Raw genomic sequence first — 46,880 nt, forward strand, 5'->3', positions numbered from 1 at the left:
TCAGCTCTGAGTGTGACCAGAAGACCATCCCCATCTGCCCGCTGTGGTCGATGCCGGCCGAACCCGCCGACACGGCACACCGGCTGGTAGACCTCCGCTGACCGCGTTCACGAAAGGCACTCGACTCCCATGACTTCGCCCACTCTGCGGGGGGGGGGTGGTGGAACAGCCTCGGCCCCCTCATCGGGGGCCCTCCGCCGTCGGGGACAGCATGTGCGTCACATGCGGACAGCCGTGTGTGCCGACCCTCCAGGATGTCGAGCTTGGCATCAGGTGCACGCACCGTCGGCGCAAGCGCGACAACACGCCCCGGTAGTGTCCGGCAGCCGGAGCTTCAGATGTTGTGCCCCGAGGCGGGCCCGGTCGACATCGGGCCCGCCTCGGTCGTCACTCTGCGCCGAGATTGCCAGCCGCAGCATCAATGCGCTTCAACGTCCGCTCCCGGCCCAACACCTCCACCGACTCGAACAAGGGCAGGCCGACTGTTCGGCCAGTGACGGCAACCCGGACAGGCGCCTGCGCCTTGCCCAGCTTCAACCCGTGCTCCGCCGCGGCAGCCTCCAGCCCGGCCTTCAGCGCCTCGGCTGTCCACTCGCCCGAGGCCCACCGCGTCCGGGTGGATGCCAGAATGCCGGCCGCACCCGCCTTCATCGCCTTCGCCCAGGACGCCTCGTCGTAAAGAGCCTCATCGAGGAACAGCCAGTCCACGTACTTCGTGATCTCGCCGAGAACGGTGATCCGAGTCTGCGCCAACTCGGCAACAGCACGGAACGACGCCTCGTCGTACTGCTCCGGCGTCCACGGCGCGTACGGCTCCGCCAGCCAGCGGCCGCACACCTGGATGAAGTCCTCCAGCGGCAGGGCACGGATGTACTCCCCGTTGAAGGCTGCCAGCTTTTTCACGTCGAAGAAGGCCGATGACTTGTTCACGTCCTCCAGCCGGAACATCTTCTCCAGCTCGTCGTACGGCCGGAGCTCCACGTTGTCACCGGGCCCCCAGCCGAGCAGCATGAGGTAGTTCACCAGCGCGTCCGGCAGATAGCCCTCAGCGAGGTAGTCCTCCAGCGCCACCTTGTCGCGCCGCTTCGACAACTTCTGACGCTTCTCATTGACGATCACTGGCAGGTGCGCCCAGACCGGAGGCTCCGCACCGAATGCCTCCCACAGCAACTGCTGCTTCGGCGTGTTCGACAAGTGCTCTTCGCCGCGGATGACGTGCGTGATTCCCTCGCGGATATCGTCCACGGCGTTGGCCAGGACGAACACCGGGTTCCCGTTGCCGCGTGCTACGACGAAGTCCTCGATGGCGTTGTTCGGGAACTCTGTGGAGCCTCGCACCACATCTGCGATGACCGTCACGCCGTCATCCGGGGTGCGAAACCGGAGCGCCCGGCCCTCCTCGTGCTCCAGCCCGCGGTCCCGGCAGTAGCCGTCGTACCCCAGGTGTTGAGAGCCGGTACGCGCGACCAGTTCCTCGCGGGTGCAGTCGCAGTAGTACGCCTTGCCCTCGCGGTACAGGCGGATCGTCGCCTCCCTCTGGGCCTCCACGTTGTGGGACTGAAAGTACGGGCCCTCGAAGGCAGGGTCGGAGGCATTGATGTGGATGGCGGACAGGGCGCTCAGAATGCCGTCGACCCACTCGGTTCGGTTCCTGGCCTCGTCGGTGTCCTCGATGCGCAGCACGAATTTGCCATCCGCTTGCTGTCGGGCGACGGCCCAGTTGAAGAGGGCGGACCGTGCTCCCCCGACATGGAACATGCCTGTCGGAGACGGGGCGAAGCGAACTCGGATCGTGTTTGCTGGCATAGCCCCAGGGTAGTCGGCACGCGCCGCATGAGGTCGCAACGCTATGCGGGCGCCAGCCCGTCCATACCCTGTCAGAGCGTCGGGGGTTGACAGTCCACCTCAGCTTGAGCAGGTTCTGATTCGAACCTGTTCCTGTACGAGGGCCGACAGTTCGGCCGCCTGAACCCCGGCGTCGGCCTCCTCCCCGCGACGCCACCCCCATCTGCCGGTCGGTCTATACCTCCGGGGCGTCCCATCCGGCAGTCAGCCGCGTCAGTCCCGGCGGTCCGCCGGGGCCAGCAGATCCTCCAGGAACGGCGCCATCACCGTGTGCACGATCTTGCAGTCCAACAGCAGCGTGCCGGGGCAGCCGTCTTCGCGCCAGGCCGTGACCTCGGCCAGATCCTCCGGTGCGCGTACGGTGACGGCCCGAGCGCCCAGCGCGCGGGCCGTCCCGGCGAAATCGGTGTCGCCGAAGTTGACGGTCGCCGGGTCCGCGCCGCGCGGTGTGTACATGTGGTCCTCGAATCCGTACGACGCGTCGTCGTAGACCACCACCAGGCAGGACCGTCCGGTGCGCACCAGGGTCTCCAGCTCGGGGAGCCCCATCAACGCGCCGCCGTCACCGAGCGCCGCCACCGTCGTGCGGTCGGGACGGCCGACCGCGGCGCCGACCGCCCCCGCCAGGCCGAGGCCGATGCTCTGGAAGGCGGCCCCGGTGAAGACCATCGCCGCGGGATCGGGCACCGGCCAGTACATGGCGGGCCAGGCGATGAAGTGGCCGCCGTCCAGCACGAGGGTGCGGTCGGCGGGCAGCAGCCCGGCGATCTGCCGTGTGAGGGTGCGCGGATCGATCCGCCCCTCGCCCGAGTCCTCCGTGAAGGGCACCGTGTCCCAGCGGCGGGCGGCGGTGGCGCGGACCTCCGCCGAGCGCCAGGTGCCGGACCCGTCCGGCGTCCCGGCCGTGCCGAGGGCGTCCAGCAGACGGGCGGCGACGACCGAGGCGTCCCCGGTCACCGAGAGATCCCCGCGCCCGGCCGATCCGGGACCGGGCTCCAGATCGATCCGTACGACGGTGGCGCCGGGATCCAGCAGCCGCCCGCCGTGCAGGGTGAACGTGTCCAGGCTCGTGCCGAAGGCCAGCACCAGGTCGGCTCCGGAGAGGAGCCCGGCGGGCTCCGGGGCGGCGAACCCGCCGCAGATCCCGAGGGACCAGGGACTCTCGTCGAACAGCCCGTTGGCCATCACCGTCGTGGTGAACAGCGCGCCCAGCCGGTCACCGAGGTCGCGCAGCACCTTGCCGGCCCCCGCGCGCCAGGCTCCCGCTCCGGCCAGCAGCAGGGGCCGGCGTGCCCGGCCCAGGGCGCGGAGCACCGGCGCCAGTTCGTCGGGGCGGACCGTCGCCGCGGCGGCCGGTACCGCGGTCGTGTTGGCGCCGGGCGCCGAGGGCGTGGACACCTCGGCGCCCAGCAGATCACCGGGCAGCATGACGACGACGGGGCACTGCCGGAGACGGGCGAGTTCCAGCGCGGCGGAGGTCCGCGCGACCGCGGTGGCCGGATCGGTGAGGCGCACGACGGGTACACCGAGCGAGGTCACCAGGGCGCTCTGGTCGATGTCGTGCGCCCTGGGCCCGCCGGTCGGCGCGTCACCGCACAACAGGACGGCGGCGGAACGGTTCTTGGCCGCCTCGGCCAGGGCCGTGGCCGCGTTGGTGAGCCCCGGCCCGTGGGTCGTCGTACAGACCGCCACCTCCCCCGTCACCCGGAAGTAGGCGTCGGCCATGGCCATGGCACCGCCCTCGTGGCGGGCCGCCGTGTAGTGGACGCCCGCCCCGGTCAGGGCGGCGGTGGCGAGGATGTTGCCACCGCCCACCAGGCCGAACGCGTGCCGGACGCCATCGGCTGCGAGGGTACGGGCGACGGCGACGGCAAGCGTGGTCATGCTGACTCCTACCCGCCCCGGGCCGACAGGAGGCGCCGGCTTCCGGGGGCGGTGACGGCGGCAGCCGGGCGTGAGGTACCGGGGAGCGGAGCATCAGGCCAGCTCGAAGATGACCTCTCCGACGGTCAGCTCGATGCGGTTGGTGCGTACGAGTTCCCAGCCGCCCTCGGCGAACACCGACTGCCAGTCGTCGACGGTCGGCAGGAAGGTGCCCATCAGGTCGTGCCCGAGCTCGAAGCCGAGGGTGAAGACCGGCAGTTCGGTGTCCGGAAGCGCGGTACGGGTGGCGTCGCCGATCAGCAGCCGGCGCGCGGACGGGAAGACCTCGCGCAGTCGGCGCAGGGTCGCCACGCAGTTCTCGCGCGGCCAGAAGTCGTGGCCCATCATGAAGCAGGTGACCAGTTCGATGTCGGCGAACTCCGGGCGCGGCTCCAGCCGGAGCACGTCCCCCTGCACGAACTCGGAGCGGTCGGAGAGACCGGCGTCGGCGGCTTCCTTGCGCGCCACCTCCAGGGACGGGGCGGCGATGTCGACGCCGGTGCCCGTGCTGTCGGGGAAGCGGCGCAGCAGGTCCATCAGCCGGCCGCCGCTGCCGCAGCCGAGGTCCGCGACGCGGGTCACGGGGAAGTCGAGGCGGTCGATGGCTCCCCGGTAGGCCGGGGCGTAGGTGATGTCGTCGATCTCGCGGCAGGCGAACGCGATGGCCGCCGGGTCCCGGCGGTAGTAGGCGCCGGTGCGCTGTTCGTTGCGCAGCACCCGCGGTATCTGCTGGAACAGTTCGGCGCTGCCCCGGCCGAGCCAGTGGAAGAAGGACTTGTTGTGGTACACCGCGTCGAACCCCGGCAGCGGGGTCACGGTGGCGCCCTCGCGGTGGACCAGTCCGACCGAGGCCATGGCCCGGAAGAGACCGTTCGTGGAGAGAGCGTCGAGGCTGTTGCGGTCGGCGAATTCGGCTGTGTCCAGGGTGCGTTCGCGGTAGAGCTCTTCCAGTGCGCCCACCTCCCACGCGGCGGCGATGGCGAAGGCCGCGACGGCCGAGTTGTAGATCGTGGCAACGCTGCGCGCGCTGGTCGGCGCGATGTCAACGGTCACTGCTGAGCACCTCATCCCGGTGGTCCTGCGACGGGTCGTCCCCGCCCTGGCCCACCGGCAGAACCGGTGGGCGATTCGCGGTCCATGTTCCGAGCGCCCGTCTGGGCGGGCATCTCCGGCGTTGCTCAGCTCTCCGCGCAGCCCGGTGACGTCCGCCGCGGGCTGTTCAGGTGGACCGGCGCCGTGACGGTGCCGGTGTGCGGGGGACGGGGCCCGATCAGGAGCCGGCCGTAGGTGCTGAGTGCGGCGTACACGCCGCGCGGCCCCCGGCGCAGTCGGGGACGCGCCGGTACGGAGCGGTGGAACATGGTGGCCTCCGGGGCGGGGACGGCCGGATGAGGGAGGTCCGTCTCAGCCCCGGTAGCCCTGCGAGACGATGCGCTCGGCCGACAGCGCGTAGTAGGCGGGGTCGGAGGGAACCGCGGTGGCGAGGCCGTTGACGTAGCGGTTGTACATGCAGAAGGCCGCGGCTATCAGCACGGTGTCGTGCACGTCGGTGTCGTCGGCACCCTCGGCGCGGGCGGCCGCGATCGCCTTCTCGGAGACCGGTCGGGCGGCTTCCCGGACCTCGGCCGCGATCCGCAACAGGGCACGCAGCTTGGCGCTGACGGGTGCGGTGTCGGGGTCGGCGAGCACGGCGGCGACCAGGTCCCGGCCGCCGGGGAGCTGGGCGGCGGCGAAGGCGCTGTGCGAGGCGGAGCAGAACTCGGTGCCGTTGAGCTCGGAGACGTACGCCGCGATCAGCTCGCGCTCACCGGCGCTCAGCGAGGACGGCGCGCGCAGCAGCGCGTTGGCGAGGTCCCCCAGCGGGCCTGCGGTGTCGGGCCGTTGGGCCATCAGGCCGCTGATCCCGGGGAGGTCGTTGTCGAGTGCGATGTGCGTCATGGAAAGCCCCTTGTCGACGAGCGGGAAGGCAGGCGTCAGGGACATCAATACCTTCTGGACCAGGTGTGGAGCGGCCTGTTCGGCAAAAGAGACGGGCGGGGATCAGGGCCACTCGACGCCTTCGCCGGAGTCGGCACGGACGTCGGTCACGGTGAGAGCGATACGCATGTCGGCTCCTCGGGGAAGGCGGGATGCAGGTGCGGAGACCCGGCCACGAACTGTGGGAAGTCTCCCGATCCCAGGAAGGTAGTGAGCCCCGCCGGGAATGGCAACGTTTTGCCAGACTTTGGCAACTTGCCTGTATGGAGGGGTGTTGCCTCGTGACCACCTCGGCCACGCCGGTCCGGGCGGAGCGACGCCAGGGAGCCAGGTGGGAGGGCCGGAGGGCCTGCGGGAGGGCGGCTGGCCGGCGGCTGGCCGGCAGGAGGGCGGGCAGGGTGGCGTACCCGGAGAAGGAGACCGGGGAAGGCCGGGGAAGGCCGCCGAGGGCCTGCGGGCCCGCAGGCCCTGGGGAGCCTGGCCGGGCCCGCGTATGGGCCTCAAGAGGCCCCACAGGCCCCCTGCCGCTCCACGGAGCGCCTCCCGGACTCGCGGCACGCGGAAAGCCCTCGCCCCGGCCGGATGAACCGGGCCGGGGCGAGGACGGGGAGCACGCGGGGAGGCGTGCGGGGAGGATCAGGAGAGGTACAGAGGGATCAGGAGGGGCTTCAGGCGGCCCGGCGCCGGAGCAGGGGTGCGGGGCGCAGGGCCTCGGTGAGCAGGCCGCTCACCAGCCGGGTCTGATCGGCCAGCGTCGTGGCGGACAGGATGTCGCGCACCGAGACCTCGACGCCGAACTCCTTGCCGACGCGCCGCACGAGCCGGGTGACCAGAAGCGAGTCGCCGCCCAGGGCGAAGAAGTCCGAACCGTCGGACGGGAGCGGACAGTCGAGGACATCCCGCCACTGCTCGGCCAGGAAGGTCCGGATGCCACCCGTCGTGACGGCGGGCCGGGCGCGCCCGGAGATGCCGCGGCTGCGCAGCGTGTGGACGAGGTCGATCTGGTCGCCCAGATTCCGCCGCGACATGTCGTGCAGCGGGATCACGACGCCGAACTCCTTGCCGACGCGCCGTACCAGTCGGGTGAACAGCAGCGAGTCGCCGCCGCGGGTGAAGAAGTCCGCGTGTTCGGTGAGGTTGTGGCAGCCGAGCAGATCGCTCCAGGCGCCGAACATGAACTCCCGCACATCCTGGGCGGGATCGATGGGCGCGGCAGGTGCGTCGGGTGCGTCGGGTGCCGCGGATTCGACGGGTGCTGTGGAGGCGCCGGCCCGGTCGGTACCGGTGAGGGCGATGACGGCAGAGCGGTCACGGGTCATTTTCGCCACTCCTGTGGACATCGACGGGCTGGCATCATCTTGCCCGTCATCGTACGACAACCCCCACCTGGCTGGCAACAACTTTCCAAGGTTTCTGGCAACACACGTTGCCCGAACCCTCCCTCCAGACCCCGCTATCCAGCCACCTTGCGAGGTCAGGCGTTTGCCAACCCGTACACTTCCCGGATATCCTTTGGCATAATTGGAACGAACAGTGTGACGCGAAGACGGCAACACGGTCGGCCCGGAATCTCTGTCATCCATCCATCCGTTGGGGTGTACACGTGCTGGAGCAGCCATCCTTCGGCCGCCGGCTGAAGCAGCTGAGGACTGAACGCGGCCTGTCGCAGGCGGTGGTCGCCGGGGACGGAATGTCCACCGGCTATCTCTCGCGCCTGGAATCGGGCGCACGCCAGCCCACCGACCGCGCCGTGGCACATCTGGCGGGGCAGCTGGGCATCAGTCCCTCGGAGTTCGAGGAATCCCGGGCCACCTCACTCGCGCAGATACTGTCGCTCGCCACCTCACTCGAATCCGACGAGACCAGCGAGCTGCTGGCCGGGGCGCTGGAGTCGGCGCACGGGCAGGAGCCGATGCTGCGCTGGCAGGCCCTGTGGCTGCTCGGCCAGTGGAAGCGCCGCCACGGCGACCAGGCCGCCGAGCGCGCCTACCTCGACGAACTCGCCGCGCTCAGCGAGGAGATCGGTCTGGCCGAGCTGCGGGCGCGGGCACTCACCCAGCTGGCCAGGTCCCTGCGCGTCACGGGCGAGATCGTCCCCGCGGTCGAGGCAGCCGGGACGGCCTACCGGCTGGCCCGGGAGAACGACCTCTCCACCCAGGACGTGGCCGCCGCGCTGCTGGTCCTGGTGTCCGTGGAGGCGGAGGCGGGCCGGATGCCGGACGCCCGCCGGCACGCGTCCGAGCTGACCTCCCTGGTGGAAGGCCGCTCCGACACCCTGTGGGCCGAATCGCTGTGGACCGCGGGCGCCCTCAAGGTCCGCGAGGGCGAGTTCGGCGTGGCGCAGGACCTCTTCCAGCAGGCCCTGGACGGCTTCGACAGCCGGGAGAACCTCACCATCTGGCTGCGGCTGCGGGTGGCCATGGCCGAACTGCATCTGCAGAAGTTCCCGCCCGAGCCCGATGCCGCCCAGCGGTGCATCGAGGCAGCCGAGGCGGCACTCCCCTTCGCCCGCACACCCGCGCTCGAACAGTCGCTGACCGCTCTGCGGGCCCGCCTCGCCTTCCACGAAGGCAAGTTCGCCGACGCCCGCGCGCTGCTGGACCGGCTCGGCCGGGCCGAGCTGCGCCTGCCGTACCAGACCCGGGTGCGCCTGGAGGTCCTCGGCAACCAGCTGCGCATCCTGAACGGCGAGGAGGACGAGGGCCTGGCCGGGCTGCAGACCCTCGCCCTACAGGCCCAGGAGAACTCCAACATAGATCTCGCCGCGGAGATCTGGCGGCTGGCCGCCGAGTGCCTGATGAAGGCCCGCGACAAGGCGCAGAGCGCCCCGGCCGCCTGACGTACCACCCCGTCGCCCGGGGCACCGATGACCAGGAAGTCATCGGTGCCCCGGGCGGCGGCCTTTCACGGCCCCTCCCCGCAGACCCCATCCCCGCAGGCCCCCTTCCCGTAGCTCCCTCCCCGCAGGCTCCGCGCGACTGCCCCCTCGTCGATATTGCCAACCCGCCCAGAACTGTGGCAATATTTTGCCTGAGAAATGGCAAGGCTGGCACATTATGCGTATCGAGCCTTCGACCGGGGAGTGGCTGATCATGCGGATCATGAGGCCGAGCAGGTGTTTTCCCGGCGCTTCCGCATTCCTGCCCGCCCATCCGGTTGGCAACTTATTGCCAGGAGCCTTCACTGCCCATCCGTGCGCGCGGGGCCGGGCGCTCCCGTGTACCGACAGGAATGCCGAGGCGCTGCCATGACCGACGAGCTCTCCCAGCGTGCGCTGCTGGAATCCGCGGCCGAGGGGCTGCGCAAGCTGGCCACCGACACCCGGTGCCGGGTCGCGTTCGCCGCCCCCGGCTCGGTGCTGCAGGACATCCTCTCCCCCGCCGCGCGGCGCTACGTACTGGCTCCCGACCGGGACGGGTTCCTCGAACAGGTCGGAAAGCTGCGGGCGAGGGGCTACCTGGTGGCCGCCGAGTGCGCCGCGCCCCATCAGAACGCCGACGATCCCGCGCAGATCGAGCAGGTCGTCGCGGAGTATCTGAGCCTGCTCGAAGCGGAACCGGCCCCCGACCGGCTCGGTTTCGAGCTGTCCCAGGTGGGCCTCGCCCGCTCGTCCCGCCTCGCCGTGGAGAACACCGGGCGGATCGCGGCCGCCGCGGCCCGGCACGGCAGCGAGGTCGTCCTCAGCATGGAGCGCGCGCCGGGCGTCGACGCCGTACTCGCCGTGTACCGCCCGCTCTCGGACCGGTACGCGAACGTCGGGATCACGCTCCAGGCGCATCTGCACCGCACCGAGCACGACGCGGCGACGCTGGCCCGGCCCGGCCGTACGATCCGGCTGGTCAAGGGCGCCTTCCCCGAACCGCCCCACATCGCCCTGCCGCGCGGGCCCGCCCTCGACGACCGCTTTCTGGACCTCGCGCAGAGCCTCGTGGACGGCGGGGTCCGGCTGAGCCTCGCCACCCAGGACCCCGTGGTGCTCGCCGCGGCGCGGGAACGCGGGCTGCTGGAGCGCGTCACGGAGATCGAGATGCTGCACGGGGTGCGGCCGGAACTGCTGCGGCACTACCGCGAGTCCGGGCTGGTGTGCCGGATCCACGCCACGTACGGGACGAACTGGTGGCTGTATCTGCTCCAGCGCCTGGCCGAGCACCCGCCGATGGTCCTCAGGGCGCTGGCCGACATCGGCTCCGGCCGCACCGACACCGTCGGCATCGGCTACTGACCCGGACCCGACCGGCCGCCGCCCCGGACCCGGGGGGCGGCCGATCGGTCCTCAGGCCGGCCGCCCCTCCTCCCGGACCGCGACGGCGGCCGCGTATCCGCGCGGGACCGCGACGTCCTCCACCCGCCAGCCGGGCGGCCCGGCCACCGCCGCCGTACCGGTGCCGAGGTAGTCCAGCGCCGGGCTGCGGGCGAGACCGGTGCCGAGTCCCTTGAGGTAGGCCTCCTTGCGCACCCAGGCCCGCGCGAACGCGTCGGGGCGGTCGGCCTCGGAGCAGGCGGCCAGTTCCGCCTCCTCCCGGGGATGCAGCACCCCCTTGATCTCGTCGGCGGCCTCGGCCGAGCCCTTGGTCTGTACGTCCGCCCCGACGGGCGTCGCGGCGAAGGCGAGCAGCGCGAGATCGCCGCTGTGCGAGAGCGAGAAGTGAAGGGGCACGTCCGGGTCCTCGGGCGCGGGTCTGCCGTGCGGTTCGCCGCAGCAGGGGCAGGGCTCGCGCCGGAAGCGGACCCGGTCGGCCGCGATCCCGAGCTGGGCCCCGAGCAGCAGCCGCAGGGCCACATGAGCGGTGACGTAGCACCGGCGGTCGGCGCTGCGGCGCAGTGCGGCGGCCCGGTCCCGTTCCGTGTCGTCGAGCACGAGACGGGCGAGCTCCGCCACCTTCTCCGGGCGCGTGTTCGCGTCCGCCAGCCACAGGTGCGCGGCACCGTCGGGCAGCCGCAGCGGACCGGGGGGAGCCCCGGGGATCAGGACTCCGGGTATCCGCGGCGCGGGTGACGCGGGCGCCTCGCACCGCGGACTCCGGACAGCGAGGTCAGTACGCATGGCCGGTGGCCGTCGCGGCGACGAACCGGTACACGTCGTCCAGGAGGCCGTCGGTGTGCCGGACACCGTCCGCCCCGTACGCGTGCCCCGTCAGGACCGGCAGCACGTCCGCCAGGAGCCCGGCCAGTTCGCCGCCGTTCTCCTGGACCAGGGCGACGGCCCCTTCCCACAGCGCGGTACGCACCCGCTCCGCGGTGAGCAGGCCGTCGCCCGCTGCCGCGACGGTGAGCAGGCCGGCGATGCGCCGTTCCAGCGGCGTGGGTGTCCAGGCGCCGCACCGCGCGCGCTCGGCGAGTGCGTCCAGGCCCTCGCACAGACGCGTTTCCGCCGGCCGTGGCGTACTCGGGAGCTGTGCTGTGGTGTTCGGCATGGTGACTCCTCACGGAGGGACGGGTGTCGGACGGGATGCCGCGCACTGCCCCCGGCGGCGGCCTTTCAGGAGGAGGTGGCCGGTGCGCCGACGGCGCGGCGCAGGGCCTCGACGCGGTCGGTGCGCTCCCAGGTGAAGTCGGGGATTTCGCGGCCGAAGTGGCCGTACGCGGCGGTCTGGGCGTAGATCGGCCGGAGCAGGTCGAGGTCGCGGATGATGGCGGCCGGGCGGAGGTCGAAGACGTCGCCGATGGCCTGCTGGATGCGGTGCGGCGGCACGGTGTGGGTGCCGAAGGTCTCGACGAACAGGCCCACCGGTTCGGCCTTGCCGATCGCGTACGCGACCTGCACCTCGCAGCGGGAGGCGAGGCCCGCCGCCACCACGTTCTTCGCGACCCAGCGCATCGCGTACGCCGCCGAACGGTCCACCTTCGAGGGGTCCTTGCCCGAGAACGCTCCGCCACCGTGCCGGGCCATACCGCCGTACGTATCGATGATGATCTTGCGGCCGGTCAGCCCGGCGTCGCCCATCGGGCCGCCGATCTCGAAACGGCCGGTCGGGTTCACCAGCAGCCGGTAGCCCTCCGTCGCCAGCTTGATGCCGTCCTCGACGAGCTGCGCCAGGACGTGCTCGACGACGAACTCACGGATGTCCGGGGTGAGCAGCGAGTCCAGGTCGATGTCCGAGGCGTGCTGCGAGGAGACGACCACCGTGTCGAGCCGGACCGCCGTGTCACCGTCGTACTCGATGGTGACCTGGGTCTTGCCGTCGGGGCGCAGATAGGGGACGGTCCCGTCCTTGCGGACCTCCGTCAGCCGGCGCGCGAGCCGGTGCGCCAGATGGATCGGGAGCGGCATCAGCTCGGGCGTCTCGTCGCAGGCGTAACCGAACATCAGGCCCTGGTCGCCCGCGCCGCCGGTGTCCACTCCCTGCGCGATGTCGGGCGACTGCGCGCCGATCGACACCGAGACACCGCAGGAGGCACCGTCGAAGCCCTTGGCCGAGGAGTCGTAGCCGATCTCCAGGACCTTCTCGCGCACCAGCCGGGCGATGGGCACGTAGGCCGCGGTGCTCACCTCGCCCGCGACGTGCACCAGGCCGGTGGTGACCATGGTCTCCACCGCGACCCGTGCGGTCGGGTCCGCGCGCAGCAGCGCGTCGAGCACGGTGTCGCTGATCTGATCGGCGATCTTGTCCGGATGTCCTTCGGTCACGGACTCCGAGGTGAACAGTCTCCCGGCCATGCCAGTGATTCCTCTCGGAGAATAGGAATGCGGTGCCGTCGCGGCGTTTCCGGCACACCACGGCGCGCGCATGGAGCCACTGTCCATCCAAAGGTCAAACGCGCCCCGTGGACACGGCGACTTGGACAAGTGTCGGGAGGGGCCGCCCGCGAAGCGCACTCAGGCAGGTCGCGGGGGTCGCGGAGCCGCGCGGGCCGACGGGCGGCGGCTCCCGCGGCTCTGCGCACAGGAGAAGACGACCCCGGCGGCGGCAGGTCCGAGAATGGTCCTTTTCCAGCTGATCACCACCGTGCTGTCCCGGGGCGACGTGCTCCCGGGAGGTCTGCCGGAACGGAACCGTCGCCCCTCGCCGCCACGGTTCTCCCGGACACCATGCCGTGGCCGCGAGGCCGGTCCCGGCTCCCACCCGGCAAGGGAGGCAGAGCATGAGCGACATCCGCCCGGCGGCCCACGGGGCCGAGAGCGAACCGACGGCAGCGGCGGTGCTCACCGCGGCCGCCGCCGCTTCCACCGCCTACACCGCGGCGGCCGCGAAGGGCGCGGCCACGGCGCTGGTACGCATGTTCGTGGACCAGGGGGTGTTCGGCGTCGCCCTCCATGACCCGGCGCCGGACGCGGAGGCGGGCCCGGCGTCCGCGCCCGCCTCCGTGCCCGAGGCCGCCGAGGTCACCGAACCCACCGACTGGGACCGGATGTGCGCGGCCGTCGCGCAGGCCGAGGCACGCCGTGCCACCGACGACGGCGCGGCCCTCCCCCCGCTGCGTCTGTTGGGCGAGGCGGTGGCCCGGACCGCGGCCCGCAAGCCCGCGCTGCGCGCCGTGCCGCCCGCCGCTTAGCAGTTCTGAGGATGCGTCACGCCGGGCCGCGGGGTCAGGATCGGGCGCACGTCGCGCCGGCCGTCGGCGGGGGTGCGGAATCGGGACCCAGGAGGTGCATGACCGTGAGGCCGGTTGTCAGGGCAGTGCTGCGGGGCGCGCTCAAGGATGTGCGGTACGTGCGGGTGGTCGCGCCCGCCGAGGCGTACGGGCCGGTGGCCGAGGTGTACGCCCAGGTGGAACGGGACTTCGGGGTACTGGCCCCGCCGGTGGCCCTGCACTCCCCCGCCCCCGCTCCGCTCGCCGCGGGCTGGCTGATGCTGCGGGAGACGCTGCTGGTCGAAGGGGCGGCGGGCCGGGCGGCCAAGGAGGTCACGGCGACCGCGGTCTCCGAGGCCAACTCCTGCTCGTACTGCGTCGATGTCCACCGGGCCACGCTCCAGACCCTGGAGGCGGAGCCGGCCGGCACCGATGCCGCGCTCGTCGCGTGGGCCCGCGCGACGGGCCGCCCCGGCGAGGAGGGCCGTCAGGCGCCCGTCCTGCCGTTCTCGGCCGCCGCGGCGGCCGAGATCCAGGGGGTGGCCGTCACCTTCCACTACATCAACCGGATGGTCGCCGTCTTCCTCGCCGACTCCCCCGTGCCCGACCAGGCCCCCGGCTTCCTGCGCGGCACCATCCTGCGCACGGCCGCCCGCGCCATGCGGCCGGTCGGGCCGGGACCGCTGCGGGCCGGGGACTCGCTCGCCCTCCTGCCCGCCGCGCCCCTGCCGGCCGGCCTGGAGTGGGCGCGGGAGAAGCCGGCGGTGGCCGACGCGCTGGGGCGGGCGGTGGCGGCCGTGGATGACGCGGCGCGCTGGGTGCCCGAGCCGGTGCGCGAGCGGCTGCGGGAGCGGCTGGCCGGATGGGACGGCGGTCCGGTGGGTCTGAGCCGGGCCTGGCTCGGTGAGGCACTGGCCGGTCTGCCGGCGGACTGCCTGTCCACCGCGCGGCTCGCCCTGCTGACCGCGTTCGCCGCGCACCAGGTCACCGACGCCGATGTGGCCGCGTTCCGTGAGCACCGGCCCGGTGACGGCGAGTTGATCGAACTGACCTCCTGGGCCGCCCTGACCACCGCCGTCCACATCGGCGCCCGGTCGGCCGTTCCCCGTCCGGCGCCCGGACGCTGAGCCCCCGGCACACCCGCCGGTGACCGGGCGGTCATCCGGCGAGGCGGTGGATGCGCGGCATCGGCCCGGCGGGCCTGCCCGCGCGCAGACGCGAGGAGCGGTGCTGTGCCCGGAGCGGAGTGAGGGCGGCCACCGGCAGGTCCCGCAGCCGGGCCGCCGACAGGGGGCGGGCGGCGAGCAGTGCCGCGCGGCCCCGGTTCCCCCGGGCCACCAGCTCACCGGCGGCGTCCGACGGATCGGCCCCGCCCTTCCTCAACTCCGCTGCCAGTGAGGCGAGTTCACCGGCCATCCGCTCCACCGTGTCCGCCACGGACGCGGCGTTCTGGCCCAGGATGTCGGCCCACAGCCGGGGATCGCTGCCCGCGATCCGGGTGGTGTCACCCACTCCGGTGCCGGCCAGCGACAGCACCTCGGGACCGAGGTCGGTGAGCTGGGCGGCGAGCGCGGAGGAGATCACCTGCGGTACGTGCGAGAGGGCGGCGACCGCCCGGTCGTGCGCCGCCGGTGTCAGGTCCTTGCGACGACCCCCGCACACGAAGACCAGCTCGTCGACGGCGGCGAGCGCCTCGGGATCGACGGTCGGGTACGGGCAGAGGATCCAGGGCCGCCCGGTGAACAGGTCCGCCTGCGCCGCGCCGGGGCCGGAGAGTTCCCGGCCCGCCATCGGGTGTCCGGGAACGTAACCGAGCAGGTCGCTGCCGCGCAGCTCGGCCTCCGTCCAGATGTGCTCCTTGGCACCGGCCACATCGGTGTAGGCGCGGCCGAGCCCCCGGGCCTGGGCGTCGCACAGGGTGTCCACGACGGCGGACGGCGGGGTGGCGATCACCACGAGGTCGGCGACCGGGGTGTCCTCGGTCAGTACGGTCCCCGCCCCCATCCGCCGCGCCTGGTCCAGTGCGCCGGCGTCGAGGTCGTCGAGGGCGACCTCCACGCCGGCCCGGGTCAGGGCCAGCGCGATGGACGTACCGATCAGGCCGCTGCCGATCACGATGACGCGTTCCAGGCCGGTGGTGGTCATGGTGCTCTCCTTGGTGGGCTTCTGGCGCGGGTACGGGGATGGCGGTGCGGGCGGCGGGGCCCGACCGGGCGGCTCACCGGCGGTCGTCCGCGAACTGGCCCGGCTTGCGTCCCTCACCGGCCGGGCCGCGGTAGGCCTGGGCGATGTCCAGCCACTTCTCGGCGTTCGCACCGGTCGCGGTCAGCGCGAGGTCCTCGCGGTGCCGGCGCCGGGTGACCAGCAGGGCGAAGTCGTGCGCGGGGCCCTGGATCGTGTCGGTGGCGTCCTCGGGGCCTGCCGTCCACACATCGCCGGACGGGGCGGTCAGGACGAAGCGGAGGGGCTCGGCGGGCGGGGTCAGACCGTGCGACTCGTAACCGAAGTCGCGGGTCAGCCAGGCGAAGTCGACGATGTTGCGCAGCCGCTCGGTGGGCTCCCTGCGGGCTCCCAGCGCGTCGGCGATGTCCTGTCCGTGGCCGAAGAGCTCCATGATCCCGGCGCAGGCCAGCACGACCGGCGGCAGCGGGTTGACCAGCCACGGCACGACCTGACCCGCAGGGACGGCGGCGAGCGCGTCGACCGACGCCTCGCCCTGGGCACGGAAGCGGGCGAGCAGTTCCTTGGGCGGGAAGCCGTTGAACTGCTTGAGCGCGGCGTTCACCGCGCCGTTGAAGTTCCCGGCGGCCGAAGCGGTGATGGCCTTGAACGCCTGCGGGTCGGAGGCGGCCGTCCTGGCCAGGGTGAAGATGAAGGTGAGGTGGGCGATCTGGTCGGCGACGCTCCAGCCCGGGGCGGGCGTCGGGGTGTGCCAGGCCTCGTCGTCGATGTTCTCCACCAGCCGGGCGACCTCGTCGATGTCGGCGGTCAGGTGCTTGAGAACGTCATTGAGGGTGTTCATTTCTTTCTCCTTCTCATACGGACTTCGAGGTCGGGGTGGAGCCGGGACCCGGGACGGGTTGGGTCCCGTGAGGCAACTCACTGGGCGTGCGAAGGGATCGGGGTCGGTCCCGTGAAGCAACTCACTGGGCGTGCGAAGGGATCGCCGCGCGGTTCGCGGTCAGGCGGCGGCCCGGCCGGCCAGGGAACGGGTCTGGCCCGAGTAGGGCGCGAGCGCCTCGGCCAGGGCCGCGGGGATCAGGGAGGGAACGGTGGCGGTGTTCGGGCCGCGCATGCAGGCGATCCGCTGCTTGCCGCGGGCCACCAGGGTCTCGCCGCCGTCCTCGGTCACCTTCACGTAGTCGAAGGTGAACTCCAGCTGGGTCTGGCCCAGTTCGGCCAGCCGCATCCGGATCGACAGCTCGTCGAAGGCCGTGATCTCGGCGAAGAACTCGCAGTCCACCTTGAGCGTGAAGAGCTTGAGGTCGTCCTGCACCTCGGCCAGCACCGCGGGCGCCTTCTGCTTGAGGAACAGCTCCCGGCAGCGGCCCTGCCAGCGCAGGTAGTTCACGTAGTAGACGTTGCCCACGAGGTTGGTCTCCTCGAAGCCGACCGTGTGGGTGTACTCGAAGTAGTCCGTCGTCGCAGTCATCGTCCGTAGCCCTTCGTCATGATCCGGGTGTCGTCGGTGGTCAGGTCCGGCGTTCAGCCGGTTGTTTGAAACAACTCACTCGCCGGACGCGTCCGCCCGAGGCGATCTCTCGCCGGTCGGACGCGTGGTGTGCCGGGTGCGCGGGGTACGCGGATGCGCCGGTGCGCGGGCGCGGGTGCTCAGGCGCGGGTCAGCGTGGGCAGCAGCGGCAGGACCTTCTTGCGGCCGCTGCGGGAGCCGTCGGGGGCGGGGGCGCCGTAGGTGACGGCGATTCCCTTGGCCTGGGCGGCCCGCACGATGCCGGGGATGGCGCGCTCGGCGAGCGCGGCGATGGTCATCGCGGGGTTGACGGTCAGCGCACCGGGCACGGCGGAGCCGTCGGTGACGAAGATCCCGGGGTGGTCGCGGAGTTCGTTGCGGTCGTCGAGCGCGGAGGTGTGCGGGTCGTCGCCCATCCGGCAGGAGGAGAGCGGGTGGACGGTGTAGGCACCGACCAGGTCGTTGGTCCAGGGCATCACCTTGGCCAGGCCGTCCTTCTCCAGGATCTCCTTGACCTCGGCGTCGGAGGCGTCCCAGGCGCCCAGGGTGTTCTTCGTCGGCTCGTACGTCAGGTTGCCCCGGCCGAGCATCTGCTGCGAGATGCGGTGGGCGTTACCGGTGGCGGGCGGCGGCCCGAAGACTCCTTCGTTGTCGTCCTCGATCATCGAGAAGATCGTGAGCCAGGACGTCCACTTCTTGAGGATCTCCTTCTTCTCCTTGCCGAACCAGCTCGCGCCGGTGGCGTCGGGGACCTGGGCGAGGATCGTGCCCAGGCCCGGCGGGAAGTAGAGCTGTTCCAGGGAGTAGCGGGAGTACTCGGGCAGTGAGCCGTCCAGCTTGTCCCAGCTGGCCACGGTGGGGCCCTTGCCGATCTGGTTGGCGGCGTACGCCAGTCCGTCGCCGCGGTCCAGTCCGAACAGCTCGGCGGCCTTCTCCTCGTCGATGATGGCGGTGTTGAGCCGTTCCCCGTTTCCGGAGAAGTAGCGGCCGACGGCCCGCGGCATCGTGCCGAGGTGGGGTTCGCTGCGCTGGAGGATGACCGGGGTGGCACCGGCTCCGGCGGCCATGACCACGATCTTCGCCTCGATCACGCCGCTGCCGGCCTGGAGGCGGTAGTCCTCGTCGTGGATGACGTTGTAGTGGACCTGGTAGTCGCCGTCGGAGGTGCGCGATATGTGCTGCACCTCGTGCAGGGGGCGGATCTCCGCACCGTGGGCGATGGCGGCCGGCAGGTAGTTGACCAGCAGCGACTGTTTGGCCTCGAAGCGGCAGCCGGCCATCATCCAGTTGCAGTTGACGCACTTGGTGTTGTCGATGGCGACGGCGAGCGGGTTGGCGGTGCGGCCGGAGTGGTTGCAGGCGGCGGCCCACAGGCCACCGGCGTAGCTGACGTCGTTCCAGTCCTGCTTGGCGATCGACAGCGACTCCTCGACCCGGTCGTACCAGGGGTCGAGGGTGTCGCGGCTGACCGCGCCCGGCCACATCCGGCGGCCGATGGAGCCCTGCCGGTCGAAGACGAAGCGCGGGGCACGCGGCATTGCGGCGAAGTAGACGACGCTGCCGCCTCCGACGCAGTTGCCGCCGAGGATGCTCATCCCGTTGCCGACCACGAAGTCGAAGGCCCGGGTGTAGGACGAGCCGAGCTTGTAGTCGTGCTCGAAGTCGTTGCTCTCCAGCCACGGTCCGCGTTCCAGGACCGTGACCTTGGCGCCGCCGGCGGCCAGGTGGTAGGCGGCGATCGCGCCACCGAAACCGCTGCCGATGACGAGGACGTCCGTGCGCTCGGCCGTGCTGCTCATGCTGGGCTCCCGGAAGACGTGGTGTCGGGGTGGAGTCGGGCGAGTTCCCGGCCGTAGCCGAAGTCCTTGAAGCGCCACAGGCCGTCCGCGTCGGGATGCGAGAGGCCCATGGCCGCGAGCCCGGGGTGACCGTCCGCCAGTGCCTGTGCGGTGTGCAGGTGCGCGGCCGAGTCGAAGGACATGTTGCAGAAGAGGGAGAGCATCACCCAGAAGTCCTTCTCCGGGTGACCGGGCTTCGTCAGCCGGAGGATCAGGGCGACGCGGTCGGGGTACTCCAGCGCCACGAAGGGCGGTACGGACGGGTCGAGGGTCAGGCCCTGCTCCCTGGCGTAGACCTCGGCGTGCTCGTTGACGAGGCGGGCCAGGTCGTCCAGACCGTCGTGGATGCCGGTGGCATCCCATTCGAGGAGCTCCAGAGCCCCGGCCTGGACGGCGCCGCCGCCGGTGGAGACACCGGCGATGGCGCGGTCCTCGGGCGAGCGCTTCTGTCCAGGAATGATCGTGTCGGCATAGGCCTCCAGTGTCATCGTCCGGAGTTCGCCGTCCGGCGCCACTCGCTCATTTTCGTTTCGCAATGCTCTCTCCTTTCGGATAGTGCCGAGTGGGGCGCCTTGCGGCGTGACAGAAAGCTAGAACCGGTCTCCTGGTTCAAGCAACTCGCCAAAGTAGTCGTGAGGTTGAACCCGACTCCCCTGAGTTGCCCCGTCACCGCATCTGAATCAGGCCCATCGGCACACTGCTCACTAGGCTCGGAACCTGGATGCATTCACCACCCGCACGTGACATTTCCTTCTGCGTCGAAAACGGGATGCGGAAGTGGGCCCGGTCTCATGCTTGGGGGAAACGTGAAAAGTGCAGACGCTGATCTGCGTGTACCGGAACATCCCACGCACCTCGTACGGATCGATGCACTCATTCCCGCGGACTCACCGCGCCTCAATGGCATCGACCCCTCCCATGTGCGCAGGCTGGCGGCCGTCTACACGTCCCTGCCCCCGGTCCTCGTGCACCGGCCCACCATGCGTGTGGTCGACGGTATGCACCGCATCGGCGCCGCCACCCTCAAGGGGCTGGAAGCGGTCGAGGTGAGGTTCTTCGAGGGCGCCGAGGACCAGGTCTTTCTCCAGTCCGTGTCCGCGAACATCTCGAACGGACTGCCGCTGTCGGTGGCCGACCGCAAGACCGCCGCCCAGCGCATCCTGGCCTCGCACCCCAGCCTCTCGGACCGGGCGGTGGCCACGCACGTGGGCCTCGACGCCAAGACCGTCGCCGGTGTACGAGTCTGTTCAGCTGCGGGTTCTCCGCTGCTGAACATACGTACGGGAGCCGACGGCCGGGCCCATCCGCTCGACCGGACCGCCGAACGCATCCACGCCGCGGCACTGCTGACCCGGGACCCCGCCCTTCCCCTGCGGGCCGTCGTCGAGCGCACCGGCCTCTCGCTGGGGACCGCGCACGACGTCCGCCGCCGGCTGCTGCGCGGCGAGGACCCGGTCCCGCAGAGCCGGCAGGCCACCGGGCCCGCCATGCGTCAGAACCCGGACCAGGAGCCCGCACAGGCCCCCGGCGCCCTCCCCGCACCGGATCAGGCCACAGCCGCGGACCCGGCCGCGCAGGCAGCCGTACGGGCCCCCCGGGCACCGTTCTCCCCCAGGTCCCGCGCCCCGATGGACACGCTGCGCAAGCTCGCCAACGACCCGTCCCTGCGCCATACCGACTCGGGCCGCGAGTTCGTGCGCTGGCTGCACACCCGCTTCATCGTCGACGAGGCGTGGCGCAAGCGCGCGGACGCCGTACCTCCGCACTGCGTCGACTCCATGGCCGAGCTGGCCCAGCACTGCTCCGACGCCTGGCGCCGCTTCGCCGAGGACCTGGTCAGGCGCCGGCACACCGGATCGGCGGGCATCCCGGAAATCCGTACGACTCAGCCAACTCGACGTTGACGCCACGCCTCGACAGGGAGATACGGTGACCACCAATACCATCGAGCACGCTGTCCGCCGAGTCATCGGTTACATGCACGTCAACCTCGGCCAGGATCTGACGATCGACGACATGGCGCGCACGGCGATGTTCAGCAAGTTTCACTTCACCCGGATCTTCCGTGAAGTCACCGGCACCTCTCCCGGACGTTTTCTCTCCGCACTGCGGATTCAGGAAGCGAAGCGACTTCTGACACATACGGATTTCAGCGTCGCCGACATCAGCAGTCAGGTCGGATACAGCAGCGTCGGTACGTTCAGTTCACGATTCAAGGCGTGTGTGGGGCTCTCGCCGAGTGCTTTCCGGGATTTCGGCGGTGTCATGCCGAACTTCCCCGCCACCACGGTCCGTACCCCTTCCGTCGCCCACAGCCTGACGCTGCGCGGCCGTATCGTCCTCGCCCCCGGCCAGGAGCCGGGCAACATCTTCGTCGGGCTCTTCCCCAGCCGGGTCCGCCAGGGCCAGCCGGTGCGCTGGACGATGCTCGACGGACCCGGTGCCTTCGAACTGCGGGGCCTGCCCGGCGGCACCTGGTACGTCCTGGTCCACTCCGTGCCCTACGGCCATGAGCACCGCTCCTTCGGCTCCGACGGCGCCGACATCCTGTCCGTCGGGCAGCACGGCCCGGTCTCGGTGCACCCCGGCGCGCTGCTGCGTCCGGCCGACATGGTGCTGCGCCGCCCGGACGAGCTCGACCCGCCGCTCCTGGTGGCCCGGTTCGCCGAGAACGGCGCCGTACAGCAGCGGGTGGCGACGCACTGACACAGAAGAGAGGGCCGGACGCGGATCACTCCGCGTCCGGCCCTCTCTTCCGTGTCCGCGTGCCGTCAGCCCACCGGGTGCACCGTCATCGGGAGCCCGCCGCGCATCCGCAGCGAGAGCATGGGCTCGGCCACCGCCCGGTGGCCGGGGACGGTGCGCAGTTCGAGGTCCCGGGTGACCAGGGCCGTGACGAACACCGCCTCCATCATCCCGAGGTTGCTGCCGACACAGAACCGCGGTCCGGCGCCGAACGGGATGTACGCGTACCGGGGCCGGCTGGCGACCCGCTGCGGGTCGAACCGCTCGGGGTCGAACCGCTCCGGCTCCTCCCACAGGCTCGGATTGCGGTGCATGACGTACGGGCAGATCAGCACGTCCGCCTTGGCCGACACCCGGAAGCCGCCGACCTCGTCGGCCTGCTGGGCGACCCTCGGCAGCACCCACACCGGCGGGTACAGCCGCATGGCCTCCTGCACCACCATCGTCGTGTACGTCAGCCGGTGCAGGTCGTCCACGTCGGGGACCCGGTCCCCCAGGACGGCGCGGGCCTCCGCGCGCACCGCGGCGCGCACCTCGGGGTGGCGTTCCACCAGGTGGAGCGTCCAGCCGAGGGTGCTGGCCGTGGTCTCGTGCCCGGCGAGCAGCAGCGTGACCAGTTCCTCCCGCAGCCGTCCGCGGACCTTGGCGGGGTCGCGCTGCTGTTTGCGGGCCGCGACGATGATCCGGGACAGGGCGTCGTCGGCCGACTCGCCGTCGGCCATCCGTGCGCTGCGGTCGGCCACCAGCAGGTCGACGACCCGGTACAGCTCCCGGCGGGCCCGGCGGAAGCGCCCCTGCGCGGGCAGCGGGAGCCACCAGGGCACCATGCCCTGGCTGACCATCTCCAGCATGGCCTGGTCCTGGACCCCCTCGAAGGCGTGCGCGACGGAGTCGTGCGCGGTGAGGTCGGAGTCGAGCAGCGTGCGGCCGAGCACCCCGAGGGTGAGTCCGGTGACCTCCTGCAGGACGTCGACCGGGCCGCTGCCCTCGTGGGTGCGCAGCAGGGCGACGAGCTTGGCCGCCTCCTCGGCGACGGCGTCGGCCTGCTGGTTGATGCGGCCCGGTTTGAACGCGGGCTGCACCGCCCGGCGCTGATTGCGCCAGACCTCGCCGTCGCTGGTGAGCAGGCCGTCGCCCAGTACCCGGCGGGCCTGCACCAGGCCGATGCCCTTGTGGTAGTTGGCGCTGTTGTCGGCCAGGACGTGCTTGGCGTAGTCGGGCCGGTTGAAGACGTAGAGCTTCTTGGGACCCATGGAGACCCGGACGGCGTCGCCCAGGTCGGCCGCGTCCTGGATCATTCCCAGACGGTCCACGGCGAGCTTCTTCAGGAGCCCCGGCAGGGCCCGGACCGGCGGTCCGGGCGGATCGACGCTCATGCCGCCCTGCCTTCGCGTTGTTCGGGGAGGAACCGGCGGAAGCGCCCGTCGGCGAAGAGCAGGGCCTCCCGGACGGGCCAGCGCGCGGCGGTGAGGACCTGGCCCAGGAAGATCGTGTGGTCGCCCCCGTCGTACACCCGCCACTTCTCGCACTCCAGGTGGGCCACCGCCCCGTCGATCAGAGGGGCGTCGCCGGCCCGTCCCGGCAGCCAGTCGACGGTGTCGAACTGGCCCGCCCCGGCGGGGCGCGACCGGTTGGCGAAGTGCCGGGCCACCGCTTCCTGGCCCGCGCCGAGCACCGACACGGAGAAGGTGGACGACTGGTCGAGGCTGCGGTGCATCACCGCGTCCTTGTTGACGCAGAACAGCACCAGCGGCGGTGCGAGGGAGACGGAGGTGAAGGAGTTGGCCGTCATGCCCCGCGAGGCCTCCCCGCCGACGGTCACCACGGTGACCCCGGTGGGGAACGCCCCGAACGTTCCTCGTAGTTGTTTACTGTCCAGCAGGTTGACGAGCTCCGCGGGCGGAGCAGCCATCAGACTCATATCTGCCTCCCAGCCGACGGCCGCGAACCGGCCGCGTAGAGGGCCAGCGCTCGCGCCAGCACGTCGGGGATCAGTGCGGGAACAGGGGCGGTGGGTGGACCGCTCATGACGGCGACGCGCTGGCGGCCACGGGCCACCAGCACCTCACCGTCCTCCTTGACGTACTCGAAGACGAGGTCGAACTCGGTGTGGCCGATGTCCGCCACCCGCATCCGGATGGACAGCTGATCGAGTGCCTTGACCACTTCCAGCAGTTCGCAGTCCACCTGGAGGGTGAACAGCCGCGTGCCGTCGGCCCCTTCCTCCGCGAGGCCGAACGCCTCGCGGAGGAACTCCCGGCGGCAGCGCCCCTGCCAGTTCATGTACGTCACATAGTCGGCGGTGCCGCAGAGATCGGTCTCGGCGAAGGCCACCGTGTGCCGGTACGCGAAGTGGTCGCCCGGGTCCGTCGTCGCCGTCATGGCGCTCACCCTTCCGCCCCCGGAGCCCGCGCGGTGTCCCCTGCGTCCGTGAGAAAGGCGAACACCGCCGGTTCCAGCGCGTTGCGCAGTGCCGTGACGAAGGTGGCGATGCGCAGTCCGCCCGCGGTGAGGACGACCCAGTTGTCCCGGATCTGCGGGACCAGGGTCAGGGGCACCCCGCCGAGCAGTCCGGCCTTCCGCAGGCACTCGACGGCGCCCCACACACGGGTCGCCGCGGTGTCGGGGGTCTCCCCCGTCTCCCTGGCCACCAGGGCGGCCAGCTCGCCGTGTTCGCCGAGCAGTCCCTCCCAGTCGGCGGCGCTGCGGATGTTGACCGCTTCGACGTCACAGGCCACGGTCGACGCGGCGACGACCCCGAGGGTCACCCCCAGGCCGTGGGCCGCCGAGAGGTGGCTCCCGCCGTCGAGCTCGGGGCGGCCGTCGGGGCGGTAGCGCACCTCGGCGCTCTCGCCCAGGGCCCGTTGGACGGCCCGCGCGGTGGCCGCGCGGCGGTCGGCCGTGGAGTCTCCGGTGCCGGGCAGGTCCGGTTCGACGGCGACGTCGATGTGGGTGCCGAGCACCTCCTCCAGGGTCCGCTCCAGGTAGGAGCCGAGCAGCGGGGCGACCCACGGTCCGGAACCGTCCGTCTTGCGGACGGCGTGCAGGGTGAGCCCCTCCCACCGTTCGACGACGGTGCCGTCGGGGGTGCGTACCGCGATGTCGTACACATAGGTGTCGCCGTCCCGGTAACGCTCGGTGGCGCAGTAGCGCACCTCCTCCGGCAGATCGGCGCCGGCGGCCATCGGGTAGAGCCGCTCGATGCCGGACGGCAGCAGGGTCGCGTCGGGGACGCACACCTGGTTGCCGTGCATCAGCGCGTCCCGCATACCGGGGTCGGCCAGCAGCAGCGTGCCCGGCAGGAATCCGGCGAACCAGCCGGACGGCGCCCCGATCGCCACATCGGCGTCGACGTGCCGGGCGGCGGCCCGGTGGAAGCGGCGCAGCCGCTGGAAGCGCTCGCCCTGGAAGAGGACGCCGCCGTACAGGTCGGCCGCCGGGTCCAGCGGGGCGGCCGGGACGTCCGGGCCCACCTGGGCCGGGGGCCCGTCCGGGATGGGCGTACCGGAGTAGTCCAGCCTGGCGCGGAAGTGTTCGGCGACGAAGCCGGTGTCCTCCGCGTGGATGGCCACGTCCACCGTGTCGGTGTCGGTGACGGTGGCCGCGATCCGGATCCGGGTGGTCCCGGCGGGCGGCACCACGATGGGCCGCAGGAACTGCGCCCCCTCGATGACCGGTACGTCGGTGCGGCCGGTGACCGCGGACGCCACCTGGACCATGGCCTCGATGCCGAACACGGCGGGCAGCAGCAGGTTGCCGTCGAGCAGGTGATCGGCGAGGTAGAGGTCGGTACCGGCGTTCAGTTCGACCTCGGTGACCAGCTCGACCCCGTGGTAGCGCACGAGCGGGGCGCCGGTGAACCGCAGCAGCGGCAGCGGCGGCAGGTCCCGGCGTACGGTCTCGATGCCTTCCGTACGTCCGCTGATCACCGTCACCACGGGCGCGTCCGGGTCCGAGATCAGCCGGAGCAGGATCTCGACGCCCTGGTCGGGCGAGACCGGGACGATGCCCTCGCGGGACAGCGACTCGACGACGGAGAGCTTCTCACCCATGCCGATGCCGGACCACACGGACCATTCCATGCACAGGGCACGGCAGTCCGGGTTGTCGCGGGCGACCTGCTCGGTGAGGTCGGCCAGCCATTCGTTGGCGGTGGCGTAGTGCGCCTCGCCCCGCAGTCCGGCCCGGCCGATAATGCTGCCGAAGGTGACGAGGAGCTTCAGGTTCTCCTCGCCGACGACATCCAGGACGGTGCGCAGCCCGTCGACCTTGGGGGCGAACGTGCTGTGGACGGTGTCCATGCCGAGGCCGGTGAGCGCGGCGGGTTCGTTGCGGCCCGCCCCGTGCAGTACGGCGGTGACGGGGCCGAGCGCGTCGGTGAGTTCGGCGACGGCCTCGGCGACGCGTGCCGGGTCGGTGACGTCGGCGGCGGCGTAGCGCACCGTCGCCCCGCTGTCCGCCATGCGCCGCAGGTTCGCGGCGAGGTCCTCGTCCCGGGCGGGGTCGGACCGGCCGAGGACGGCCAGCTTGACGCCGGTCCGCCGGGCCACGGCGAGCGCGCACTCGGCGGTGATGCCCTTGCCGCCGCCGGTGACGAGCAGGACGTCGGAGTCGTCGAGGATCTGGTCGCTGTGCTCGGCGCGGACGGGCAGGGCGCGCAGGACCGGGACGCGGCGGCTGCCGTCGGCGGCGAGGTGGACCTCGCTGAAGCGGCCGGTCGCGGCGACCTCGGCGGCCACCCGTTCCGCGGCACCGGGGGCCACCGGGGTGTGGACGACGGTGGTCCGCAGGTGGGGTGCCTCCAGATGCAGGGTCTTGGCCAGTCCGGCCGCGCCCCGGCCGTGCTGCACCAGGACGAAGCGGCGTTCGCGGTCGCCCGCGAGGGCGGCCTTGGCACCGTTCAGCGCGTGTGCGATCTGTTCGCGTGAACAGGCGGGCGGCAGGCAGACCAGGACCCCGGAGCCCACCTCGGCGTTCTCCAGGGCGTTTCGCACGTCCTGGGCGAAGGGGTGGTCCTGGGCGGTGAACAGCTCCCAGGTCCCCTTCTCCCCGCCCGGTACGGCGGCGGGCAGCGCGATCTCGTCGAGGTCGACGGCGAAGGGACGGGCCCAGGCGGCGGAGCCCGCCACGACGGCCGCGGTGCCCGCGCCGTCGCCGCCGGTCTCGGCCAGTGTGGTGAGCGCCTCGGCCAGTTCGGCCACCGTCGCGGTGGCGAAGTTGGTCGGTACGTGGGCGGCGGTGAGGCCGAGCTGGACGGCTGCCTGGTTGACGATCTGGCCGACCGTGATCGAGCTCATGTGCAGGTCGTCCAGGAGGCTGCTGTTCTCGTCGACCAGTTCGGGCGGCAGCTCCGCCCGTTCGGCGACCAGGGCGCGCAGGACGTCGAGTGCCGACTCCCCCGCCGAGCTGCCGGCCGGTGCGGGGGCGCCGCCGCCGGAGCTCTCCGTACGGGGGGCGCGGGCGGCGGGCAGGGCGACATCGGGTGCCTGCTCGCAGGGGTTGGTCAGGAAACTGAACTCGGCGCCGATCTCCAGCGGCCGGGTCAGCCGGTCGTTGAAGAGCCGCTCGTGGATGAGCGGGGCGCCCAGCACATAGGCGGCGCCGACGACCTGGAGCAGTCCGCGCAGGGACTCGTCGTCGGTGTTCAGGGCGACGGCCGGTACGTCGGAGGTGGCCGCCGCCATGGAGGCGAGCACCCGGCCGGGGCCGACCTCGATGAACAGGTCGACGTCGGTGGCGGCCGACCGTACCGCCTGGGTGAACAGCACCGGGTCGGTGATCTGCTGCCGCAGCAGCTTGGCGAGGTCGGCGTCGCTCTCCAGTTCCTCGCCGGTGACGGTGGAGACGACCCGGCGCTCCAGCTCGTCCAGGCGCGCTTCGTCGAGCCAGTCGCCGAAGGAGTCGGCGGCCGGGGCGACGAGGGGCGAGTGGAAGGCGTGCGAGACCGGCAGGCGGGTGCAGGTGACACCGGCCTGTCCGGCCCGTTCGGCGACGGTGGCGATGGCGTCGACGGGTCCGGCGACGACGGTCTGCCGGGGGCCGTTGTACCCGGAGATGACGACGGGGAGCGCTTCGATGAGCGCCCCGGCCTGTTCGGGGGTGGTGGCCAGGGAGGCCATGGTGCCCGAGGCGCTGTGCTCGGCCATGGCCGCACCGCGGACCCGGGCCGCCTCCAGCAGGGTGGTGGAGTCCAGGGCGCCCGCCCAGTGCAGGGCGGAGAGTTCGCCGAGGCTGTGGCCGACGGCGACGTCGGCCTCGATGCCGAGCGCGTCCAGGACGCGCAGTGCGGCGGTGGAGCCGGTGACGATGCGGGGCTGGGCCACGTCGGTGGCGACCATGTCGCCGGTGGTGGGCAGCTTGGCCCGGGTGTACACCTCGGCGGCCTCGGTGAAGCGGCGGGCGAGTGCGCCGCCGCCGGTCGAGGTGCCCGAGCCCTGGCCCGGGAAGAGGAAGCCGATGCGGGCCTCCTCGGTGGCCCGGCCGAGGAAGGTGCGGCCGTCCGGGGAGAGCGTGATGGGTGAGCCGGCGTCCGTGTCCGTCGCGTCGGCCAGCCTGCGCAGCCGCAGTTCGGCGTCCTCCGGCGAGGTGACGACGACGGCCGCCCGGTGGGGCAGTTCGCGCAGTTCGCGCTGGAGGGTGGCGGCCAGGTCGCCGAGCTGGGCGTAGGAGACCTGGGCGGCGAAGTCCGCGACCCGGGTGAGGCGTTCCTTGAGCGCCTGCGGTGATTCGGCGTCCAGGAGCAGCAGTTCGGCGTCCTGGAGGGAGTTGGCCAGGGTGGTGGCGCGGCGGCTGACGGCAGGCCGCTTGGCGGGGACCGCCTTGTCGAGGACGACATGGGTGTTGATCCCGCCGAATCCCATGGCGGTGATCCCGGCGCGCAGCGGTGCGTTCCTGGGCCATGCCTCCGCCTTGCGCAGGACCCGCAGGTTGGCCGACTCGTCGGTGAGCAGCTCGTGCGGGTCGACGCAGCCGATGGCGGGCGGCAGCATCGCGGCGTCCAGGGCCATCGCGGCCTTGATCAGTCCGGCGATTCCGGCGGCGGCCTTGGTGTGGCCGATCATGCCCTTGATGGAGCTGATGACGGCGGTGGGTGCGTTCGGGTCGGCCTGCGCACGGGCGCCCATGATCGCCGTGAGTTCGGTCGCGTCGCCGACGGCGGTGCCGGTGCCGTGGCCCTCGAAGAGCGGGACGGTGTCGATGCCGAAACCGGCCCGCTCGTAGGCGCGGGACATGGCGAGCTGGTATCCGCTGACCTCGGGGCGGGTGATGCCGCCCTGGCCGTCGGAGGAGATGCCCCAGCCGGCGATGGACGCGTAGACGCGGTGTCCTGCGGCGAGTGCGTCCTCCTCGCGCATCAGGACGATCATTCCGCAGCCCTCGCCCGGCCAGAAGCCGTTGGAGCCGCGGTCGTAGAGCCGCATCTCCTTCTTGGCGAGTGCTCCGGTCTTGGCGAAGCCGATGATCTCGAAGGGGTCGATGGACAGGTCGACGCCACCGGCGACCGCGACGTCGAGGTCGCCGTTCAGCAGCGAGGTGGAGGCGGTGGTGACCGACAGGAGCGAGGAGGAGCAGGCGCCGTCGACGGTGTAGCCGCCGCCGTTGAGGTCGAAGTGATTGCAGATCCGTCCGGCGATGGTGTTCGACAGGCCGCCCGCGAGGGTGTCCTCGTCGATGGCGGGGAACGGCTTCTTGTAGGCGTCCTCCACCCCTTCGAGGAATTCGCCGAGGCGGTCGTCGCTCCAGTCCTGGCCCTTGAGGGCGTCGGCGAGCACCCGGCGTACGTACGGCCAGCGCAGCCGCATCACGTTGGCGCGGGAGAACTCACCGGTGAGGGTGTTGCCGACGATGACGCCGGTGCGCTCCTTGGGCAGTCCTTCCCCGACCGGGAAACCCGCGTCGGCCAGTGCCCGGGTGGCGGTGTCCAGGGCGAGCCAGTGCGTCAGGTCGGTGGAGCGGTAGGTGCTGCCCGCGATGCGGTGGGCGATCCGGTCGAACTCGTACCCTTCGAGGACCGCGGCGTTCCGGGCGTAGAACTTGTCCGGGACCGTGGGGTCCGGGTCGTAGTAGTCGTCCAGGCGCATACGTACGTCGGGCAGCTTGCGGAAGGCGCGCCGTCCGGCGACCGCGTTCTCCCACAGTTCGCGTGGGGTGGTGGCATCGGGGTAGCTGCACGCCACCCCGACTATCGCGATCCTGCTCATACGGGCATCGCCACCTTTTTGTCGTTCTCCGCCCGTGCTGCCGCGCACTTGCCGTGGAAGCAGGTGCCGTCCTGGCACGGGTCACCGGAGGGGACCGCCGCGACGACGGGTACGGGGGCGTGCGCCGGTACGTGAGCCGGTACGGCGGCGAGCTGCTCGGCCGGTTTCGCCGGAGCCTGCTCGGCCTGCTGTGCCTGCTTGGCCTCCGCGGCGCGCTGCTTGGCCAGGAAGTGCAGGGCCCACAGGTAGCCGCCGCGGATCAGGCAGACGAGTGCGGTGGCGAAGAAGATGCCGTACGCGATGCCGAGCCCGGTCAGCACGCCGTACATCGCGGCGACGCCGCCGCCGAAGGCGATCTGGGAGGAGCGCTTGGAGGGCGAGGTACCGGGGTCGGTGACCATGTAGTTGGTGAAGAGGATGAAGGCCACCCCGGTCATCATGCCGAGCGCCGAGGGGATGGAGGTCCCCATGACGAGCCCGCGGATGACGGCCTGGAGGGCGAAGCCGACCAGCCAGGCGCTGATCAGCCACATACGGCCCGTCAGCTTCGCGTTCAGCAGGGTGCCCAGGGTCAGGATGATCGCCGGGAGGACCCAGTCGGCGGGGCCGTACAGGTACTCGGTGAAGTGGTACGGCGGGGCGATGCTGGCCCACGGGAAGAGCAGCAGGATCATCGCGATGCCGAAGTTCGACGGGTTCATGTAGTGCCGCATACGGCCCTTGAGCGGGGCGCGGAGCACCCACTTGGTGCCGACGGCGACGATGACGCCGAACATCATGACCCAGACGCGGTCATTGACGTACGTGAGCATGTTCACCGCGAGTCCGGTGATGTGCGCGGGGAAGAGGAACTCCACCATCCCCTTGAAGCCGCCGCCCGCGTAGCGGGGTGCGCGCTTCTCGCCGCGGGCGCTGAGCGCCTCCAGACCGATCTCCACCGTGTAGGCGGTGATGACCGCGATGAAGGGCCACAGCCAGGGCTGCTCGAAGCCGAGGAAGGTGTACCCGGCGATGTTGAGGATGGAGATGGAGATCGCGAACCGGCGGAGCGCGGTGACGACTTTGACGTTGTGCCGTGGGGCGGCACCGGTGGTCTGTTCGGCAGGCACGGTCACTTCTCCTTGGCATCGGTGCCGAGCTGGAGGGAGTGCCAGCCGGGGCTCAACTGGAGTTCCTTGTTGCGCACCTGTCCGGTGCGGTCGCGCCAGGTCAGGTGGGTCTGCACCGGTCCGTCGGCCTCCTTGCCGAGGCCGATGTGCACGTCCTGGCTGCGCTTGCCGGAGTGGCCGCTGCCGCCGTCGACCCGGCCGATCCGGGTGCTGCCGTCGGACAGGGTGACGGTGACCTGTGCGCCGATCACGGGCGAGCCGGCCTCGTCGGTGAGGTTGAGGCCCAGGAAGTCCCCGGCGTTCTCGCTCATGTTGCAGTAGAAGACCGGGTCCTCCCACTGGCGGGCCACGACCAGGTCGAGGCGGCCGTCGCCGTCGGCGTCACCGGTGGCGATGCCGCGGGTGGGCACGGGCACGGCCAGGCCGAGCTGCTTGGACAGGTCGCTGTAGGCGTCGCCGTCCTTGTTCTTGACGTAGAAGCGGATGTGCTGGTCACCGGCGAGGTCGTCGCCCTCTTCCACGTTGGGCCAGAAGTAGGGGTGCTTGGTCAGCCCGTCGTTGGCGGTGGCGAGCTCCTGGAGCTGGGCCCACCGGTTGCGCTTGCCCTTGACGAAGCCGACGGCCTGGGTGATCTCCTGGATGCCGTTGTTGTCGAAGTCGCCCATCTTCACGTCCCAGCCCCAGCCGGACCAGGCGAGGTTGAGCGGGGCGCTCTCGTCCTTGTACGGGGCGACGCCGTCGCGGAACTTGGCCCGCAGGTCGGCCTTGTCCTTGGCCGTGCCGATGAAGGCGAAGTTCGACTCCTGGATACCGAAGGACGTGGTGATGTTGGAGACGAACGCGTCGTACACGCCGTCGTTGTCCAGGTCACCGAAGTCGACGCCCATGCCCTTGAAGGAGCTGCGGCCGATCTCCTTGGACTTCGGGGTGGTCGCGGTGTGCTTGGCCTTGACCTGGCTGAACTTGAACTTCCCGGGCGTCGACTTGTTGTAGAGGAGCGCCGAGGTCCCGAAGTCGTGCGCGAGGTAGATCTCGGGGCGCTGGTCGCCGTCGAGGTCGGTGGCGGAGACGGCGAGCGTCCAGCCCTTGTCGATGGAGTCCGGCAGGACGTTCTTGATCTCCTGGTAGCCGGACGCGGTCCAGCGGAAGAAGTGACCGCCGCCGCCGTTCTGGGCGTGCGACAGCGAGTCGTTCATCGTCACACCGCCGTCCTTGGTGTCGTCCAGGACGGGGCTGTCGGGGAAGTAGTTGCCGATGTAGATGTCGTTGTGTCCGTCGCCGTCGAAGTCGGCGACGGCCGCGGCGTTGGAGTTCCACAGCGGGCCGGTGTAGACGCTGCCGCCGTTGCCGGGCACCAGCTCGACGGGCTCGAAGCGCTCGGCGCTCACCGGTGTCCCGGCCTCGACGGCGTCCTTCTTCGCCTGGAAGATGACGGGGGTGCGGCCCCAGTAGTAGACGAGGAGGTCGGTGGCGCCGTCCTCGTTGTAGTCGCCGGGGACACAGCCGATCGGGGCCGTGATGTCGCTCTTGGGCAGCGGCGACGGGTCGAGTGCGAACGGGGCGTACGTCGGACTCTTGCGGCCGGGCACCGGCGCGGGTGTGACCACGGCCTGGTCGATCTGCGGATCGGTGATGCAGAGGTCGTTGGGCAGCCCGTCGCCGTCGATGTCATTCATCGCGACACCCGCGCCGACCGAGGAGATCCAGGCCTCGATGTGCTTGTACGCCTTGTTCACCTTGCGGACGGTCTGCTGCTTGAATCCGCCCGGCATGGCTATCGCCATCGGCTCGAAGGCGAAATTCTGGGCCAGTTCCGCTTTTTCCGCAGCACTCGACTCGTGCGGCTTCACCGCATAAAAGGTGCTGACCATGAGAGCCAGTGCCACGACTCCGGGCGCCTGCTTTCGCAGCCAGGAAATTGGGTGTGTCATGCGACGGCGCCTTTCTGCGCGTGCGGAACGGAAGTGATCGCGGCGGCGATGTGCTGCCGCCAGGTCTCGAAGGCCGGGATGTCGCCGCCGTCGCAGCCCGCGGGCACCGAGTCGGTGCACACCCGCGCGGCTTCCTCCGGGGTCCGGCCGCCGCACAGGACGCGGGCCGCCACATGCGTATGGGCGATCGTCGTGCCCGCCCGCTCGCGCGCCTCGCAGGCGAACGCGGAGCCCTGCGCCAGGTTCGACCGGTGCACGCCCGCGTGCTCGGCGAAGCGCAGCAGCTCGTCCGCGTCGGCGCTGCCCGCGTAGGTGCAGGCGAGCCCCGCACCGGCGTACATGTCGCCGTGGCGGTGGGCGGGGTAGGCGCCGATGAGTCCGGCGACGACGTCGGGGTCGGTGCAGCCGACGAACCACAGGGCGCGGCCGATGCCCTGGTCGATGACGCGGGCGCTGTAGGCGTCCGGGCCGCCCTTCCAGCTGAAGGGGTGGTCCCGACCGGGGTCGCGGACGTAGGCGTCGGTCTTGAAGTACGCCTGGTGGAAGCCGTATCCGTCCAGGATCAGCCAGCGCAGCACCGGGTCGGTCCCGGTCACGTCGGGCCACAGGAACTTCGGCAGCCTGGCCATCGCCCAGCCGATGCCGACGTAGATCATGTAGTTGTGGTGCCGGCCCTCGCCCTCCAGGATTCCGGTCAGCCGCTTGTTGCTGCCCGTCAGCGAGTCGAGCATGACGGCGCCCATACCGGCGCCCTCGTAGGCGAACCCGCGGAAGGCCCGGGGAACGGTCTCCAGCCATTCGACGGCCTGGTCCGCGGAACGCGCCTCGACCGCATAGGCGTACCCCTGGAGGAAACTCGCCCCGACGGATTCCAGCTGCTGTTTGGCCTCCGCGTTCTTGACGTGGAATCCGCGTGTTTCCAGCTGCGTTTCCCGGACATTGGGTGTGAGGACTCGGCGCCTCAGCGCACGCAAGATGGACACCTAAAAGACCGCCCCTCGATTCCTTTACCTGAATTTCCCGTACACTTAATCGAACATATTCAATCGGTGTACCGGGCCGTCTACTCCAGAAATGCTCAACGGGCATTCACGAGCAGTTGTTCACGCACCGCGCGCCGCCAGATTTCGTACGTGGGGACCTCGCCGTCCGCGCTCGGCGCGGGTGCGGCGTCGTCCGCGAGCGCGGCCGCCGCCTCGACGGTGATCCCGGCCAGCGCGTGCAGCGCGGTCCGGGTGTGCTCGGGGACGGTGGAGGAGAAGTGACGGGCCTTCGCCGCGAAGACGGAGCCCTGCGCCACATGGCCGCGCAGCTCGCCGGCCCCGGTGCGCAGCGCGGCCAGGTCGTCGGCCGTGGAGCAGCCCGCGAAGGTGGCGGCCAGTCCGACGCCCGCCCACAGATCCGGCCGGCGTTCGGAGGCGAACCTGCGCACGGCGGAAGAGACATGCTCGACCTGCGCGCCGTGGATGAACCACAGGGCGCGCCCGATGCCCTGGTCCACCGCCCGCTGGAAGTAGTCCGGGTGCCCGTCCCAGGCGTACGGGGTGTCCAGGCGCTGCTCGTCGACCCAGCGGGCGGGGTCGAAGTAGGCGCGGTCGAAGCCGTAGCCGTCGACGGCGAGCCAGGTCATCGGCGGGTAGAACTCCTCGCCGTCGAGCTCGTCGGGCATGACCTTCTTCCACAGCGGTCTTGGCAGCTTCGCCATGGCGAAGCCGATGCCGATGTAGTTGAGGAAGATGTGCCGCCGTCCGGCGCCCTGGAGGAGTTCCCGGGTGCGCCCGCCGCGGCCGGGCATCGAGTCCCGGATGACCGAGGCCATGGTCGCGCCCTCGTAGGCGAAGCCCTGCACCTCCAGGTCGACCAGGGACAACCGCCGCTCGATCTCCCACAGGTCCTTCGACTCGATGCCCCACTCGAAGCCGGTCACCACCGCCTGCGGGATGCTTTCCAGCTGTCTGGTGGCGGCGGTTTCGACGACCGGAAAACCACGGCCGGCGAAGCTCACGTCACGCAGGGACGGAGCCATGATCAGTCTGCGCAGAGAGCCCATTGCCGTTGCCACGCGGTGCCTCCTCGACCGGCCACCAGGGGGGTGGCGACGGGCCTCATGGTCGGGCGGCGGCAAAGATCAGGGCATCTTCGCAAATGCGCAACACCGGTGCGCTGAAAGGGGTTTGAGGGCACCGGAAGGGCGTGTCAACTCAGCGCGTGCGGCGCACCGCGACCTCTTCGTCATGGATGTCGCGGCCGCACGAGACGCACCCCATCCGCACCTGTACATCACCGTCGCAGCCGATGTGCTCGGCGCGCCTCGGCGGGCCCAGCTCAGTGGGCAGGTTCCGGTCGCCCCACTGCATCAGGGCGACCACGGCCACGGTCAGGTCCCGCCCCATCGGGGTGAGCGGATACTCGTGGCGCACCGGCTTGTCCTGGTACGGCACCCGTTCCATGATGCCGAGATCGACGAGACGGGCGAGCCGGTTGGTCAGTACGTTGCGGGCGATCGGGAGATGGCCGAGGAACCCGTCGAACCGTTTGACCCCCAGGAGGGCCGAACGGACGATCAGCAGGGTCCAGCGCTCCCCGATCACTTCGAGGGCACGGGCAAGCGAGCAGTCCTGTCCTTCATATGTCCGTGGCAGCATGCCCGGACCGTAACCCGTGAGTTGCGTGAAAGGACTCGATCGAGTGCCCGCGCGGGCGGATTCGGCAAGCAGGAAGAAGCCCGTACAGGCGCGCGACTGCTGTGCTGTGATGAGCCACCGTCCCGGATCATGGAGGTTCAGCATGGCAACGAGTACCGCAGCGCCGCCGCACGGAGTGCGGGGCCAGATCGACTTGCTCAACAGCAGGCACCATCAACTCGGCCTGCGCGTTTTCCTGTTCATCGTGGTCGCGCACTGGGCGGAGCACCTCGTCCAGGCGGTCCAGATCTACGTCATGGGCTGGCCGATACCGGAGGCGCGCGGCGTCCTCGGGGTGCCGTTCCCGTGGCTGGTCACCTCGGAGTGGATGCACTACGGCTACGCCCTGGTGATGATGGTGGGCCTCTTCCTCCTGCGCTCGGGCTTCACCGGCCGCTCGGGCACCTGGTGGAAGACCTCGCTCGGCATCCAGGTGTGGCACCACTTCGAGCACCTGCTGCTCCTGGTCCAGGCGCTCGCCGGCTCGTACCTGATGGGCAAGGCCGCCCCGACGAGCATCATCCAGCTCATCGCGCCGCGCGTGGAACTGCACCTCTTCTACAACACGCTGGTCACCATCCCCATGATCGTGGCGATGTACTACCACACCCGTGCGGGGCGGGCCGACAACGCCGCCGCGCGCTGTGCCTGCGCCCCGAAGGACTGAAACGGCGGCCATGAGCACGAGCGGGAAGAAGAGGAAACCCTCGGGGTTCGTGTCCCTGCTGCTCCTGCTGACGGGAGTTCTGCTGCTGTACGTGGCGCTGCCCAATCTGGGCAACGCCGCCAGGGCGGCGACCGCCGACGGGCCCGAAGGCACCTTCACCGCGACCCGGCTCACGTGCATGAGCCACCCCGGGCACGAGACGTGCGAGTGGTCGGGGTCGTTCCGGTCCGCCGACGGAACGGTGGAGCTGCGGGGCGTCAAGCTGTACGGCAGCGGCCGGGACACGTTCGAGGCCGGGCAGCAGGCGTCGGCCGTGGACGTGGGCAACGCGGGGCGGGTCTACAACCCGTCCGGTTCCAACGAGTGGATCTTCACGGCGCTGCTGCTGATCGCCGGATACGTCCTGCTCGCGGTCGTGGCCGGACGGCATCTGATGCCGCCACCGCTGCCTGGGCGGACAGCACGGCCGGTGTCCGCCTAGGCGCACCGGAGCGAACGAACGCGGGTGTGCCCGGCGAAATGGCCGGGCACACCCGCTGTTCGTTCGCTCCCCCGTCCGGCCCCGCGCGCCGGACGGACGCGCGGGCCGGACGGACGCGCGGGCCGGACGGCGGTACGGCGGTCAGACGGGTACGGGGGTCAGACGGGTACGGGGGTCAGCGCGGGCGCCGCCGCCGACATGACGGGCATCGGCGGCAGCGCCGGCATCGCGGCACGCGCGTTGTCCAGTTCGAGCCGGCTGTAGGCGCCCGCGGCGGACACCAGCGTCATGTGGTGGTGCCAGCCCGGGTAGGAACGCCCCTCGAAGTCGAGCAGGCCGAAGTCGTCCTCCAGCCCCTGCACCGTGGCCCCCGCCCGGCGCTGGAGCCTGGTGAGCGCGGCCAGTTCGTCGGTGCGCCGGTGCACCATGTTGGTCAGCCACATCCGGGTGGAGCGGCGTCCCGCGTAGGAGCGGACGGCGAAGAGCCGGTAGGTGTGGTGCGGAGCGTGGCGGGCGAGCCGCACCTCGGGCAGGCGTACCAGGGCGGTCATCACCGAGGTGCGGTCCGCCCGGCCGCCGAGGCCGTCATGGGTGTCGAGCCGGAGGTGGCCGCTGTGCTTGAGCTCGAACAGGCGCTGCGCCTCGACGGCCGCGGGCAGCTCGGAGGCGTACGTCTGCGGGGGCATCGACCGGCCGACGGGGACCACCGGGGTCCGGCCGGGCAGGGCGATGACGAAGTCACGGCCCCGGGTGCTGAGTCCGCGCACCAGCGAGGTCACACCGGTGTAGTAGCTGAGGTCGGCGACGACCGGCGGGGCGCTGAGGTGGGTGCTGTCGCTCAGCGAGTCGACGAGGTCGAGCGCGTGCTGCTCGATGGTGCGGTGACCGGCGTCGTCGGGAATGCGGGCGCGGGAGCGGCGCTGCTCGTCGTTGACCCAGGCTCCGGGCAGCAGCAGGCCCCAGTGGACCGGTACCGCTTCCCTCTCGGTGGTCAGGAACGCGCCGATGCCGAGCTGGCAGTTGACCGAGCGTCCGGTGGCCGGGACGAAGCGGCGGTGCACACCGCAGGAGTGGTCGCCCCGCTTGCGCAGGACCGCCACGTCGAGGGTCCAGGCGCGGGGGGTCAGCCGCTGCTCGACCCACCGCATCAGCTCGGCCCGCGCCGGGGCCCACTCCCAGGGGCTGGCGTTGACGAACTGGTGCATGGACTGTGAGGCGGTCGGCGACCCGGAGACCGTGGCGGCGATCCGCCGTACCGACTTCTTTCCCTCGGTGGTGAGCAGGCCCGTCAGATACGCCTGGGCCCACGCCCGCTGATCGGCCCTCGGCAGGTGACCGAAGATCTGTTCGGTGAACGCGGAGACCGGCAGGTGCGCGCGGTCCAAGTCCTGTGCCGCCATGGCTGGTTCCTTCCGGCTTCGGTCATCCGATCGACTACCACTATAGAATAGCGAACGTTATCTTTTTTTCCAACGGAGGAGCGGCCCTCCTCCTCGGCGGAAGGAGAAAAGATGCGGCCAGGAGCGGGGTACCAGGACGCTGATCACCACGCTGACCAAGGGTTTTTCCTACTTCGGCAACTCCGCGTTGCCCTCGCACGGCCGGTCCGCCCAAGCTGGGCCGGTTCATGTCGTCCGGCTGAAGGGAACACCGGAACACCGCATCGGCTTCCAGGTACCGCGCCAGGGGCGCCGTACCCGCCGGCGCTTTCGGAGACACCATGGTGAAACAGGAGAGGGCCGCGAGGACCCGCGAGGGCCTGGTACGGGCGGCGGCCGCACAGTTCGACCGGGACGGCTACGCGGGGGCCTCGTTGGCCAAGATCAGCCGGGCGGCGGGCATCTCCCTGGGCGCGGTGACCTTCCACTTCCGGTCCAAGGCGGAACTCGCCGAAGCTGTCGAGGAGGAGGGCCGGGCCGAGGTCACGGGCGCCCTGCGACGGATGGCGGACTCCTCCACCACCCCCTTGCAGCAGCTGGCCGACCTGACCCTGGAGCTCGCCCGGCTCATCGAGCAGGAGGACACCGTCCGGGCCCTGCTGCGGCTGGAACGGGAGCGGGCGGCCACCGACCACTGGACGGAGATCTGGCTCCCCACGGCCGACGAACTGCTGCGGCGCGCCTACGACAGCGGCGACCTGCGCGCCTCGGCGCACCCCGAGGCCATGACGACCCTGGTCGTGCACCTGGTGGCCGGGTCCGAGATCGTGCTCCGCCGCCACCGCACCGCCGGGGCCCCGCCGCACGAGAGCGCCGTGGACCTGCTGACCCGTATCTGGCAGCTCGTCCTGACGGGAATCTCGGCGAGCGAGGCGGCATGCCTGTGAGGCCGTGGTCCCGCCGGAGCCGGACCGCGGCCGGACACGGGCCGGCCCCCGAGCGCGTCGCGGGGACCCGCCGACGGGTCAGACCGCGCTGCACCCGCCGTCCACCGGAACAGCGCCACCAGTGACGAAGGACGAACGGTCACTGCACAACCAGGCCGCGGCCTGGGCGATCTCGGTCGGATCGGCCAGCCGGTGCTGGATGGCTCGCGCGGCCACGGGCCGCCCCGATCCGGTGCTCCCCTCCGTCAGTTCGGTACGGGTGCTGCCCACCATCAGGGCGTTGACCCTGATCCCCCTGCCCCCGTACTCGGCTGCCGCGGCCTTCGTCAGCCCGAGCACGGCGTGCTTGGCAGCGACATAGGGAGCCAGCGCACCGGTGGCGAAGAGCCCCGCGGTGCTGGAGGTGTTCACGATCGTCCCGCCCGTCCGCTGGTCCAGCATGAGCGGGATCTGACGGCGCAGACAGTTCCACACCCCTCGTACGTTGACGTCCATGATCTGGTCGTAGGTGGCGTCCTCCGTCTGGTGCAGATCGGTTCCCCTGGCCCCCCAGCCAGCGTTGTTGAACGCCGCGTCCAGCCCTCCGAAACGCTCCACCGCCACCGCGACGACCCGCGCGACGTCTTCGGAGCAGATGACGTCCCCGGTGACCGCGACGGCCCGGCCCCCCGCGGCGTGGATCTCGTCCACCAGGTCGCACAAAGGTTTCTGCCGCCGCGCCATCAGGATGACCGACGCCCCTTCCGCGGCGAAGAGACGGGCCGCCGCGGCCCCTATCCCACTGGACGCGCCCGTGATCATGACTCTCTTGCCGTGCAGTAATCCACTCGACATCGCGTTCATCGACCCCTCCCCCGGACACCCCGCCGACGGCCGGGTGTCATAGCGGTCACCGCATTCCCTGGGGGGATGACCATAGCGGGCAGTGGATGAACCCCCGGGGCCTGTCGGCAGAAAATTTGTGGCGGCCGGATCACCCGGCCACGGACGCGCTCTTCTTCCGGCGGGCCGCCGGCCGTCCCCGCGCCTCGCCGAACTCCAGTTGCTCGGCGACGCCCGGCACCGCGATCGCGGGAAGCATGCAGTGCCAGATCTCCTCGACCCGGGCGGGCAGGTCCCGCCGCCCGGATTCCATCTGCGCGTGCATCTGCGCCCCGGTGCAGGCGCTCACCAGCATCCGCGCGAGAGCCGGGATGTTGACCCCGTCCTGGAGCTGCCCCATCTCGTTCGCTTCCGTGAACGTCGATATGGCCACCATGGTCCACTGCTGATGCGAGTTCTCCTCGCTGGAGATGAAGAGCTCCTGATCCGTCACCAGTCGCGCACCGGCCAGCAGCAGCGGCTCGTCGAGCATCTGATAGGACCAGGTCAGCGTGATGTCGACGAGCTTCTGCAGGCCGTCCGACGGGAGCGGCGGCGAGACGATGTCCGGCTGACTGCGGACGATCTCGCGCGCCAGCGCCTCCTTGTTCTTGAAGTGGAAGTACATCGCGCCCAGCGTCACGCCGGCCCGGTCCGCAATCCGCGAGACGCTTGCACCAGCGAAGCCACTCTCGGCGAACACCTCTGCGGCGGCTCTGATGAGACTCGCCCGCGTCCGAAGTGCGCGCTCCTGCTTCACGGGACGTTTGTCAGGCAATTCGGACACGAAGCCTCTCCCTCGTAGACAAAAAAAAGAATAATCCTTATTTTACAGCACAGGTGCCTGACGTCACGTTCAAGCACCTGCACATCCAGGCACCCAAGCACGGTCAGCTTCGATGATCCATGGGGAGTGCACGTGATGACTTCATTCAGCGGCCACGGCTCGACCACCCTTCACCCGCAGCGGTCCACCGTAGCCAATCACCTCGTTCGCAAGACCGACCCCACCGAAGTGCTCGTCACTGCGTGGCACGGCGTCTCGGACACCGAGCACGTCGTCACCACCGAATGGCCCTGCTCACACCCGTTCTATACCCCGGAGCAGGAGACCCACAGCCCGCTGCTCTTCACCGAGAGCACACGGCAGGCCCTGGCGCTCCTGTCCCACACCGAGTTCGGCATCCCCCTGGACCACCGTCTGGGCTGGGAGTACATCAGCTGCTCCACCACCCCCGAGGGACTGCGTACGGCAGGGTCCCCGGCGGAGGTGGAACTTCACATCACCCACACCTCCGTGAGCCGGCGCCGCCTCGGCTGCGCCCGTCTGACCGCGGAGATCGAGGCCACCCGCGACGGGGTGCGGATGGGCAGCGCCCAGATCAGGTACACCGCCTACCCGGAAGCGGTCTACCGCCGGCTGCGCGGGCGGTACGCCGGTGCGGCCGAGTCCTGCGCGAGAGCGATGCCACCCGGCCGCCCGGTGTCCCCCGCCCTGGTCGGCCGGGAGTCCGACAGCGATGTGGTCCTCAGCCCGACGACCCGCGCCGATCTGTGGTTCCTGCGGGCCGACCTCACCCATTCCGTGCTGTTCGACCACCCGCACGACCACATCCCGGGCATGGTGCTCCTGGAGGCGTTCAGCCAGGCCACCACATCGCTCTGCGCACCGCGGCGGATCCGGCCCCTGTCCTTCGACGCGGTCTTCAAGCGGTACGTGGAACTCGACCAGCCCTGCCTGATCGAGGCGGAGGCGCTCACCCGTTCCAGCATCAAGCTGGTCGCCACGCAGGGCGACACGGTCACCGCGTCGGCGATGGTCACCACCGCACCCGCGTAGCCGACTCCGCAGCAACCGCGCGGCACATACGGCACCCACGGCACCCGCACCGGCCGTTCCCTGCCCACCGACGCACACCGTCCGAACACATTTCTGACACACATATGGGGACAGGCGTCGACAACTAAACCGAGTACCCGTTATGTTATTTCCGTTCCGCAGCCATCACGCGGTGGGAACGGCCACCGTGGTACTCGCGCCTTGCTCGGCACATGGTCTGGCCCTTGAGTCGCTTCGGTCGCTGAGAGGAAGCGCATTGCCCCTTCACCTGGAGTTTCACGGAAGTGGGTCGGGACCGCGCACCTCTCACCCCTGTCATGGAAAACCCGCCGTGAACCGTGGGCCCGCCGAAAAGGCGCGGAGCCCACGGACCACACGATTACGGCGGACGTCCGCTCGGCCGACGGCGGGGAGAGACCGTGGCTGAGGGCATCAGACACGAGGCGGAAGCTGCCCTCGCCCGGCAGAACACCGCCAAGGAGCCCGGACGAGAGAACCGGCTCCTCCAGATCGTGCACAGTGCCCCCGCCGATCCGGCCGATCCGGCCGCCCCGGCCGACCGTCCACGGCCGGCCGGTATCCGGCAGTCGTCCACCCGCAGAACCAAGAAACGCATCACCACTCCCCCGGATTCCGTCCGCACGGGCCTGTTCGGCCAGGCCGGGGCGCACCCGCACCCCGCAACACCCGAACAGGCCGATACGGCAGGGCTGTTGCCGGACACGCTGACGGACCGGGGCAGCGCGAAGCTCTTCGCCTCCCTGCACAGCCACCGGTTCCGCCATGTACCGGGCCTGGGCTGGTACCACTGGTCGGGCAGTCGCTGGCAGCTCGACGAGAACGAGTGCGTGCTCTGGGCGGCAGGGGAGATGGCCGAGTCCCTGGCCCTGTCCGACCCCTCCGGGACACACACGGCCGCGGCCCTGCGCCGCCACCGCCGACGGGCACTGTCGACGTCCGGCATCAGAGCCATGCTGGTGCAGGCGAGGTCGGCGCCGGGGATGGTGTTGAGTGCGGGGGTGCTGGACGCGGATCCGTATGTGCTGTGCACTCCGGCGGGGGTGGTGGATCTGCGGTCGGGGGTGCTGCGGGTCCCGGACCCGGACCGGGACTTTCATTCACGGTCGACGTCGATCGGTCCGCGGCGGATGCCGACCCCCCGCTGGGACCGGTTCCTGACCGACACGTTCGGCGACGACGACCAGGGCGCGGAAATGATCCGCTTCCTCCACCTCCTGCTGGGCTACTCCCTCACCGGCGACGTCGGAGCCCAGGTCATGCCATTCCTCTTCGGCTCCGGAAAAAACGGCAAATCGGTTCTCCTCGACGTCCTCATCAAACTCCTCGGCGACTACGCCGATGCCGCACCACCCGGCTTCCTCATGGCCCGCCCCTTCGAAGGCCACCCCACCGACCTCGCCGAACTCCACGGCCGCCGCGTCATCGTCTGCTCCGAAGTCAAACCCGGCGACCGCTTCGACGAAGCCCGCGTCAAACTCCTCACCGGCGGCGACCGCATCAAAGCCCGACGCATGCGCCAGGACTTCTTCTCCTTCGCCCCCACCCACAAACTCTGGCTCCTGGGCAACCACCGCCCCGAAGTCGGCACCGGCGGCTACGCCTTCTGGCGACGCATGCGCCTCATCCCCTTCGAACGCGTCGTCTCCGACCACCGCAAAATCGACAACCTCGCCGACATCCTCGTCACCGAAGAAGGACCCGGCATCCTCAACTGGCTCATCACCGGAGCCCACCACTACCTCAACAGCCCCCGCGACCTCACCGGACCCGAAACCGTCCGCATCGCCACCACCGCCTACGCCGAAACCGAAGACCACACCGGCCGATTCCTCAACGAATGCTGCACCCACCAACCCCACCACCGCGTCGAACAAGCCCACCTCTACAACGCCTACAAAACCTGGTGCAGGCTGGAGGACACGAGCCCCGTCTCGTCGAGGGCCTTCGCCGGCCGGGTCCGCGAATCGGTCGGCCTCGCCGATCACCGCGTGATGCTGCTGTCGAACCAGCGCAAGTACTACCCCGGCATCGGTCTTCTGACGGACAGTGAGTTCCTGCCCGAGCCGCAGTGAACGGCGGCCCCGGGCCGCGGTGTTCGGGTCACCGGCTCCGGGCCGGCACCCCTCGTGGATTATCACGGCGTGATAATCCACCGCCGGTCCGGATTATCACGCCGTGATAATCGGCGGTTGGCCCCGCCCCTGCATCTACTTCGGCCGGGTGATGCCCAGTTCACGCATGGCGGTGGAGGGCGGCCCGCCCTCGGAACGCTCCGTCTTGTAGCCCTTCGTCCCCGGGGCCAGGGTCCGGGGATCGACCGACTCGGACGGCGCGCCGGTCGCGTACAGGCCCTCGGGGTCGATGTCCCGGTCGTGCGGCAGCAGCCAGAACACCCGCCGCCGGAACGTCCCCGACGAACGCGACGCCTTGGCCTCCGGTCCCAGGACCGCGTATCCGACCATGCGTCCGTCGCGGTGGTAGGCGGGTTTCCCGCGCCGGGTGGGCAGCCGGTCCAGGCTCTGCCGTACGTAGTCCAGTACGGACACGTCCTCCAGCCAGACCAGCTCCGCCTCGTCGCTGATCTCTTCCTCGTCGATCAGAGCACTCACTCTGCCTCCTCCTCGACGAGCCGTCGCACTGACTCATTCTGACACCCGGCCCCGGCCGGGGGGCAGCCCGGCGGCACATGCCTCACCCGGACGGGGCCGAGCGGCAGGGGCGGACGTGGCACCGGTGCCGGTGCCGGACATCGTCACGGCACCGGCACCGGCCGGTCAGATCTCCCTTCCGGTCACGCCGCCCACGGCGCGATCGGGTACCAGGGGATGATCTCGCGGCGCGCGAGCATCCTGACGTCCCAGTAGAGGAAGGTGAAGACGCCCGCGACGATCAGAGTCACCGCCGTCACGGCGGCCATCCGCCCCGGCTTCGCGATCATCCAGGCGGCCAGCCGGCCACCGGCGAAGTACGCCATCAGGAAGAAGAGCACCGCGATGATCACGACGTTGCCGACCGACTGGAGCACGAAGACCGCCGCCCCGTAGAACGGGTTGCCGCTCTCGGCCGCATCGCGGAAGAGCTGCCGGAAGAGCGGATACGGCCGGCCGACGAGGAAGCCGCCGACCAGCACACCCATGAACACCGTCTGGGCGTGGGGGAAGCGGCGGGCCGCCTTCGCGAACGGATCACGGACGTACCCCAGCGAGCTCAGCCCCAGGTAGAGCATCGCCAGCCCGATGACCCCGAACGTGATCATCGACTGGAGGGAACGCCCCGACAGCACCCCCGGCGCGGCCTGCGCCTCGGAGAACTGCGGCATCGACGTACCCACCAGGCCGACCACCGCGCCGTACACGGCGGAGACCACGGCCATTCCGAGGAAGAGCCAGCCGAGTGGCTTGAGCGCCTGGACGGCCCGGCCCGTACGGCTGTTCATGGTGCCCAGCATCGGGGCGACCGTGCCGAACACCGCGATGTTGCACGCGGTGAACGTCCCGGCGAGACCCGAGGTGAAGGCGAAGGCCGTCCCGGCCGCCACCGAGGCGAGCGAGGACGTCTCCGGATCATGTCCGAGGATCGAACCGGCTATGTTGCCACCCACGGTCTTGTCGACGAACTCGGCCGACCAGATCACGGTCAGGAGGAATCCGGCGACCGTACTGAGGATCAGCAGCAGTCCGCGCCGCCGCACCTCGTCCTCTCCCCCGAGGGCCGCACGTTCACGAACCGGTAATGCATCGATACGTGCCACAGCGGGACTCCTTGTCAGCTGTCGGACGGGTGACAGCGTAGAGAGGGCGGAAGGCCGTTCGGTTCTTCGAGGGTGCCGAATACCCGTACGCCGTCCGGAAAGAACACGGAGCGGCGGAGGAAGAATGCCGACGGCGGGCCGAACTGCCGTCAGCACCACAGGGGTTGCGCGCAAACGCCGTAGTCAGGAGCATGAGCGTCTCCCGCTCGTGCGACTCATGAGGATGTCTCTGTGCCACACATCACGATCACCAACGACCTGCCCGGCATCCGCGGTCTGATGGCCCACCGCCGGGACACCGCCGCGCCGCTCAACCACCTCGCCAACACGCTGCTACGGGAGCCGGCCTTCCTCAGCCCCGGAGAGCGCGAGCTGATCGCGGCGTACGTCTCCCACCTGAACAGCACGCCCTTCTGCTCGGGGACGCACGGTGCGGCGGCCGCCGCCCAGCTCGACGGCGGCCAGGACACGGTGGAGGCCGTGTTCGCCGGCCCGGACAGCGCACCGGTCACGCCCCGGCTGCGGGCCCTGCTGCGGATCGCGGCCGAGGTGCAGCGGCAGGCCCGTCCGGTGTCCGACGACGCGGTGGCCGCCGCCCGCGCCGAAGGTGCCGAGGACAACGACATCCACGACACCGTGCTGATCGCCGCGGCCTTCTGCATGTACAACCGCTACGTCAGCTGCCTGGCCACCGAACTCCCGGCCGAGGACAGCTACTACGGCGATGCGGCCGACCGCATCGTGGGACAGGGCTACGGCACGGGCTACCCGCCGGCCGGCTCCCAGGACGCCGCTCCGGCAGCCGAGGCCCTCACCACCTGACCGGTGCGCACCACCCGACCGGTGCGCACCGCCGCCCCTCCCCCGCTCACAGCGGAAGCGTTATGCCCAGTTCCCGCATGGCGGTGGAGGGCGGCCCGCCCTCGGAACGCTCCGTCTTGTAGCCCTTGGTACGGGCGGTCAGGGTGCCCGGGTCCACGGCTTCGGCGGGTGCCCCGGTGGCGTAGAGGCCCTCGGGGTCGGTGTCCCGGTCGTGGGGCAGGAGCCAGAAGACGCGGCGGCGGAAGGTCCCGGAGGACCTCGACGACTTGGCCTGCGGGCTGAGCAGGGCGTATCCGACCATGCGTCCGTCGCGGTGGTAGGCGGGCTTGCCGCGCCGGGTGGGCAGCCGGTCCAGGCTCTGCCGTACGTAGTCCAGTACGGACACGTCCTCCAGCCAGACCAGCTCCGCCTCGTCGCTGATCTCTTCCTCGCCGATCAGAGCACTCACTCTGCCTCCTCCTCGACGAGCAGACCCACGCCCGGGTAGTACTTGCGCTGGTTCGACAGGATCATCTCCTTCGGCGACGAGAGCCCTGCCAGCTCTCGCACCCGAGCGGCGAACGCCCGGGAGGAGACAGCGGAAACGCCTTCATTCTGACACCAGGTTTTGTAGGCGTTGTAGAGGTGGGCTTGTTCGACGCGGTGGTGGGGTTGG

At 70.8% G+C, this 46,880-nt stretch carries 42 protein-coding genes (1 of these 42 only partly in view); 13 read left to right on the top strand and 29 right to left on the bottom strand.

Annotated elements, in window-relative coordinates; all coding sequences use genetic code 11:
• On the top strand, positions 1–101 hold the end of the coding sequence (locus tag A6A29_RS17635) for a radical SAM/SPASM domain-containing protein (protein ID WP_073721034.1). 997 nt of this gene lie to the left of the window's left edge; 101 of the gene's 1,098 nt are visible here — the last part of the coding sequence; its start codon lies beyond the left edge, outside the window; it ends in the stop codon at positions 99–101.
• 286 nt (positions 102–387) lie between these two features.
• Here the strand turns inward: A6A29_RS17635 and gltX are convergent, their stop codons facing one another.
• From gltX to A6A29_RS45270, 5 genes are all read right to left on the bottom strand, one after another.
• The gene (gene gltX / locus A6A29_RS17640) at positions 388–1,758 is read right to left on the bottom strand and encodes a glutamate--tRNA ligase (protein ID WP_241838531.1); all 1,371 of its coding nucleotides are present in this window, start codon (positions 1,756–1,758) and stop codon (positions 388–390) included.
• A 300-nt stretch (positions 1,759–2,058) separates the two neighbouring features.
• On the bottom strand, positions 2,059–3,729 hold the full coding sequence (locus tag A6A29_RS17645) for a thiamine pyrophosphate-binding protein (RefSeq protein WP_073721036.1): 1,671 nt from the start codon (positions 3,727–3,729) through the stop codon (positions 2,059–2,061).
• Positions 3,730–3,822: 93 nt separating this feature from the next.
• On the bottom strand, positions 3,823–4,821 hold the full coding sequence (locus A6A29_RS17650; RefSeq protein WP_198953100.1) for a class I SAM-dependent methyltransferase: 999 nt from the start codon (positions 4,819–4,821) through the stop codon (positions 3,823–3,825).
• Positions 4,822–5,172: 351 nt separating this feature from the next.
• The gene (locus tag A6A29_RS17660) at positions 5,173–5,706 is read right to left on the bottom strand and encodes a carboxymuconolactone decarboxylase family protein (RefSeq protein WP_073721086.1); all 534 of its coding nucleotides are present in this window, start codon (positions 5,704–5,706) and stop codon (positions 5,173–5,175) included.
• Between the two features lie 707 nt (positions 5,707–6,413).
• Positions 6,414–7,064 carry an acyl carrier protein gene (locus tag A6A29_RS45270; RefSeq protein ID WP_073721039.1) on the bottom strand — a complete coding sequence of 217 codons (651 nt, stop codon included), beginning with the start codon at positions 7,062–7,064 and terminating at the stop codon, positions 6,414–6,416.
• A 284-nt stretch (positions 7,065–7,348) separates the two neighbouring features.
• On the opposite strand from A6A29_RS45270, the gene A6A29_RS17670 reads away from it, so the two are divergent.
• Entirely contained in the window at positions 7,349–8,584 is a 1,236-nt protein-coding gene (locus tag A6A29_RS17670; protein ID WP_073721040.1) for a helix-turn-helix domain-containing protein, read from the top strand.
• A 408-nt stretch (positions 8,585–8,992) separates the two neighbouring features.
• Positions 8,993–9,967: a proline dehydrogenase family protein gene (locus A6A29_RS44055; RefSeq protein WP_073721041.1), complete on the top strand. Its 975-nt coding sequence runs from the start codon at positions 8,993–8,995 to the stop codon at positions 9,965–9,967.
• Positions 9,968–10,018: 51 nt separating this feature from the next.
• On the opposite strand, the gene A6A29_RS17680 is transcribed toward A6A29_RS44055, so the two are convergent.
• The 3 genes from A6A29_RS17680 to metK form a co-directional block, all read right to left on the bottom strand.
• Positions 10,019–10,789 (bottom strand): 4'-phosphopantetheinyl transferase family protein, encoded by a 771-nt coding sequence (locus A6A29_RS17680; RefSeq protein ID WP_073721042.1) that lies wholly within the window; start codon positions 10,787–10,789, stop codon positions 10,019–10,021.
• Positions 10,779–11,159 carry a hypothetical protein gene (locus A6A29_RS17685; RefSeq protein WP_073721043.1) on the bottom strand — a complete coding sequence of 127 codons (381 nt, stop codon included), beginning with the start codon at positions 11,157–11,159 and terminating at the stop codon, positions 10,779–10,781. The genes A6A29_RS17680 and A6A29_RS17685 overlap by 11 nt, the downstream gene beginning before the upstream one ends.
• A 65-nt stretch (positions 11,160–11,224) precedes the next feature.
• Positions 11,225–12,403 (bottom strand): methionine adenosyltransferase, encoded by a 1,179-nt coding sequence (gene metK / locus A6A29_RS17690; protein ID WP_073721044.1) that lies wholly within the window; start codon positions 12,401–12,403, stop codon positions 11,225–11,227.
• A 425-nt stretch (positions 12,404–12,828) separates the two neighbouring features.
• Here metK and A6A29_RS17695 point away from each other — a divergent pair, with 425 nt between their 5' ends.
• Complete coding sequence (locus A6A29_RS17695; RefSeq protein WP_073721045.1) at positions 12,829–13,239, top strand: hypothetical protein; 411 nt, start codon at positions 12,829–12,831, stop codon at positions 13,237–13,239.
• A 104-nt stretch (positions 13,240–13,343) separates the two neighbouring features.
• Positions 13,344–14,384, top strand: coding sequence for an alkylhydroperoxidase (locus A6A29_RS17700; RefSeq protein ID WP_079182831.1), 1,041 nt, complete (start codon positions 13,344–13,346; stop codon positions 14,382–14,384).
• A 31-nt stretch (positions 14,385–14,415) separates the two neighbouring features.
• Here A6A29_RS17700 and A6A29_RS17705 read toward each other — a convergent pair whose 3' ends face one another.
• The 5 genes from A6A29_RS17705 to A6A29_RS17725 all read right to left on the bottom strand — a co-directional run bounded on the left by A6A29_RS17705 (position 14,416) and on the right by A6A29_RS17725 (position 19,274).
• Entirely contained in the window at positions 14,416–15,402 is a 987-nt protein-coding gene (locus A6A29_RS17705; RefSeq protein ID WP_073721047.1) for a prephenate dehydrogenase, read from the bottom strand.
• A 73-nt stretch (positions 15,403–15,475) separates the two neighbouring features.
• Positions 15,476–16,279: a TIGR03084 family metal-binding protein gene (locus A6A29_RS17710; RefSeq protein WP_073721048.1), complete on the bottom strand. Its 804-nt coding sequence runs from the start codon at positions 16,277–16,279 to the stop codon at positions 15,476–15,478.
• A gap of 159 nt (positions 16,280–16,438) precedes the next feature.
• The gene (locus A6A29_RS17715) at positions 16,439–16,909 is read right to left on the bottom strand and encodes an acyl-CoA thioesterase (protein WP_073721049.1); all 471 of its coding nucleotides are present in this window, start codon (positions 16,907–16,909) and stop codon (positions 16,439–16,441) included.
• Between the two features lie 179 nt (positions 16,910–17,088).
• Complete coding sequence (locus A6A29_RS17720) at positions 17,089–18,747, bottom strand: FAD-dependent oxidoreductase (RefSeq protein WP_073721050.1); 1,659 nt, start codon at positions 18,745–18,747, stop codon at positions 17,089–17,091.
• Positions 18,744–19,274, bottom strand: coding sequence for a DUF5987 family protein (locus A6A29_RS17725; protein WP_073721087.1), 531 nt, complete (start codon positions 19,272–19,274; stop codon positions 18,744–18,746). The genes A6A29_RS17720 and A6A29_RS17725 overlap by 4 nt, the downstream gene beginning before the upstream one ends.
• 318 nt (positions 19,275–19,592) lie before the next feature.
• Here A6A29_RS17725 and A6A29_RS17730 point away from each other — a divergent pair, with 318 nt between their 5' ends.
• The gene (locus A6A29_RS17730) at positions 19,593–20,690 is read left to right on the top strand and encodes a transcriptional regulator (RefSeq protein WP_241838532.1); all 1,098 of its coding nucleotides are present in this window, start codon (positions 19,593–19,595) and stop codon (positions 20,688–20,690) included.
• Positions 20,691–20,715: 25 nt separating this feature from the next.
• Positions 20,716–21,492, top strand: coding sequence for a helix-turn-helix domain-containing protein (locus tag A6A29_RS17735; RefSeq protein WP_073721051.1), 777 nt, complete (start codon positions 20,716–20,718; stop codon positions 21,490–21,492).
• 65 nt (positions 21,493–21,557) lie between these two features.
• Here A6A29_RS17735 and A6A29_RS17740 read toward each other — a convergent pair whose 3' ends face one another.
• From A6A29_RS17740 to A6A29_RS17780, 9 genes are all read right to left on the bottom strand, one after another.
• Positions 21,558–22,907 carry a cytochrome P450 gene (locus A6A29_RS17740; protein ID WP_073721052.1) on the bottom strand — a complete coding sequence of 450 codons (1,350 nt, stop codon included), beginning with the start codon at positions 22,905–22,907 and terminating at the stop codon, positions 21,558–21,560.
• Positions 22,904–23,452: a flavin reductase family protein gene (locus A6A29_RS17745; protein ID WP_073721053.1), complete on the bottom strand. Its 549-nt coding sequence runs from the start codon at positions 23,450–23,452 to the stop codon at positions 22,904–22,906. The genes A6A29_RS17740 and A6A29_RS17745 overlap by 4 nt, the downstream gene beginning before the upstream one ends.
• On the bottom strand, positions 23,449–23,913 hold the full coding sequence (locus A6A29_RS17750) for an acyl-CoA thioesterase (RefSeq protein ID WP_073721054.1): 465 nt from the start codon (positions 23,911–23,913) through the stop codon (positions 23,449–23,451). The genes A6A29_RS17745 and A6A29_RS17750 overlap by 4 nt, the downstream gene beginning before the upstream one ends.
• A gap of 5 nt (positions 23,914–23,918) precedes the next feature.
• A complete protein-coding gene (locus A6A29_RS17755; protein WP_073721055.1) occupies positions 23,919–29,732 on the bottom strand; it encodes a type I polyketide synthase in 5,814 nt (1,937 codons plus the stop codon).
• Positions 29,729–30,847 carry an enediyne biosynthesis protein gene (locus A6A29_RS17760; RefSeq protein ID WP_073721056.1) on the bottom strand — a complete coding sequence of 373 codons (1,119 nt, stop codon included), beginning with the start codon at positions 30,845–30,847 and terminating at the stop codon, positions 29,729–29,731. The genes A6A29_RS17755 and A6A29_RS17760 overlap by 4 nt, the downstream gene beginning before the upstream one ends.
• Positions 30,844–32,772, bottom strand: coding sequence for a CRTAC1 family protein (locus A6A29_RS17765; RefSeq protein ID WP_079182824.1), 1,929 nt, complete (start codon positions 32,770–32,772; stop codon positions 30,844–30,846). Before A6A29_RS17765 ends, A6A29_RS17760 begins: the two co-directional genes overlap by 4 nt.
• The gene (locus A6A29_RS17770) at positions 32,769–33,755 is read right to left on the bottom strand and encodes a DUF1702 family protein (protein WP_073721058.1); all 987 of its coding nucleotides are present in this window, start codon (positions 33,753–33,755) and stop codon (positions 32,769–32,771) included. The genes A6A29_RS17765 and A6A29_RS17770 overlap by 4 nt, the downstream gene beginning before the upstream one ends.
• A 95-nt stretch (positions 33,756–33,850) precedes the next feature.
• The gene (locus tag A6A29_RS17775) at positions 33,851–34,834 is read right to left on the bottom strand and encodes a DUF1702 family protein (RefSeq protein ID WP_079182825.1); all 984 of its coding nucleotides are present in this window, start codon (positions 34,832–34,834) and stop codon (positions 33,851–33,853) included.
• Positions 34,835–34,973: 139 nt separating this feature from the next.
• Positions 34,974–35,417 (bottom strand): winged helix-turn-helix transcriptional regulator, encoded by a 444-nt coding sequence (locus tag A6A29_RS17780; RefSeq protein ID WP_073721089.1) that lies wholly within the window; start codon positions 35,415–35,417, stop codon positions 34,974–34,976.
• 142 nt (positions 35,418–35,559) lie between these two features.
• Here A6A29_RS17780 and A6A29_RS17785 point away from each other — a divergent pair, with 142 nt between their 5' ends.
• Together A6A29_RS17785 and A6A29_RS17790 are read left to right on the top strand one after the other, a co-directional pair.
• A complete protein-coding gene (locus A6A29_RS17785; protein WP_073721060.1) occupies positions 35,560–36,123 on the top strand; it encodes a hypothetical protein in 564 nt (187 codons plus the stop codon).
• A 10-nt stretch (positions 36,124–36,133) separates the two neighbouring features.
• Positions 36,134–36,604 carry a hypothetical protein gene (locus tag A6A29_RS17790; RefSeq protein ID WP_073721061.1) on the top strand — a complete coding sequence of 157 codons (471 nt, stop codon included), beginning with the start codon at positions 36,134–36,136 and terminating at the stop codon, positions 36,602–36,604.
• A 158-nt stretch (positions 36,605–36,762) separates the two neighbouring features.
• Here A6A29_RS17790 and A6A29_RS17795 read toward each other — a convergent pair whose 3' ends face one another.
• The gene (locus tag A6A29_RS17795) at positions 36,763–38,004 is read right to left on the bottom strand and encodes an IS701 family transposase (RefSeq protein ID WP_073721062.1); all 1,242 of its coding nucleotides are present in this window, start codon (positions 38,002–38,004) and stop codon (positions 36,763–36,765) included.
• A 320-nt stretch (positions 38,005–38,324) separates the two neighbouring features.
• On the opposite strand from A6A29_RS17795, the gene A6A29_RS17800 reads away from it, so the two are divergent.
• Complete coding sequence (locus A6A29_RS17800) at positions 38,325–38,930, top strand: TetR/AcrR family transcriptional regulator (protein WP_073721063.1); 606 nt, start codon at positions 38,325–38,327, stop codon at positions 38,928–38,930.
• Positions 38,931–39,008: 78 nt separating this feature from the next.
• Here A6A29_RS17800 and A6A29_RS17805 read toward each other — a convergent pair whose 3' ends face one another.
• Together A6A29_RS17805 and A6A29_RS17810 are read right to left on the bottom strand one after the other, a co-directional pair.
• Positions 39,009–39,731, bottom strand: coding sequence for an SDR family NAD(P)-dependent oxidoreductase (locus A6A29_RS17805; RefSeq protein ID WP_073721064.1), 723 nt, complete (start codon positions 39,729–39,731; stop codon positions 39,009–39,011).
• Positions 39,732–39,903: 172 nt separating this feature from the next.
• Positions 39,904–40,578: a ScbR family autoregulator-binding transcription factor gene (locus A6A29_RS17810; protein ID WP_338012879.1), complete on the bottom strand. Its 675-nt coding sequence runs from the start codon at positions 40,576–40,578 to the stop codon at positions 39,904–39,906.
• A 135-nt stretch (positions 40,579–40,713) separates the two neighbouring features.
• Here A6A29_RS17810 and A6A29_RS17815 point away from each other — a divergent pair, with 135 nt between their 5' ends.
• Positions 40,714–41,631, top strand: coding sequence for a ScbA/BarX family gamma-butyrolactone biosynthesis protein (locus tag A6A29_RS17815; RefSeq protein ID WP_079182826.1), 918 nt, complete (start codon positions 40,714–40,716; stop codon positions 41,629–41,631).
• Between the two features lie 647 nt (positions 41,632–42,278).
• Positions 42,279–43,724 carry a DNA primase family protein gene (locus A6A29_RS17820; protein WP_241838533.1) on the top strand — a complete coding sequence of 482 codons (1,446 nt, stop codon included), beginning with the start codon at positions 42,279–42,281 and terminating at the stop codon, positions 43,722–43,724.
• Between the two features lie 135 nt (positions 43,725–43,859).
• Here A6A29_RS17820 and A6A29_RS17825 read toward each other — a convergent pair whose 3' ends face one another.
• Both A6A29_RS17825 and A6A29_RS17830 read right to left on the bottom strand, forming a co-directional pair.
• Positions 43,860–44,261 carry a DUF6009 family protein gene (locus A6A29_RS17825; protein ID WP_073721066.1) on the bottom strand — a complete coding sequence of 134 codons (402 nt, stop codon included), beginning with the start codon at positions 44,259–44,261 and terminating at the stop codon, positions 43,860–43,862.
• A 182-nt stretch (positions 44,262–44,443) separates the two neighbouring features.
• On the bottom strand, positions 44,444–45,403 hold the full coding sequence (locus tag A6A29_RS17830) for a hypothetical protein (RefSeq protein ID WP_073721067.1): 960 nt from the start codon (positions 45,401–45,403) through the stop codon (positions 44,444–44,446).
• A 231-nt stretch (positions 45,404–45,634) separates the two neighbouring features.
• Here A6A29_RS17830 and A6A29_RS17835 point away from each other — a divergent pair, with 231 nt between their 5' ends.
• On the top strand, positions 45,635–46,225 hold the full coding sequence (locus A6A29_RS17835; RefSeq protein ID WP_073721068.1) for a carboxymuconolactone decarboxylase family protein: 591 nt from the start codon (positions 45,635–45,637) through the stop codon (positions 46,223–46,225).
• Between the two features lie 46 nt (positions 46,226–46,271).
• On the opposite strand, the gene A6A29_RS17840 is transcribed toward A6A29_RS17835, so the two are convergent.
• Together A6A29_RS17840 and A6A29_RS17845 are read right to left on the bottom strand one after the other, a co-directional pair.
• Positions 46,272–46,673 (bottom strand): DUF6009 family protein, encoded by a 402-nt coding sequence (locus tag A6A29_RS17840; protein WP_073721069.1) that lies wholly within the window; start codon positions 46,671–46,673, stop codon positions 46,272–46,274.
• On the bottom strand, positions 46,670–46,880 hold a 211-nt coding region (locus A6A29_RS17845), incomplete at its 5' end, for a primase-like DNA-binding domain-containing protein (protein ID WP_274535813.1). The genes A6A29_RS17840 and A6A29_RS17845, both read right to left, overlap by 4 nt.

The sequence above is a fragment of the Streptomyces sp. TSRI0281 genome (assembly GCF_001905125.1).
Taxonomy (GTDB): Bacteria; Actinomycetota; Actinomycetes; order Streptomycetales; family Streptomycetaceae; genus Streptomyces.

What these genes read in the sequence shown, in the direction of transcription:
- gltX (WP_241838531.1), bottom strand. Translation starts at nt 1,758, where the DNA reads ATGTTCCATGTCGGGGGAGCACGGTCCGCCCTCTTCAACTGGGCCGTC.
- A6A29_RS17645 (WP_073721036.1), bottom strand. Translation starts at nt 3,729, where the DNA reads ATGACCACGCTTGCCGTCGCCGTCGCCCGTACCCTCGCAGCCGATGGC.
- A6A29_RS17660 (WP_073721086.1), bottom strand. Translation starts at nt 5,706, where the DNA reads ATGACGCACATCGCACTCGACAACGACCTCCCCGGGATCAGCGGCCTG.
- A6A29_RS45270 (WP_073721039.1), bottom strand. Translation starts at nt 7,064, where the DNA reads ATGACCCGTGACCGCTCTGCCGTCATCGCCCTCACCGGTACCGACCGG.
- A6A29_RS44055 (WP_073721041.1), top strand. Translation starts at nt 8,993, where the DNA reads ATGACCGACGAGCTCTCCCAGCGTGCGCTGCTGGAATCCGCGGCCGAG.
- A6A29_RS17680 (WP_073721042.1), bottom strand. Translation starts at nt 10,789, where the DNA reads ATGCGTACTGACCTCGCTGTCCGGAGTCCGCGGTGCGAGGCGCCCGCG.
- A6A29_RS17685 (WP_073721043.1), bottom strand. Translation starts at nt 11,159, where the DNA reads ATGCCGAACACCACAGCACAGCTCCCGAGTACGCCACGGCCGGCGGAA.
- metK (WP_073721044.1), bottom strand. Translation starts at nt 12,403, where the DNA reads ATGGCCGGGAGACTGTTCACCTCGGAGTCCGTGACCGAAGGACATCCG.
- A6A29_RS17695 (WP_073721045.1), top strand. Translation starts at nt 12,829, where the DNA reads ATGAGCGACATCCGCCCGGCGGCCCACGGGGCCGAGAGCGAACCGACG.
- A6A29_RS17705 (WP_073721047.1), bottom strand. Translation starts at nt 15,402, where the DNA reads ATGACCACCACCGGCCTGGAACGCGTCATCGTGATCGGCAGCGGCCTG.
- A6A29_RS17710 (WP_073721048.1), bottom strand. Translation starts at nt 16,279, where the DNA reads ATGAACACCCTCAATGACGTTCTCAAGCACCTGACCGCCGACATCGAC.
- A6A29_RS17715 (WP_073721049.1), bottom strand. Translation starts at nt 16,909, where the DNA reads ATGACTGCGACGACGGACTACTTCGAGTACACCCACACGGTCGGCTTC.
- A6A29_RS17720 (WP_073721050.1), bottom strand. Translation starts at nt 18,747, where the DNA reads ATGAGCAGCACGGCCGAGCGCACGGACGTCCTCGTCATCGGCAGCGGT.
- A6A29_RS17725 (WP_073721087.1), bottom strand. Translation starts at nt 19,274, where the DNA reads ATGACACTGGAGGCCTATGCCGACACGATCATTCCTGGACAGAAGCGC.
- A6A29_RS17740 (WP_073721052.1), bottom strand. Translation starts at nt 22,907, where the DNA reads ATGAGCGTCGATCCGCCCGGACCGCCGGTCCGGGCCCTGCCGGGGCTC.
- A6A29_RS17745 (WP_073721053.1), bottom strand. Translation starts at nt 23,452, where the DNA reads ATGAGTCTGATGGCTGCTCCGCCCGCGGAGCTCGTCAACCTGCTGGAC.
- A6A29_RS17750 (WP_073721054.1), bottom strand. Translation starts at nt 23,913, where the DNA reads ATGACGGCGACGACGGACCCGGGCGACCACTTCGCGTACCGGCACACG.
- A6A29_RS17755 (WP_073721055.1), bottom strand. Translation starts at nt 29,732, where the DNA reads ATGAGCAGGATCGCGATAGTCGGGGTGGCGTGCAGCTACCCCGATGCC.
- A6A29_RS17765 (WP_079182824.1), bottom strand. Translation starts at nt 32,772, where the DNA reads ATGACACACCCAATTTCCTGGCTGCGAAAGCAGGCGCCCGGAGTCGTG.
- A6A29_RS17780 (WP_073721089.1), bottom strand. Translation starts at nt 35,417, where the DNA reads ATGCTGCCACGGACATATGAAGGACAGGACTGCTCGCTTGCCCGTGCC.
- A6A29_RS17785 (WP_073721060.1), top strand. Translation starts at nt 35,560, where the DNA reads ATGGCAACGAGTACCGCAGCGCCGCCGCACGGAGTGCGGGGCCAGATC.
- A6A29_RS17790 (WP_073721061.1), top strand. Translation starts at nt 36,134, where the DNA reads ATGAGCACGAGCGGGAAGAAGAGGAAACCCTCGGGGTTCGTGTCCCTG.
- A6A29_RS17795 (WP_073721062.1), bottom strand. Translation starts at nt 38,004, where the DNA reads ATGGCGGCACAGGACTTGGACCGCGCGCACCTGCCGGTCTCCGCGTTC.
- A6A29_RS17800 (WP_073721063.1), top strand. Translation starts at nt 38,325, where the DNA reads ATGGTGAAACAGGAGAGGGCCGCGAGGACCCGCGAGGGCCTGGTACGG.
- A6A29_RS17805 (WP_073721064.1), bottom strand. Translation starts at nt 39,731, where the DNA reads ATGATCACGGGCGCGTCCAGTGGGATAGGGGCCGCGGCGGCCCGTCTC.
- A6A29_RS17815 (WP_079182826.1), top strand. Translation starts at nt 40,714, where the DNA reads ATGACTTCATTCAGCGGCCACGGCTCGACCACCCTTCACCCGCAGCGG.